The 57,223-nt window shown below is 76.1% G+C and carries 45 protein-coding genes and 1 pseudogene (1 of these 46 cut by a window edge); 17 read left to right on the top strand and 29 right to left on the bottom strand.

The annotated features are described in order from the left end of the window. The 4 genes from ACH5AR_RS19805 to mdlC all read left to right on the top strand — a co-directional run. Nucleotides 1-647, top strand: the 3' portion of a protein-coding gene (locus ACH5AR_RS19805) for an SIS domain-containing protein (protein WP_396302720.1). It extends 415 nt beyond the left edge of the window; only the last 647 of its 1,062 coding nucleotides appear in the window; its start codon lies beyond the left edge, outside the window; it ends in the stop codon at nt 645-647. 67 nt (nt 648-714) lie between these two features. Continuing rightward, nucleotides 715-1,548 carry a ketose-bisphosphate aldolase gene (locus ACH5AR_RS19800; protein WP_396302719.1) on the top strand — a complete coding sequence of 278 codons (834 nt, stop codon included), beginning with the start codon at nt 715-717 and terminating at the stop codon, nt 1,546-1,548. 122 nt (nt 1,549-1,670) lie between these two features. Next, nucleotides 1,671-4,334, top strand: coding sequence for a TIM-barrel domain-containing protein (locus ACH5AR_RS19795; RefSeq protein ID WP_396302718.1), 2,664 nt, complete (start codon nt 1,671-1,673; stop codon nt 4,332-4,334). 181 nt (nt 4,335-4,515) lie between these two features. Then, entirely contained in the window at nt 4,516-6,153 is a 1,638-nt protein-coding gene (gene mdlC / locus ACH5AR_RS19790) for a benzoylformate decarboxylase (protein WP_396302717.1), read from the top strand. 157 nt (nt 6,154-6,310) lie between these two features. On the opposite strand, the gene ACH5AR_RS19785 is transcribed toward mdlC, so the two are convergent. After that, on the bottom strand, nt 6,311-7,654 hold the full coding sequence (locus tag ACH5AR_RS19785; RefSeq protein WP_396302716.1) for a GH1 family beta-glucosidase: 1,344 nt from the start codon (nt 7,652-7,654) through the stop codon (nt 6,311-6,313). A 141-nt stretch (nt 7,655-7,795) separates the two neighbouring features. Between ACH5AR_RS19785 and ACH5AR_RS19780 the strand changes: the two genes are divergently transcribed. Continuing rightward, nucleotides 7,796-8,092: a hypothetical protein gene (locus ACH5AR_RS19780; protein WP_396302715.1), complete on the top strand. Its 297-nt coding sequence runs from the start codon at nt 7,796-7,798 to the stop codon at nt 8,090-8,092. A 647-nt stretch (nt 8,093-8,739) separates the two neighbouring features. On the opposite strand, the gene ACH5AR_RS19775 is transcribed toward ACH5AR_RS19780, so the two are convergent. Then, on the bottom strand, nt 8,740-10,632 hold the full coding sequence (locus ACH5AR_RS19775) for a sialidase family protein (RefSeq protein ID WP_396302714.1): 1,893 nt from the start codon (nt 10,630-10,632) through the stop codon (nt 8,740-8,742). 419 nt (nt 10,633-11,051) lie between these two features. Then, on the bottom strand, nt 11,052-12,428 hold the full coding sequence (locus tag ACH5AR_RS19770) for an MFS transporter (RefSeq protein WP_396302713.1): 1,377 nt from the start codon (nt 12,426-12,428) through the stop codon (nt 11,052-11,054). 599 nt (nt 12,429-13,027) lie between these two features. Here ACH5AR_RS19770 and ACH5AR_RS19765 point away from each other — a divergent pair. Next, nucleotides 13,028-13,687 carry a hypothetical protein gene (locus ACH5AR_RS19765; RefSeq protein WP_396302712.1) on the top strand — a complete coding sequence of 220 codons (660 nt, stop codon included), beginning with the start codon at nt 13,028-13,030 and terminating at the stop codon, nt 13,685-13,687. Between the two features lie 76 nt (nt 13,688-13,763). On the opposite strand, the gene ACH5AR_RS19760 is transcribed toward ACH5AR_RS19765, so the two are convergent. From ACH5AR_RS19760 to ACH5AR_RS19750, 3 genes are read right to left on the bottom strand one after another with little or no spacing between them, the layout of a single operon-like run. Next, a complete protein-coding gene (locus ACH5AR_RS19760; protein WP_396302711.1) occupies nt 13,764-14,633 on the bottom strand; it encodes an NAD-dependent protein deacetylase in 870 nt (289 codons plus the stop codon). Between the two features lie 10 nt (nt 14,634-14,643). Further along, complete coding sequence (locus ACH5AR_RS19755; RefSeq protein WP_396302710.1) at nt 14,644-16,092, bottom strand: maleylpyruvate isomerase family mycothiol-dependent enzyme; 1,449 nt, start codon at nt 16,090-16,092, stop codon at nt 14,644-14,646. Continuing rightward, on the bottom strand, nt 16,089-16,892 hold the full coding sequence (locus tag ACH5AR_RS19750; RefSeq protein ID WP_396302709.1) for a class I SAM-dependent methyltransferase: 804 nt from the start codon (nt 16,890-16,892) through the stop codon (nt 16,089-16,091). The genes ACH5AR_RS19755 and ACH5AR_RS19750 overlap by 4 nt, the downstream gene beginning before the upstream one ends. 222 nt (nt 16,893-17,114) lie before the next feature. Between ACH5AR_RS19750 and ACH5AR_RS19745 the strand changes: the two genes are divergently transcribed. Continuing rightward, entirely contained in the window at nt 17,115-17,804 is a 690-nt protein-coding gene (locus ACH5AR_RS19745; RefSeq protein ID WP_396302708.1) for a Tat pathway signal sequence domain protein, read from the top strand. A gap of 91 nt (nt 17,805-17,895) precedes the next feature. Here the strand turns inward: ACH5AR_RS19745 and ACH5AR_RS19740 are convergent, their stop codons facing one another. The 7 genes from ACH5AR_RS19740 to ACH5AR_RS19710 are packed head-to-tail and all read right to left on the bottom strand — an operon-like array spanning nt 17,896 to nt 27,484. Continuing rightward, on the bottom strand, nt 17,896-18,642 hold the full coding sequence (locus ACH5AR_RS19740; protein WP_396302707.1) for a methyltransferase domain-containing protein: 747 nt from the start codon (nt 18,640-18,642) through the stop codon (nt 17,896-17,898). Nucleotides 18,643-18,644: 2 nt separating this feature from the next. Then, nucleotides 18,645-19,430, bottom strand: coding sequence for an SDR family oxidoreductase (locus ACH5AR_RS19735; RefSeq protein WP_396302706.1), 786 nt, complete (start codon nt 19,428-19,430; stop codon nt 18,645-18,647). After that, nucleotides 19,427-20,290 carry a TauD/TfdA family dioxygenase gene (locus ACH5AR_RS19730; protein ID WP_396302705.1) on the bottom strand — a complete coding sequence of 288 codons (864 nt, stop codon included), beginning with the start codon at nt 20,288-20,290 and terminating at the stop codon, nt 19,427-19,429. Before ACH5AR_RS19730 ends, ACH5AR_RS19735 begins: the two co-directional genes overlap by 4 nt. 12 nt (nt 20,291-20,302) lie before the next feature. Continuing rightward, nucleotides 20,303-21,559, bottom strand: a complete 1,257-nt coding sequence (locus tag ACH5AR_RS19725; protein WP_396302749.1) for an aspartate aminotransferase family protein — start codon at nt 21,557-21,559, stop codon at nt 20,303-20,305. Between the two features lie 11 nt (nt 21,560-21,570). After that, nucleotides 21,571-26,079, bottom strand: a complete 4,509-nt coding sequence (locus tag ACH5AR_RS19720) for an AMP-binding protein (protein WP_396302704.1) — start codon at nt 26,077-26,079, stop codon at nt 21,571-21,573. Next, nucleotides 26,076-26,645 carry a DUF6309 family protein gene (locus tag ACH5AR_RS19715; protein WP_396302703.1) on the bottom strand — a complete coding sequence of 190 codons (570 nt, stop codon included), beginning with the start codon at nt 26,643-26,645 and terminating at the stop codon, nt 26,076-26,078. Before ACH5AR_RS19715 ends, ACH5AR_RS19720 begins: the two co-directional genes overlap by 4 nt. Before the next feature lie 11 nt (nt 26,646-26,656). Further along, nucleotides 26,657-27,484 (bottom strand): phytanoyl-CoA dioxygenase, encoded by an 828-nt coding sequence (locus ACH5AR_RS19710; protein WP_396302702.1) that lies wholly within the window; start codon nt 27,482-27,484, stop codon nt 26,657-26,659. A gap of 378 nt (nt 27,485-27,862) precedes the next feature. Here ACH5AR_RS19710 and ACH5AR_RS19705 point away from each other — a divergent pair, with 378 nt between their 5' ends. Next, nucleotides 27,863-28,522: a TetR/AcrR family transcriptional regulator gene (locus ACH5AR_RS19705; RefSeq protein ID WP_396302701.1), complete on the top strand. Its 660-nt coding sequence runs from the start codon at nt 27,863-27,865 to the stop codon at nt 28,520-28,522. A 118-nt stretch (nt 28,523-28,640) separates the two neighbouring features. After that, nucleotides 28,641-28,835, top strand: a complete 195-nt coding sequence (locus ACH5AR_RS19700; RefSeq protein WP_396302700.1) for a DUF1918 domain-containing protein — start codon at nt 28,641-28,643, stop codon at nt 28,833-28,835. Between the two features lie 72 nt (nt 28,836-28,907). On the opposite strand, the gene ACH5AR_RS19695 is transcribed toward ACH5AR_RS19700, so the two are convergent. Continuing rightward, entirely contained in the window at nt 28,908-29,648 is a 741-nt protein-coding gene (locus tag ACH5AR_RS19695; RefSeq protein WP_396302699.1) for a PIG-L deacetylase family protein, read from the bottom strand. Nucleotides 29,649-29,863: 215 nt separating this feature from the next. Between ACH5AR_RS19695 and ACH5AR_RS19690 the strand changes: the two genes are divergently transcribed. Further along, entirely contained in the window at nt 29,864-30,883 is a 1,020-nt protein-coding gene (locus ACH5AR_RS19690; protein ID WP_396302698.1) for an MDR family NADP-dependent oxidoreductase, read from the top strand. Nucleotides 30,884-30,899: 16 nt separating this feature from the next. After that, entirely contained in the window at nt 30,900-31,292 is a 393-nt protein-coding gene (locus ACH5AR_RS19685; RefSeq protein ID WP_396302697.1) for a MerR family transcriptional regulator, read from the top strand. Between the two features lie 115 nt (nt 31,293-31,407). Here ACH5AR_RS19685 and ACH5AR_RS19680 read toward each other — a convergent pair whose 3' ends face one another. Genes ACH5AR_RS19680 through ACH5AR_RS19660 form a run of 5 tightly spaced genes read right to left on the bottom strand, consistent with a single transcriptional unit; the run spans nt 31,408 to nt 36,980 of the window. Continuing rightward, nucleotides 31,408-32,619: an MFS transporter gene (locus ACH5AR_RS19680; protein ID WP_396302696.1), complete on the bottom strand. Its 1,212-nt coding sequence runs from the start codon at nt 32,617-32,619 to the stop codon at nt 31,408-31,410. Nucleotides 32,620-32,624: 5 nt separating this feature from the next. After that, nucleotides 32,625-33,272: a GNAT family N-acetyltransferase gene (locus ACH5AR_RS19675; protein ID WP_396302695.1), complete on the bottom strand. Its 648-nt coding sequence runs from the start codon at nt 33,270-33,272 to the stop codon at nt 32,625-32,627. Next, nucleotides 33,269-34,555 (bottom strand): type III PLP-dependent enzyme, encoded by a 1,287-nt coding sequence (locus tag ACH5AR_RS19670; protein WP_396302694.1) that lies wholly within the window; start codon nt 34,553-34,555, stop codon nt 33,269-33,271. Before ACH5AR_RS19670 ends, ACH5AR_RS19675 begins: the two co-directional genes overlap by 4 nt. After that, on the bottom strand, nt 34,555-35,889 hold the full coding sequence (locus ACH5AR_RS19665; protein WP_396302693.1) for a DUF6271 family protein: 1,335 nt from the start codon (nt 35,887-35,889) through the stop codon (nt 34,555-34,557). The genes ACH5AR_RS19670 and ACH5AR_RS19665 overlap by 1 nt, the downstream gene beginning before the upstream one ends. Then, complete coding sequence (locus ACH5AR_RS19660) at nt 35,871-36,980, bottom strand: phytanoyl-CoA dioxygenase family protein (RefSeq protein WP_396302692.1); 1,110 nt, start codon at nt 36,978-36,980, stop codon at nt 35,871-35,873. Before ACH5AR_RS19660 ends, ACH5AR_RS19665 begins: the two co-directional genes overlap by 19 nt. Before the next feature lie 430 nt (nt 36,981-37,410). Between ACH5AR_RS19660 and ACH5AR_RS19655 the strand changes: the two genes are divergently transcribed. Beyond that, nucleotides 37,411-39,351, top strand: a complete 1,941-nt coding sequence (locus tag ACH5AR_RS19655; protein ID WP_396302691.1) for an FUSC family protein — start codon at nt 37,411-37,413, stop codon at nt 39,349-39,351. Between the two features lie 67 nt (nt 39,352-39,418). On the opposite strand, the gene ACH5AR_RS19650 is transcribed toward ACH5AR_RS19655, so the two are convergent. After that, nucleotides 39,419-40,822, bottom strand: coding sequence for an amidase (locus ACH5AR_RS19650; protein WP_396302690.1), 1,404 nt, complete (start codon nt 40,820-40,822; stop codon nt 39,419-39,421). Between the two features lie 376 nt (nt 40,823-41,198). Here ACH5AR_RS19650 and ACH5AR_RS19645 point away from each other — a divergent pair, with 376 nt between their 5' ends. Both ACH5AR_RS19645 and ACH5AR_RS19640 read left to right on the top strand, forming a co-directional pair. Next, the gene (locus tag ACH5AR_RS19645; protein ID WP_396302689.1) at nt 41,199-42,548 is read left to right on the top strand and encodes a cytochrome P450; all 1,350 of its coding nucleotides are present in this window, start codon (nt 41,199-41,201) and stop codon (nt 42,546-42,548) included. Nucleotides 42,549-42,642: 94 nt separating this feature from the next. Beyond that, nucleotides 42,643-43,362 carry a rhomboid-like protein gene (locus ACH5AR_RS19640; protein WP_396302688.1) on the top strand — a complete coding sequence of 240 codons (720 nt, stop codon included), beginning with the start codon at nt 42,643-42,645 and terminating at the stop codon, nt 43,360-43,362. 58 nt (nt 43,363-43,420) lie between these two features. On the opposite strand, the gene ACH5AR_RS19635 is transcribed toward ACH5AR_RS19640, so the two are convergent. Next, entirely contained in the window at nt 43,421-44,002 is a 582-nt protein-coding gene (locus ACH5AR_RS19635; protein ID WP_396302687.1) for a DUF421 domain-containing protein, read from the bottom strand. 74 nt (nt 44,003-44,076) lie between these two features. Beyond that, nucleotides 44,077-44,910 carry a LysR family substrate-binding domain-containing protein gene (locus tag ACH5AR_RS19630; protein ID WP_396302686.1) on the bottom strand — a complete coding sequence of 278 codons (834 nt, stop codon included), beginning with the start codon at nt 44,908-44,910 and terminating at the stop codon, nt 44,077-44,079. 58 nt (nt 44,911-44,968) lie between these two features. Between ACH5AR_RS19630 and ACH5AR_RS19625 the strand changes: the two genes are divergently transcribed. From ACH5AR_RS19625 to ACH5AR_RS19615, 3 genes are all read left to right on the top strand, one after another. Further along, on the top strand, nt 44,969-45,397 hold the full coding sequence (locus ACH5AR_RS19625; protein WP_396302685.1) for a DUF5997 family protein: 429 nt from the start codon (nt 44,969-44,971) through the stop codon (nt 45,395-45,397). Nucleotides 45,398-45,610: 213 nt separating this feature from the next. Beyond that, on the top strand, nt 45,611-47,284 hold the full coding sequence (locus ACH5AR_RS19620) for a DUF885 domain-containing protein (protein WP_396302684.1): 1,674 nt from the start codon (nt 45,611-45,613) through the stop codon (nt 47,282-47,284). A 244-nt stretch (nt 47,285-47,528) separates the two neighbouring features. After that, nucleotides 47,529-48,236, top strand: coding sequence for a hypothetical protein (locus tag ACH5AR_RS19615; protein WP_396302748.1), 708 nt, complete (start codon nt 47,529-47,531; stop codon nt 48,234-48,236). Between the two features lie 25 nt (nt 48,237-48,261). Here ACH5AR_RS19615 and ACH5AR_RS19610 read toward each other — a convergent pair whose 3' ends face one another. The 7 genes and pseudogenes from ACH5AR_RS19610 to ACH5AR_RS19580 form a co-directional block, all read right to left on the bottom strand. Then, nucleotides 48,262-49,029: an SDR family NAD(P)-dependent oxidoreductase gene (locus ACH5AR_RS19610; protein WP_396302683.1), complete on the bottom strand. Its 768-nt coding sequence runs from the start codon at nt 49,027-49,029 to the stop codon at nt 48,262-48,264. Nucleotides 49,030-49,353: 324 nt separating this feature from the next. After that, nucleotides 49,354-50,267, bottom strand: a pseudogene (locus ACH5AR_RS19605) (ADP-ribosylglycohydrolase family protein). Next, entirely contained in the window at nt 50,264-51,103 is an 840-nt protein-coding gene (gene nadE / locus ACH5AR_RS19600; protein ID WP_396302682.1) for an ammonia-dependent NAD(+) synthetase, read from the bottom strand. The pseudogene ACH5AR_RS19605 and the gene nadE overlap by 4 nt, the downstream one beginning before the upstream one ends. Nucleotides 51,104-51,218: 115 nt before the next feature. Further along, nucleotides 51,219-53,291, bottom strand: a complete 2,073-nt coding sequence (ftsH, locus tag ACH5AR_RS19595; protein ID WP_396302681.1) for an ATP-dependent zinc metalloprotease FtsH — start codon at nt 53,289-53,291, stop codon at nt 51,219-51,221. A 298-nt stretch (nt 53,292-53,589) separates the two neighbouring features. Next, nucleotides 53,590-54,234: a DsbA family protein gene (locus tag ACH5AR_RS19590; protein WP_396302680.1), complete on the bottom strand. Its 645-nt coding sequence runs from the start codon at nt 54,232-54,234 to the stop codon at nt 53,590-53,592. A gap of 187 nt (nt 54,235-54,421) precedes the next feature. Next, nucleotides 54,422-56,008, bottom strand: a complete 1,587-nt coding sequence (locus ACH5AR_RS19585; RefSeq protein ID WP_396302679.1) for an alpha/beta hydrolase — start codon at nt 56,006-56,008, stop codon at nt 54,422-54,424. Between the two features lie 540 nt (nt 56,009-56,548). Then, a complete protein-coding gene (locus ACH5AR_RS19580; RefSeq protein ID WP_396302747.1) occupies nt 56,549-57,112 on the bottom strand; it encodes a DUF6461 domain-containing protein in 564 nt (187 codons plus the stop codon). Between the last annotated feature and the right edge of the window lie 111 nt (nt 57,113-57,223).

Below are 57,223 nucleotides of genomic sequence, written 5' to 3'. Positions count from 1 at the left end.
CCCGCGGGGCGGGGGTGCCCACCACCGCCCTCACCGCCGACGGTGCCGCCCCGGTCACCGCGCTCGCCGACACCGTCGCGGTGCTGGACTTCGCCGACGAGCGCTCGGTGGTGCAGACCCGCTTCGCCACCAGCGTGCTCGCGCTGCTGCGCGCCCACCTGGAGGCCGAGGACGCGCGGCCGGACGGCGTCCGCCCGCTGGAGCACGCGGTGCGGGACGCCGGACGGGCGGTCGCGGCGCCGCTCCCCGCCGGCCTCCTCGACGCCGGGCAGTTCACCTTCCTCGGGCGCGGCTGGACGTACGGGCTGGCGCTGGAGGCCGGGTTGAAGATGCGTGAGGCGGCCGGCGCCTGGACGGAGGCCTACCCGGCGATGGAGTACCGGCACGGGCCGATCAGCATCGCCGAACCGGGCCGGGTGGCCTGGGTGTTCGGCCCGCCGCCCACCGGCCTCGCCGAGGACGTCACCCGGGCCGGAGCCCTCCTGGTCGCCGGCTCCGGTGACGCGGCCGAGGACCTGGACCCGCTGGCCGACCTCGTCCGGGCGCAGCGGCTGGCCGTCGCGCTGGCCGCATCGCGCGGCTGCGACCCGGACCGGCCGCGCCACCTCACCCGGTCGGTCGTCCTCGACGGCCGCCACCGGGCCTGACCGTTGCCGCCCGACCTCGCCGTCACCACCCGCGCCCGAACGCCCGCCTTCCCCGTGGAGGAACGCCGTGCCGCTCACCCCGACCGCCGAGATCGTCCGGGCCGCCGCCGAACGGGGCGTCGGCGCAGGTGCGTTCAACGTCGTGCAGCTCGAACACGCCCAGGCGATCGTCGCCGGGGCGCAGGCCGCCGGACGCCCGGTGATCCTCCAGATCAGCCAGAACACCGTCCGCTACCACGGCGCCCTGGGCCCGATCGCCCTCGCCACGCTCGCCGTCGCCCGCGCGGCGAGCGTCCCGGTGGCCGTCCACCTCGACCACGCCGACTCCCCCGAGCTGGTGCGCGAGGCCGTCGGCCTGGGCCTCGGCTCGGTGATGTTCGACGGCTCCGCGCTGCCGTACGAGGAGAACCTCGCCGCGACCCGGGAGGTCGTGGCCGGCTGCCACGGGCAGGGCGTCCAGGTGGAGGCGGAGCTCGGCGAGATCGGCGGCAAGGACGGCGCCCACGCGCCAGGGGTGCGCACCGACCCCGGCCAGGCACGGGAGTTCGTCGCCGCCACGTCGGTCGACGCGCTGGCGGTGGCCGTGGGCAGCTCGCACGCGATGGTCTCCCGCGACGCCGTCCTCGACCTCGCGCTGATCGCGCGGCTGCGCGACGCCGTACCCGTCCCGCTGGTGCTGCACGGCTCCTCCGGCGTCGACGACACCGGCCTGGCCGACGCCGTCCGGGCGGGCATGACGAAGATCAACATCTCCACCCGGCTCAACGCGGTCTTCACCCGGGCCGTCCGCGACCACCTGGGCGCCGACCCCGGGGCCGTCGACACCCGCCGCTACCTCTCGCGCGCCCGGGAGGCCGTCGCCGCCGAGGTCGCCCACCTGCTGCTGGTGCTCTCGCCGTAGCCGTAGCCGTCCCCTTGCCTTCCCCTTCGCAACGTCGTCCTCGCACGTCGCCCTGGCCCGTCCCCCCTGCCACGCCCCCTGCCACGCTCCCGAACCGCTCCCCCAGCCGACAGGAGAACACCGTGCGCCCACCCCGACCGCACCTGCGCCGGACGGCCCTCGCCGCGGCCCTGACCAGCCTGGCCGCCGTGGCCGGGCCCGTCCTCCCGGCGCGCGCCGCCCCCGGCTCCGCCGTCCTCGACGCCGGCCACCCGCGCGTCAGCTGGCAGAGCCCCACGTTCGCCAAGGGCACGCTCGGCGGCGCCGCCTCCTGCCCGTCGGCCGCCCAGGACCCGGACGGCACGGTCTGCGGCCGCTTCGACCTGACCGTCGACGTGCCGGACGGCTACTGGGCCGACAACCCCGAGGGCGGCGTCCCGGTCTCCGTCCAGTGGCAGAACCCGACGGACGACTTCGACCTCTACGTGTACGACGACGCCGGCCGGAAGGTCGCCGAGAGCGCGGGCACCGCCGACCCGGAGGCCGCCGTGATCCCGAACGCCACCGGCACCTACCACGTCCTGGTCGTCCCCTACGACGTCCACGGCGGCTCCTTCACCGTCCGTGCCCACCTGCCGCAGACCGCCGACGCGGGCGACCTCACCTCCTTCTCCGGCTCCCTGGGCAGCTACGACATCGCCGCTGGCCCCCTCAGGGCCAGGGTCGACTTCCTCGCCGACGGCCAACTGCGCCTGCGCGCCGCCCCGGACGGCGTCCTCACCGACCCGGCCGGCACCACCATCGTCCGCAAGCAGCCCGAACTCCGGCGGGACACCAGCACGTTCGACGCCGGCGACTACTACGGCATCCGCTCCGGGGACCAGGTGCTGCGGGTCTACAAGCACCCGCTGCGGTTCGGCCTCTACCGGGGCGACGACCGCACCGCCGTCTGGCAGGAGGACGCCCCGCTGCGCTGGTCCACCAACGGCATGCGGCAGAGCCTGGTCCGCGGCGCGGACGAGCAGTTCTTCGGCGGCGGCGAGCAGAACGGCTCCTTCTCGCACCGGGACCGGACCGTCCACGTCGCCAACAGCTTCGACTGGAACGAGGGCGGCTACAACAACTCCCAGCCGTTCTACGTCTCCACCGCCGGCTACGGCGTCTTCCGCAACACCTTCGCCCCGGGGGCGTACGACTTCGGCTCGCCCGTCCGCACCGGCCAGCAGGAACGACGCCTGGACGCCTACTACTTCACCGGCGACGTCAAGTCCGTGATCGGCCAGTACACCGGCCTGGTCGGCAGGCCCTTCATGCCGCCCGTGTACGGCCTTGAACCCGGCGACTCCGACTGCTACCTGCACAACGCCAACCGCGGCGAGCGCCACACCGCGGACGCCGTCAAGGTCGCCGACGACTACGTGCGGAACCGGATGCCGCTCGGCTGGATGCTGGTCAACGACGGGTACGGCTGCGGCTACGAGGACCTGCCGCAGACCGGCGAGGGCCTGCGCGGGGACCACGCCCAGCTCGGCCTCTGGACCCAGAACGGCCTGCCCAACCAGACCGAGGAGGTCACGGCAGGGGTCCGGGTGCGCAAGCTCGACGTCGCCTGGGTCGGCAACGGCTACGACTTCGCGCTGAACGCCTGCGACCAGGCCAAGGCCGGCATCGAGGACAACAGCGACGCCCGGGGCTTCGTCTGGCTGCCCGTCTCCTGGGCCGGCGCCCAGCGCTGCGGCGTGCTCTGGAGCGGTGACCAGAGCCTGTCCTGGGACTACATCCGCTGGCAGATCCCCACCTACGCCGGCGCCACCATGTCCGGCATCGCCTACAACACCGGCGACATCGGCTCCATCTACCGCCGCGACCCGAAGATGTACACCCGCGACCTCCAGTGGAAGGCCTTCCTCCCGGCCGTCATGACCATGGACGGCTGGGCCAGGGACATGTCCGGCAAGGAGCAGCGCGACCAGCAGCCCTGGCTGGACGGCGAGCCGTACACCTCGATCAACCGCAGGTACCTCCAGCTGAAGGAGCGGCTGCTGCCGTACATGTACACCCTGTCCGCCGAGGCGACGAGGACCGGCATCGGCGCGGTGCGCCCGCTCGCGCTGGAGTACCCGCACGACCCGGCCGCCCTCGGCCCGAACGCGAGGTACGAGTTCCTGGCCGGGCCCGACTTCCTGGTCGCCCCGGTCTACTCCGACACCTCGGTGCGCGACGGCATCCACCTGCCCGAGGGCACCTGGACCGACTACTGGACGGGGCGCACCTACCAGGGCCCGACCACGATCGACGGCTACTCCGCGCCGCTCGACACCCTGCCGCTGTTCGTCAGGGGCGGCGCGATCATCCCGATGTGGCCGCAGGGCACGCTGTCCTGGCAGACCCGGGACCGCGGCGAACTCGACTACGACCTCTACCCGCAGGCCCGGGGCGACTCCTCGTACACCCTCTACGAGGACGACGGCGTCACCCGGCAGTTCGCCGCCGGCTCCTCGGCCACCCAGCGGGTCGACGTCCACTCCGGCGGCCCGGTCACCGTCGTCGAGGTCGGGCCCAGCGTGGGGAGTTACGCCGGCAAGCCGACCTCCCGGGCGTACCGCCTCACGGTGCACGGGCGGCCCGCCCCGCGCCAGGTGGTCTCCCAGGGCGGCCCGCTCCCCCGGCTCGCCTCGGCCGCCGCGCTGGACTCCGCCGCCACGGGCTGGTACCACGACGCGGCGACGGGCGTCACGCAGGTCAAGACGCCGGACCAGCCCACCGACCGGGGCTTCTCCGTCGGGCTGATCCACGGCGGGCGCTGACCGGCCCGTCGCCCCGGGGCTCCCCGCAGGAGGGCACCGTGCCCCACCGGACCCGCCGCGGCCGGACCGTCCGTCCGGTTGCGGCGCGCTCGGGGCCGGTGCTCTCCTGCTGGTGTCGGGCAGTACGAGGGTCCCTGCAAGCCCCGAGGCTCCGGCTCCCCGGGCGAAAGCGATGGCACCGATGGCACCGACGGCACCGACCGCCCCGACGGCCGAGCGATCCACCGTCCGCACCGTGACGTACGACCTGCTGCGCACGCTCGGGCTCACCACCGTGTTCGGGAACCCGGGCTCCACCGAGGAGCCCTTCCTCCAGGACTTCCCCGCGGACTTCCGCTACGTCCTGGCCCTCCAGGAGGCCTCCGCCATCACCATGGCCGACGCCTTCGCCCAGGTCACCGGCCGGCCCGCGCTGGTCAACCTGCACTCCTCGGCCGGCACCGGCAACGCGATGGGCAACCTGGTGGCGGCGTACCACGCGAACACGCCCCTCGTCGTGACCTCCGGCCAGCAGCACCGGCACATGCTGATCGGCGAGCCGTACCTCGCCAACCGCGAGGCCACCCTGCTGCCGCAGCCCTGGGTGAAGTGGTCCTACGAGCCGGCCCGCGCCGAGGACGTTCCCGAGGCCCTCATGCGCGCCTACGCCGAGGCGCTCCAGCCGCCCGCCGGCCCGGTCTACCTGTCGATCCCGCTGGACGACTGGAAGCGGCCGCTGTCCGGCTTCACCCGGGTGCGGACGGTGAGCAGCCTGGTCGCTCCCGACCCCGGGCGACTGCGGGCCTTCGCCGAACGCTTCTCCACCGCCCGGCGGCCCGCGCTGGTCTTCGGGCCCGAGGTCGATCGCAGCGGCGGCTGGGACGCGGCGGTCGCCCTGGCCGAGAAGCTGCGCAGCGCGGTCTACGGCGCCCCGCTGGCGGAGCGCACCTCCTTCCCCGAGGACCATCCGCTCTACGCAGGCCCGCTGGGCCTGTCGGTGCGGGCCGTCGGCGAACGGCTGGCCGGGCACGACCTGGTCGTCGTGGTCGGCGCGGAGGTGTTCCGCTACTACCCGTACGTCCCCGGTGACCACCTGCCCGCGGGCACCGTCCTGCTCCAGATCACCGGCGACCCGCGGGCCGCCGCAGCGGCGCGGGTCGGCGACAGCCTGCTCGGAGACCCCCGGCTGGCGCTGGAAGGCCTGCTGGACCTGGTCGAGGACGGCTCGGCCCGCACCGCGCCGGAGCCGATGGCGCGCCCGCGGGAGCTGCCGTCCGCCCCGACCCTCCCGCTCCCCCCGCCCGCGGTCTACGCCGCGCTGAGCCGGGTCCGCCCGCCGGAGGCCGTCATCGTCAACGAGTCGACCTCGACCATGGCCGAGCAGCTCGCCTGGCTGCCCACCACCCGCCCCGGGTCCTTCTTCGCCACGGCCAGCGGAGGGATCGGCTGGGCCCTGCCGGCGGCGGTGGGGGTGGCGCTGGCCGACCGGGAGCGCGGGGTGCGGCGCCCGGTGGTCGGCCTGATCGGCGACGGCTCCTTCCAGTACTCCGTGCAGGCCCTCTACACGGCCGCCCGGCACCGCCTCCCGGTCGTCTACGTGGTCATGCGCAACCACGAGTACGCGATCCTCAAGTCGTTCGCCCGGCTGGAGCGGACCCCTGGGGTCCCCGGACTCGACCTGCCCGGCCTGGACATCGCCTCGCTGGCCCGCGGCTTCGGCTGCCGCGCCGTCGACGTCCGGACGACCGAGGAGCTGGAACGGGAGTTCACGGCGGCGCTGGACGGCGACGCCCCCACCGTCATCGTCGTCCCCACCCGGCCCCAGCCGGTCGCCTTCTAGGACGCGCGCAGGAACGGACCGGCCCCGCCCCGGCCCGTCAGCGACCTCGGACGCACGGAGCGGATGCCCGCGGGCCCCGCCCGCCCGCCGCACCCCCGGGTCTCGCGGTGAACTCCGGCCACCCGCACCACAGTTGGCCGGCCTCCGGGAAGCCCGCCTACCGCACGGGCCGCCGCACCTTGTGGGCGGCGATCAGGTCGCGGTACCAGGCGTACGAGGCCCGTGGGGTGCGGCGCTGCGTCGCGAAGTCGACGTGGACGAGGCCGAAGCGCTGGTGATAGCCCTCGGCCCACTCGAAGTTGTCGAGCAGGGACCAGGTGTAGTAGCCGCGGACGTCGATGCCCTCGGCGGTGGCGCGGGCGAGGGCGTCGAGATGGGCGGCGAGGTAGTCGATGCGGGGCTGGTCGGGGTCGGTGGACTCGGTGACGGAGCAGCCGTTCTCGGTGACGGTGATCGGCGGCAGGGCCTTGCCGTAGGTGTCGCGGAGGTCGAGCAGGAGGCGGGTGAGGGCGTCGGGGACGACGGGCCAGCCGAAGGCGGTGTGAGGGACGTCGGGGATGTCGAGGAGGGCGAAGGGCAGGCCGGGGTCGGTGGGGGCGGCGACGCGGGTGGGGTTGTAGAAGTTGAGGCCGAGGCCGTCCAGGCCGGGGGCGTGGATGAGGTCGAGGTCGCCGGCGCGCACGGCGCCGAAGATGTCGTCGGGCACGCCGAGGGCGGCGAGGTCGGGGTAGCGGCCGAGCAGGACGGGGTCGGTGAACAGCCGGTTGTGGAGCGCGTCGTAGGCCTGGGCGGCGCCCGCGTCGGCGGCGGAGTCGGAGGCAGGCTCGACGGGGGTGAGGTTGTTGGAGAGCATCGCCGCCAGGCCGCGGTCGTGGAGGACGGTGGCGGCCAGGCCGTGGGCGAGCAGCTGGTGGTGGGCGGCCGGGAGGGCCTCGAACATCAGGGTGCGGCCGGGGGCGTGGGTGCCCAGGGCGTAGCCGAAGACGGTGTGGACGAAGGGCTCGTTGAGGGTGATCCAGGTGGGGATCCGGTCGCCGAGCCGCTCGGTGACGGTCGCGGCGTAGTCGGCGAAGCGGTGGGCGGTGTCGCGGTTCAGCCAGCCGCCGCCGTCTTCCAGGGCCTGGGGGAGGTCCCAGTGGAAGAGGGTGGGCAGCGGGGCGATGCCGGCGTCGAGGAGGGCGTCCACGAGGCGGTCGTAGAAGGCGAGCCCGGCCGGGTTGACGGCGCCGCCGCCGGCGGGCAGGACGCGGGGCCAGGAGACCGAGAAGCGGTAGCCGTCCAGCCCGAGGCCCTTCATCAGGGCGATGTCCTCGGGGTACCGGTGGTAGTGGTCGCAGGCCACCGCACCCGTGTGCCCGTCGCGGACGGCGCCGGGCCGGGCGCAGAAGGTGTCCCAGACGGACGGCCCGCGGCCGTCCTCCGCCACCGCCCCCTCGATCTGGTACGCGGCGGTGGCGGCACCCCAGCGGAAGTCCGCCGGCAGGTCGAAGCGGTCCGGCATGACAGCCTCCTGACGAGAACGTGAGGAGGACTCATGTTACCGACGCCCCGCCGGAAGGCCAGACGGCGGTACGGACGCCGCCCGGCGATCCCCAGCCGGCCGGCAGCCGCTCCGGGAGGCGATTTGCGGAGAGTGGGCCCGATGATCGTCGCGCGGGTCGTCCAGGACACGGGCGGCGCCGTGGTGCCCCTCGCCTTCGGCATCGTCCGCGACGAGCTGCCCGTCTGGCTGGTGGCCCTCCTGCTCGCCGTCAGCGAGGGCCGGAGACGGGGCGGGGGCTCCCTGCGGATCATGGGCCTGTGCACGACCGCCGTGGTCTTCGCCGGTTCGAGGGCCTCGACCACACCGTCCACGTGCTCTTCGACGACTTCTGCGATGCGAACGATCCGCTGCCCCGGCTGGGGCAGCGCCTTCGCGGCGACGAGGAGGTCGAGCTGATGGCGCGTCTCGGGGCCGCCTACGGCGCGGTACCGGACTCGCTCGGCGCCGCGGCCCGCGACGAGGCGCACCCGGACTCGCCCGGCCGGCCTGCCGTGGTCGTTGCGGCAGGCCGGCCGGCCCAGGTGCTGGTGGCCAACGACCCGCGGGCGTTGAGCGCGTTGCACGACGCCGGCCGCTCGGCACCGGTCCGGTCATGTCGAGGACGGCAGACCGGCACGTCGATTCATGGCCGCAACCGGATGCCCTGGGCCGCCGCGGTTGTCCTCGCGGTCGCGACAGCGGCACTCGCAGGCCGTCGTCCACGGCCCCGACCGCTCCCGGCGCCCGCCTCCGGCGAGACGGCCGTCGGTCCGGGGCGGCGGCGCGTCAGGGGTTGCCGGGGCTGCGGCCGTGGCGCGGGCAGGCACGGGTCCGGCGGGAGCCGGTGCCCGTGGGCGGTACGGCGCGCGGCGGCCGGGCGGGCGGCACTCGGGTGCACGGTGCGCGGCGGTGGCCGGGCGCACGGCGGCCGACCTGAATCGGCCGGATCGGAGGGGGCCCGGTGTCGGCGATCGACACCGGCAGCACCGCCGTGGTGTCCTCCACGGCACGGTTGCCGATCCGGCGGCCACGGCGCCGGTCCGGGGAGGGCCGGCCCCGCCGGCTCAGGAGCGCACCGGCGGCGGGAGGTGCCGCTCGCGGGCGGGCGGGGGGAAGGCGACCGGCCCGGTGTCGGCGGGGACGGTGCCGGCGCGGACGGGCAGGCCGCCCTCGACGGCGTACATGGCCTCGTCGAAGGCCTGCCCGTCGGCCGGAGCCCGGCCGACCGCGAAGACCGCCACCGCCCTGCCGTGCAGGACGGAGGTGGAGAGGTAGTCGCCGACCATGGCGCCCCCGGCGGTGGCGGCGATCCGGGAGAGCGGCATCGGGCCGGCGACCGTCCGGGGCGCGCTCCAGGTGGCGCCGCCGTCGGTGGAGGAGACGAAGCCGACCGCCAGGCGGCAGGTGGCGTCGGTGCAGTCGGCGTTCGGATAGAAGTAGTAGTACAGCCCGAGTCCGGCGGTGCGCCCGGCGGTGGTGGGGTCGACGCCGAGGCCGGGGAGGAAGTGGTCCGCCCCGCTGGTGGTGGCGTCGATCGGCACCCTGGTCACGGCGGACCAGGCGGTGCCGTCCGTCGAGGTCGCGTAGACGATGTCGTTGGCGGGGCAGCCGGCGCGGAACCGGCAGTCCTGCCAGGCGACGAAGACCCTTCCGGCGGCGTCGATCTCGGCCGAGGGCAGGCCCTCGCCGTCCCGCAGGCCGCCCGCGACCTCGTGTGCCACGACGTCGGCGACCAGCAGCGTGGAGCCCCAGGAGCGGCCCCCGTCGGCGGAGGTGAAGGAGCGGATCGCGGTGGTATCGGCCGAGTAGGGGACCACGACCCGGCCGTCGGGCCGCACCAGCGGCTGCCCGCCGAGGCCGAGGGCGCCGGACGGCCCGGTCGGAGCCGACCAGGTGGCGCCGCCGTCCCGGGAGGCCGACATGACGATCAGGTTGTCGGCGGTGGGGACGTCGACCTCGATGTAGCAGGTGCCGAAGTACGGGCTGGTCGGCGCGTTGTCGCAGACGATCCACTCCTTGTCGTAGCCCTGGCCGTCGAAGCCGACCGCCCGCACGGGGCTCCGCCAGTCCAGGCCGTCGGCGGAACGGCTGACCGTCACCCCGGCGGCGCCGTCGGCGGGCACGTCGATGACCAGGCCGGTGATCATCCAGGTGCCGTGCTTGGCGTCGTACGCGACCGACGGGTCCGAGACCCGGGCCCAGCCGCCGCCCCGATGGGGAGTGATGCCGGGCAGGATGCCGCCCTGCCAACTGGCGCCGCCGTCCAGCGAGGTGCTCCAGCCGAGGTCGGCCGCACCGCCGTCGGTGAACCGCCCGACCTGGGAGGACGTCACGACCGTGCCGCCGTACGCGAAGGTGTCGGGCTCCACCGCGGTGGCGTGCTGACCGACCGCGTCGGCGAACGGGTCGGCGCTCACCCGCACCAGCCGCGGCCCTTCGCCGTTGACGGTCAGGGTGAAGACGGCCGTGCGGGTGGCGGAGGGCCCGGTGCCGGTGACGGTGATCGGGTAGCTGCCGGTCGGGGTGGACGCGGCGGTGGAGACGGTGAGCGCGGCCGGGGAGCCGACCGGGGCGGAGGCCGGGCCGAAGACCGCGGTGGCGCCCACCGGGAGGCCGGCCGCCGAGAACCGGACGGTCTGGGCCGGGCCGGCGGTGACGGCCGTCGTGACGGTGGTGGTCACGGACGAACCGGCGTCCACGATCGCCGCGGCGGGGCGCTCGGCGAGCGAGAAGTCGGCCCCGGCCGAGGCGGAGGTGGAGCCGGAGCCGAAGCCGGAGACGGAGACGGAGACGGAGCCGACGGAGACGGTGGCCCGGGCCTCGTGGGGGCGTGGGGGCGCGGCGGCGGCCGGTCCGGTGGTCCAGGCCGCGCCGGCCAGGGCGAGGGCGGCGGCCGCGACTGCGGCGAGGGGGCGCCGCCGGGAGGTGCGGGGGGTGCGGGTGCGCGGGTGCTTCATGCGAAGCTCCTTGGCGTGGGGGGTGGCGGTGCGGATGGCGCGGGGCGGCCGCGGCCCGGGGCACGGCGGCCTGCCCGGCGGGGGCGTGGCTCGCGAGGGCACGACGACGTCGGGGCTTCGAGGGGGAGGTTCCGTCGCCCGCCGGGGAGCAGGTCGGAGCAGGTCGGAGCAGGTCACCGCAGGCTGGAACGGGCCCGAACGGCTCGGCGCAGGCGGAGGGCACTCACGCACAGTGCGCGGGTGCTCACACGTCGGAAGTGTGAGCTTGGCCATGGCATCGCACAAGACGTACGACCACATCCCGACAAGAGGCAGGGCCGACCCTCGTTTCACCCGGGCTCGACGCCGCGGGGCGGCGCCGCCGACCGGATCGGCGACACCGCCCCGGTAAGGTCAACTCCTCTCATGCCAAACGGAGTTCAGGAGAGGTCGCGCACCTTCCGGATCGGCCCTGCGGCCAGGATCGCCGGGCCGAGCAGGCTGCCCGCCGCCAGCAGGAGCAGCGCCGTCCTCGACCCCCAGGCCGTGGAGGCGGCGCCGGCCAGCAGCGCGCCGACCGGGATGGCGCCCCAGGAGACGAACCGGACGGTGGCCATCACCCGGGGGAGCAGCTCCGGCGGGGTGTGGGTCTGCCGGTGGGTGCGGGCGACGATGGTGGTGACCACGACGCCCGCCGAGAAGCCCGCGTTGCCGAGCGCGAAGACCAGCACCGCCCAGCCGGAGCCGGCCATCGGGAGCAGGAAGGTGAAGAGCGCGGCGGCCAGGGCGGCCCACCGCAGGGCGCCTCCGCTGCCGATCCGGGAGACCACCCGGGGCGTCAGGGCGGCGCCGACCAGGCTGCCCAGGCCGCCGGTGGCCATCAGGGCGCCGACGGCGGCGGCCCGGGCGCCGAGGGTGGCGACCAGGAACACCGGAGTGAGCGTCATCAGCCCGCCCGCGACGAGGTTGACGGCAGCGGCGTAGGCCGCGCACGGTCCGGTCACCGGGTGGCGGGTGACGTGCTGCCAGCCCTCGCGGATCTGCTCCCGCATCCCGGCGCCGGCGGGCCGCCCGGCGGGGCGCCGCGTACGCGGCAGGCTGCGCAGCAGGGCCGCCGAGACCAGGTAGCTGGCCGCGTCCAGCACCATGGCGCCCGCGCCGCCGACGAGTTGGACGAGGACCCCGCCGAGCGAGGGGCCGGCCAGCTCGGTCGCGGCGCTACAGCCCGAGAGCAGGCTGTTGCGGGCGGTCAGCTCCTCCCTGGGGACGATCGAGGGCAGGAAGGTGGAGTTGCCGACGTCGAAGACCACGCCCGCCAACCCGACCAGCAGCGCGACCGCCACCAGCTGCGGCAGGCCGAGTACGCCGAGGGCGGCCGCCAGCGGGACGGAGGCCACCGCCAGCCCGCGCAGCAGGTCCATCACCACCTGGGTGCCGCGCAGCGGGAGCCGGTGCACCAGCACGCCGGCCGGCAGTCCGAGCACCAGCCAGGCCAGGTACCCGGCGCCGGTGACCAGACCGACCTGCCAGGCCGTGGCGTGCAGGGCGAGCACGGCGACGAGCGGCAGGGCCACCACCGTCACCTGGTCGCCGAGCCGGCTGACCAGCGATCCGGTCCAGTACCGCCAGAACACCCCGGCGGATGACCGGCGTTGCTCCCGATCCGCCTCGTACCCGGCGCCGCGGTCCGCCGCGACCTCGGTCCGCGGCGCCACGCCCGCCGCCCCCGCGGCCGCCGCTGTCCCCTCCCCCGCGGCCACCGCCGTCCCGTCCCCCGCGGTCACCGCCTCCGCCCTCGGCGCTTCCGCCCTCGTCACGTTCGCCGCCGTCGTCGTCGCATCCACTGCGGGCCCACCCCTTCCGTCGCGACCGGCCCCACCCGTCCGCCGGGACGGCTGTATCCGACCCGCGGGCGTCGACCGGTCGAACGGCGCGCTCTCGGGCCGGGCGCCATCCGCACCGTCCGTGGGGTCCTCTGATCCGGTGATCGGTTCGGCGGGATCGGCGGAGACGACCTCGCCCTGCCCGGCGGGCTCCGCGCACGCTGACGACAGGCCGTCGACGGCCCCGCCCGACGCACCGGGCGTCCGCACAGTCGCCCGGGTCTGACGTGCCCCTGCCCAACCCACCCGACTCCCACACCCCGGGTGCCAAACGCGCCACGGCCGTCCCACCGTGACCCGGCCGGTCGGCCCGGCGCCCCGCGCACCTGGCCGGATCCCGCCGCACCCGGACCCGCCGCACCGCTCCCCCAGCCCCCGACGGCGGGCCCGACGGCGGGCCCGACGCAGGACGCGGGGAGAGCCGACCGGAGGCCAGCGTTCCAGATTTGTGACGTGCCCCTGTCTAGTTCGTTCCCGTCCTGGTGTGGTGGGATGAGCCCACGGGGACGAACCGCTGACGGGGGTGTGTGCTGGTGCGGAGTGGATGGCTGCGGGAGCTGGACGGGGACGCGGTGCGCCTGGCGGCCGTGGGGCTGGTGCGGCTGGGGGCTCAGGAGCGGCTGGGCGCGGCGGACGGGGGGTCGCCGGCCTGGACGGGCGGGCTGCGGGCGGCTTCGTTCGCCGACGCCTGGCTGGCGTTCGGCGACGCCCCCTCGGGCGGCCTGCGGGTGCCCGCGCCGACGGTGCTGCGGGCCGTGGTCGCCCGGGCGGCGGAGCTGGTGCTGCGCTCCTGCCGGGAGGACGGGCCGGCGGCGCTGGAGTGGCTCGGGCAGCGCTCGGCGGAGGCCCGCGAGCAGGCGCGGCGGGAGGGCGCCGCGCACCCGGCCGAGCCCTGCGCGCTCACCCTGGTGTGGCACGGGGTCCAGGCGCTGACCGCCGAGGACGGGACGGGCCACGACCACCGGATCGAGGAGCGCGCCGAGGCCTACGTCCGGGAGCAGCACCGGCGCCAGGACACCCTGGCCCTGGTGCTGTGCTGCACCCGGATCGCCGCGGCGGCGCTGGTGGAGCTGTGCGAGGGCGATCCGGAGCGGGTGGCCGGCCGGCTGGAGCAGGACGCGGCGCGGTCCATGCCGCGCGCCGGCCGGGTGCCGCTGTGGGTGCCGGGCCGCCCGGCCCTGCCGGCGGGCTGAGCACCCCGGCGCCGGCGGCAGGACGTACCGTACGGCTCGCCGCCGCACGTGCCGTACGGCCCGCCGGAAGCCCCGGTCAGCCCGCGTCGAGCAGCCGGGCGACCTCCGCCATGGCCGGCCCCAGGGGCAGGTCGAGCCGGAGCGCGGCGAGCTCGTCCGCGCGCGTCGGGCCCTGGTTGACGATCGCGACCGGCAGCCCCGCCCGGGCCGCACGGCGCACGAAGCGCAGCCCGGACAGGACCGCCAGCGAGGATCCGAGGACCACCAACGAGCCCGCCGCGTCGACCAGTTCGTAGCAGTGCTCGACCCGGGGCGGCGGGACGTTCTCGCCGAAGAAGACCACGTCGGGCTTGAGCACGCCGCCGCAGTCCACACATGCGGCGACCCGGAAGCCGTCCACCGCGGACTGCGGCAGCAGTGCGTCGCCGTCGGGCCGCAGCTGCGCCCCGGCCTGCCGGAAGCCGCGGTTCAGGGCCTCCAGCCGCTGGTCCAGCTCGGCCCGGGTGCTGGTGCGGCGGCAGCCGAGGCAGACCACCCGGCGCAGTCCGCCGTGCAGCTCGACGGCCTCCCGGGTACCGGCCTCGTGGTGGAGGCCGTCCACGTTCTGGGTGATGACCGCGGCGACGCGCCCGGCCCGGCGCAGCAGCTCCACCGCGTGGTGCCCGGCGTTGGGGCGGGCCCCGGCGATCGCCGGCCAGCCGGTGTGGCTGCGGGCCCAGTAGCGGCGCCGGGCGTCCGCGCTCCCGGTGAACTCCTGGTACGTCATCGGGGTGCCGCGGCGACGGCGGCCGGTGGCGCCCCGGTAGTCGGGGATGCCGGACTCGGTGGACAGGCCCGCCCCGCTGAGCACCACCGCGCCGCGGCGGTCCAGCAGCCGTGCCAGGGCCTCCAGCCCCTCCCCCGGTGCGACGGCGGCGTGCCCGCCCGGGTGTTCGAACGCGTCCATGCCGTCGAGGTTAGCCCGACGCGCCGCGCTTCCCGGGCGGAGCGGGAGGTCCCGCTGCCGGGTCCGTGGCGAAGGCGGTGATCCGCTCCAGGGACGGGCTCCAGCCCCGACTGGTGTCCACGGCCAGGCAGGGGGCGTCCAGCGCGATCGGCACCCAGGACTCGATCGGCCGCTCGCCGCGCGCGATCCGGTGCAGCAGTTCGGCGTCCGCGTGGACGGCGCGCGCGGGTTCCTCGGCGGCCCTGCGGGCGATGCGGTCGCGGGCGGTCGCCGGGGCAACGGTGCAGCGCACGATGCGCACCTCGGCGAGGCCGGCGAGCCGTACCAGGCCGGGCCGCCACAGCCGGTCCTGGTAGGCGGCCTCCGCCACCAGGTCCGTGCCGGCCCGCAGGAGGGTGTCGAGGGTGCGGAAGAACTCGTCCAGCGTCCGCCGGTCCAGGTCCAGGTCCAGGTCCAGGTCCTGGTCGTGGTCCTCGTCCGGCTGCTCCGGCTCCGGGTCCTCGCCCGGGGGCCGCCCGGCGGCCGCCATCCGCTCCTTGACCTCGTCCCGGCAGACCGCCGGCCAGCCGAGCGCCGCCGCCAGGGCGCGCGCCAGCGTGGTCTTGCCCGCCCCGGGCGGACCGCTCACGACGAGCAGCCGCGGCCTTCGGTCCGCAGCGGGACGCCCGCCCCGCACGGGGCTCCGGTCCGCGCAGGCGCTCCGGTCCGCCAGGGGCCGGCCCGGGACCGGTGGCAGCGGCCAGGCCGGCGGCACCGGCAGCGGCCCGTCCGCCCGCAGGGCCCGCGCCGGGCCGCGCCCCGACAGCCAGCCGAGCAGGGCGTGGCCCGGGCCGCTGACGGCGGGGCCGGCCGCGGCCGGGGTCCAGTCGCGGGCGAGGTCGGTGGCCGTCAGCCGGGCGACCGGGAACCCGCGCGCGGCCAGCGCGGCCACCGTCGCGTCCAGTGCCCAGGCGACGTACCCGGTGGGCCAGTCGGCGGTCGAGCGGCCGAGGTCCAGGTCGACGTGGTGGGTTTCGAGCTCCCGCCAGGCCCGGTACAGGGTGAACCACGCCGGGTGCCGCCAGCCCGCGAGCGCGGACACCGGAGCGGACCACTGCTCGGCGGGGAGCGCGGCCGCCGCCGCGAACATCCCGTCCAGGGCGGCCCGCAGGTCCGCGACCAGCTCCGCCGCACCGCGCCCGGCGCCCTCGCGCACCGCGCGCTCCAGCGCCGCGGCGTCGGCGCGCGGCCCCGGGTCGGCGCCCGCCCGGGCGGCGGTCAGCAGCCACCGGTAGGCGTCGGCGGTGCGGGCGAGGTGGGTGAGGACGTGGCCGCGGCTCCAGCCGGGCAGCGCCGAGGGCTCGCGGGCCTGCCCGTCGCTCAGCGCGTCGACTCCGGCCAGGAGCCGCCCGGCGCAGGCGCGCACCTCGGCGAGCAGCGCGGCGATCCCGGCGCCGTCGGGTTCGCAGGGAGGCGTCACGGGCGGCGCGCCCAGGCGGAGACCATCGGGGCGGTGGCGAGGTCGAGCCGGCCGGAGGCGACGTTGGCCAGGTGGCGTTCGATCTCCTCCTCCGTCGCGAGGCCCTCCCGCACCAGCAGTCGGCGGACCTGCCGGACCGTCGCGTCCTCCAACACCGCGCAGGCCGGCGAGGTGATCGGGAAGTAGGCGTCGGCCTGCACCTCGGCCAGGCCCGCCTCGCGCAGCAGCCGGGGCAGCGTCCGCCCGTACGCGAGGTCGGCGCCGCGGCCCGCCATCAGGGTGCGGAAGCCGGTCCGCAGCCGGTTGGCGAGGCGCTCGTCGGGCCCGGCCTCGTCGGGGCAGAGCAGCGGCTGGAGGGCCGGATCGGCGTCCTCCAGCAGCAGCCAGCCGCCGGGGCGCAGCGCCCGGACCATCCGGCGCAGGGCCTCGGCGCGGTCGGCGACGTGCACCAGGACCAGCCGGGCGTGCACCAGGTCGAAGCCGCCGGGGGGCGGCGGGTCGGCGGCGACGTCGTGGCGCGGCACCTCGATCGGGCCGCCGGCGGCGGGGGCCGTCCAGGAGACGTCGATGTCGGTGGCGACCACCGCGCCGGTCGGGCCGACGCGCTCGGCGAGCCCGAGCGGCACCGAGGGGCCGCCCGCGCCGACCTCCCAGCAGCGCATGCCGGGGCCGATGCCGAGGGCGTCGACGTGCCGGAAGGTCACCGGGTCGAACAGCTCGGCGAGGGCGCCGAAGCGGACACCGGCCTCCGCTTGGCGGTTGTCCAGGAGGTAGCCGTGGTCGGTCCCGTGCTCAGCCATGCCGGGATTCTCGCAGGTGGCGCGGTGGCCGGGGCGCTCCGGGCGGCCACGCCCGACAGGAAGGCCTTGTTGACGGATCGTCAACAGCTTCGTCCCGGCGCCTTGACGGCACGCGGACACGGCTGGACCCTATGGACCCGGAAACGCCGCGCGCTCCCGCCCCACCACCCGGGAGCCGCGAGAGGACGTCTTCTCGCCCCTCACCGAGGAAGAGGTTTTCCCATGCGCTTCAGCCGCCGCCTGGCCGTCACCGCCGCCGTCTGCGCCGCCGCCGCGCTCGCACCGGCCGCCGCGCCCGCCTCCGCGTCCCCCGCTCCCCTCGCCGCCGGGCCGGTGCTCACCGCCGGGAGCGCGGGCGGTACCGCCGTCGCCGTGGGCGACGCGCTCGCCGCACCGCTCGCCGCGGGCACCAAGGCCACCTTCTACTCGACCGCGACCAGCACGACCGGCGTCACCTGCGCCGCCTCCCAGCTCTCCGCCTCGGTGCTGGGCAACCCGGCGGCGCCGGGCAGTGCGAGCGCCTCGCTGACCGGGCTGACCTTCGGCTCCTGCACCGCCAACGTCACCGGGGTCACCTCGGTGCGCAGCCTGACGGTCGGCAACCTGCCGTACGGCGTGACCGTCTCCGACGCGGCGGGCCTGCCGGTCACCCTCACCGGCGGGTCCGCCGGGGCGATCCAGGCGACCGCCGTGCTGGACAGCTGGTTCGGCACCATCACCTGCTCCTACCAGCTGAGCGGCGCGTTCACCGGCAGTGCCGACAACACCGCGCACAGCCTGGCCTTCCGCACCGAGCACTTCGCCAAGAGCGGCGGCTCGACGCTCTGCCCCGCGGACGGCTACTTCTCCGCGACGTACGGCCCCGTCGCCGACACCAGCCAGCCGGGCGCCCCGGCGGTCTTCGTCAACTGACCGCCGAATAGGGCCCCGTGGGGCCGCCGGGGGCCCGGCCCGGCGGCCCCACGGGTCGGCCCGGCGGCGCCGGGTGCCGCCCGCGCGGCCGTCAGCCTCCGGCCTCCCGGTGCCGCCAGCGCACCGGGTCCACGGAGCCCGCCGCCCCCACCGCGCCGCGGGCCGGCGCGCGGTAGCCGGCGGTGGAGAGCACCAGCATCTCGTCGGCCCCCGGCTGGAACTCGTAGGCCACCCGCTCCACCCGGCTGGGGACGCCGAGCCCGGCGAGCTCCTCGCGCAGCGGTTCCAGCCCCGCGTAGCGCTCCCCCGTGTCGTACACCACCAGCGGGAAGACCCGGACCTCGCGGCGCGCCACCCGGGCGAGCTCCAGCAGCCCCGCCCGCTGGAACTCCTCGCCCAGCCGGTTGCCGTAGGAGAACAGCAGGTGCGAGCTGAGCACCAGGTCGAAGGAGTCGTCGGCGAAGGGGAGTTCGGGCAGCGAGGCGGCCACGTAGCGTTCCGGGCGGGCGGCGATGTCGGCCCGGAAGGCCCGGGCGGCCGCCGTCCACCGGCGGATCAGGTCGTCCGCGTCGGTGTACCAGGACCAGACGTACCCCTCGGTCTCCTTCCGCAGCAGCTCGCGCTTGAAGAGCGTCTCCTGCTCCACCAGCAGGCCCAGCTCCTCGCGGTGCTCGGCGTACTGGCGGTCGACGGCCACGGCGTCGGTCCCGCGCCGCCCGGCCTCCGCGACGAAACCCGCCGCGCCGGCCGGGCAGTCCAGGACGCGCTGCTCCAGGTCGCGTTCGGTGAGCGCGAACATCGCCCGGTACTCCGCGAAGGAGCGCGCGCTGACCAGCACCGTCAGCCCCTCCCGACGAACGGCATGGTGGTCGGCAGCACCACCAGGGACTGGATGGTGGTGCCCGGCGGCTGCGAGGCCATCAGCACCAGCGCCTCGGTGAAGCGCTCCACCGGGATGGTGGCCTCGACGGCCATGGTCCGGTCGGCCTGCATCGCGGCCGGCTGCGGGCCGCCGTCCACCGGCGTGACGTTGCCGACGTCGATCTGCCCGCAGGAGATGCCGTACGGCCGGCCGTCCAGCGAGAGCACCTTGGTGAGGCCGAGGACGGCGTGCTTGGCGGCGGTGTACGCGATGGAGTTGGGGCGCGGCACGTAGGCGGAGGGCGCGCCGTTGTTGATGATCCGCCCGCCCTGCGGGGTCTGGGTGCTCATCACCCGGAAGGCCTCGCGGGCACAGAGGAAGCCGCCGGTGACGATGGTGTCCAGCACCCGGTTCCAGTCCTCGAACGGCGTCTCGGTGATCGGCCGGCGCGGGGCGGCGGCGCCCGCGTTGTTGAACAGCAGGTCCACCCGGCCGTGGTGGTCGAGGACGGTGTCGAAGAGCCTTGCGACCTCCTCGGGGCTGCGGATGTCGGTCGGCACGGGCAGCACCCGGTCGGCCCCGGGGCCGGCCAGGGCGGCGGTCTCCTCCAGCGCCTCCTTGCGCCGGCCGGCGACGACCACCGCCCAGCCGGCCGCCAGCAGGGCCAGCGCCGAGGCCCGGCCGAGGCCGCTGCCCCCGCCGGTGACGATCGCCACCCGTCCGTGCGGCTCGTCCCCGGAGCCCCGCTCTCCTCCCGTCGTCACCGCGCCCACTCCTCCCCCTCGTTCACCCAGATCCGCAGCATCCCCCGGGAGTACGGGCCCGGCTCGTCGACGAACGGCGAACGCCCGTGCAGGACCCGGCTGTTGCGGATGATCAGCAGGTCCCCGGCGGCCATCGGCAGCCCGAAGGCGATCTCCGGCCGGTAGAGCACCTCGTCCAGCACGCCCAGCGCCTCCCACTGACGGTCCGTCAGCTCCGGCCCGCCGCGGTCGGGGGACGAGCGGACGGTGCGGGTCTGGTAGTAGCAGCCGATCGTCCCGTCCTTGCGGTCGTACAGGATCGGGGTGACCACCACCTGCGGGCCGGCCCGGCCGCTGCGCTCGAAGGTCCAGTCCTCGCGCAGCGTGGCCAGCGCGTCCGGCCGCTCCCGCCGGATCAGGTCGTGCACGTGCCGGGCGCTCGCCAGCTTGGTCAGCCCGCCGCCGTCGAAGGCGGGCCGCAGGCAGAGCAGCACCAGCAGGTCGCAGGTGTCGCAGTGGAAGCCCAGTTCGCTGTTGCCGTCGCCGTCCTGGTCGTGCAGCACCGAGGTGAGGTCGCCGCGCCCGTTCTGCGGGACGATCCGGCCGAAGTCCCTCAGCAGGAAGGAGAGCACCTCGGTGATCTCGTCCTCCGGGTGGGACGGGTCCACCAGGCCGCTCACATGGGTGATGCCCACCGAGTCGGCGGCGTTGCGGGCGAACTCCCGCAGCCGGGCCCGCACCTCCTCGCCCTCGCCCCACCGCCCGGCCCGCGCGTCGGCCCACAGCAGCCGCCGCTCCCGCTCCCCCAGCGGGAGCGACCAGAGCTCCCGCCGGGCATCCAACTCCAGGCTGCTCCAGCCGATTTCCGTCATCGCGTCCATGTCCGCTCCTCCCTACCGGCCGCCGGCCGCGACGGCCTTCGCCCACAACTCCAGGCCCTCGTCGATCTGTTCGGCCGTGACGACCAGCGCGGGGATCATCCGGACCGTGTTGAGGTGGATCCCGCACAGCAACAGCAGCAGCCCGTGTTCGGCCGCGGCCTGCTGGGCCCGCCGGGCGGCGTCCGGGTCCGGGGTGCCGTCCGGGCGGCAGAACTCGCTGGCGGCCATCAGCCCGAGCCCGCGGACGTCGGCGATCCCGGGCACCCCGGCGGCGACCTCCCGCAGCCCGGCCAGCAGCCGGGCGCCCTGCACGGCCGCGTTCTCCACCAAGCGCTCCTCGCGCAGCACGTCCAGGGTCGCCAGCGCGGCGGCGCAGGCCACCGGGTTGCCGCCGTAGGTGCCCCCCTGCGAGCCGGGCCGGGCGCGCCCCATCAGCTCGGCCGGCGCGGCGATCGCGGACAGCGGGAAGCCGCTGGCCAGGCCCTTGGCGGTGATCAGGACGTCGGGGCGCACCCCGTCCTCGTACTGGTGGGCCCAGAACCGGCCGGTGCGCCCGAAGCCGGTCTGCACCTCGTCCACCACCAGCAGGAGCCCGTGGCGGTCGGCCCGCTCGCGCAGCCCGGCCAGGAAGCCCGGCGGGGCGGGGACGTAGCCGCCCTCGCCGAGCACCGGCTCGACGAACAGGGCGGCCGTCTCGGCGGGCGCGGAGACGGTGGCGAGCACCTCGTCCAGTCCGCGCAGGGCGTGCGCCACCGCCTCGTCCTCGGACAGTCCGAGCCGGAACGCCGCCGGGAAGGGCGCCACCGCGACCCCGGGCATCATCGGGCCGATCCCGGCCCGGAACCGGGTGCCGGCCGAGGTGAGCGAGGCCGCGCCCAGGGTGCGGCCGTGGAAGCCGCCCTCGAAGACGACCACGTTCTGCCGTCCGGTGGCGTGCCGGGCGAGCCGCAGCGCGGCCTCCACCGCCTCGGTTCCGGCGGTGGCGTAGAACAGCGAGTCCAGACCGGCCGGCAGCACCTCGCCGAGCCGTTCGGTGAGCGTGAGCAGCTGGTCGGTCAGCACGGTGGTGTACTGCCCGTGGATCAGCCGGCCGGCCTGTTCCCGGACGGCCTCGACCACCCTCGGGTGGCAGTGGCCGGTGCTGGTCACCCCCACGCCGGAGGTGAAGTCGAGGTGGCGGCGGCCGTCGGCGTCGTAGAGGTGGAGTCCTTCGCCGCGTACGGCGACGACCGGGGTGGCCTGCTTGAGCACCGGGGAGAGCTGGGACACGGGGCCTGCCTTCACGGGTTGGTCCTGCCGTCACGGATGTCGGCGCGGAAGTCTGCACGGATGTCGGCGCGGATGTCGGCGCGGAAGTCTGCACGGATGTCGGCACGAACGGGGGCACGGTCGGGGGCACGGTGGTCACCGGTGCCGCTGGGGTCGGCACCGGCTGGGCCGGGGCCGAGCGGGGCGGGCCCGACGGGCGGCAGGTAGCCGGCCCCGGCGGCCCAGTCGAGCGCGGCCGACCACCACCGCGGGGTCGGCGCGGCGAAGCGCACGCCCAGGCGGTCGAGCACCCCGGTGGTGTACGCGCTGTCCACCAGGACGCGGCGCTCCTCCTGCGCCGCCCAGGCGGCGGCCACCCGGGCGGCCGTCGGGTGGCGGCGCTCGGCCCGGGCGAGGGCGGCCGCGAAGCCCGCCTCGTCGGTGAGCCGTACCGGGTAGCCGTGGCCGGCCAGCCAGCGCACCAGCTCGTCGTGCGGGACGGCGTGCGGCGTCTCCACGTGGTACGCGCCGGGCGCGGCGTACGGGTCGAGGGCGATCGCGGCGATCCCGGCGGCCACCGTGTCCACGTACGAGAACGCGAAGGCGGTGTCCGGCCGGCTCGGCGCGGCGCCGGCCAGCAGGTAGCCGCGGAGCAGCTGGTAGATCCGGTTGTCCCCGGCGTTGGCCTGGAACGCGCCGGTCCGGCTGTGCGCCGCGATGTGGCCGCTGCGGTGCAGGTAGGCCGTGTGCCCGCGGGCGGCCCAGGCCCGGACGGCCTGCTCGGCCCGGTACTTGGTCCGCTCGTACGGGGTGCGGAAGTGCTGGCCGATCTCCAGGTCGGCCTCGCTGAAGCGGCGCGGCGGGCCGTCGACGCCGCCGGAGACGGCCAGCGTGGAGACGTGGTGGACGCGGGCGTCCGGGGCGTGCTCCCCGACCCAGTCGAGCAGGCGGCGCACCGCCGTGTGGTTGGTGCGCTCCAGTTCGTCGGGCGAGGCCACCAGCCGGACGTCCGCCGCCGCGTGCACCACCAGGTGGGCGCCCCGGGCGCGCTCCAGTCCGGCCGGGGAGAGGCCGAGGCCGTCCCGGTCGATGTCCCCGGCGAGCGCCGCCGCCGGGCCCGCCCCGCCGGCGGCCGTGAGCCGCCTCAGCGCCTCGGCCTCGTCCGCGGCCCGCACCAGGCAGGTGACCTCGGCGCCGCGTTCCCGGAAGGCCGCCAGCAGGTGCCGCCCGAGGTAGCCGGTGGCGCCGGTGAGCAGCACCCGGGCCGGTTCGACCACCCGCGCCCGGGCGGTCGGGGCGACGCCGGGGTGCAGCAGCTGCCCGGAGGTGGACAGCGGTGCCCGGACGGGCGGTGCGGCGTGCGGCGCCCGCGCCTCGGCGGCCACGGTGCGGGCGAACCGCGCGGTGATCCGTTCGGCGGAGCGGTGCGGCCGACCGGGCCGTCCGTCCACCAGGTCGGCGACCAGCCGCTGCTCCACCACCCGTGCGGTGAGGCGCAGTTCGTACAGCGGGTCGCCGCCGGTACAGCGGGCGGTGCCGGCCTGTTCGGCGGCGACCGTCCAGTCCAGCGCGGGCTCCTCCGGCAGCCGGAAGGTGCCGAGGAAGTTGAAGCCGACGCCGGGCCGTGCGCCGGGTGTGTCCATCGGCCGGACGGGCGCCTCGCGCAGCCGCCGCGCCACGGTGTCCGCGGTGGCGCCGGCCTCCAGTGCGATGTGCTTGACGGCGGTGAACCAGCCGACGGTGTCCAGGAATTCGCCCGCGTCGCCGACCGCGTCCCGGCCGTGGGTCTCCACCTCCACGGCGAGCGGGGGGCGGTCGCCGCCACCGGCGCGGTCGCCGTCGCCGCCACCGTCGATGCCACCGTCGCGGACGCCGCCACCGTCGCCGTCGCCGTCGCCGTCGCCGGTGACGGCCTCGGCGAAGGCGGCCAGCAGGACGGCCTCCAGCCGGGCCCCGGCACCGTGCCGGGCGACCAGCCGGGCGGTGGCGGCCGGGTCGAGCGCCCAGCTGACCGCGGTGGGCTCCACCGTCTCCCCCGCGGCGGGCTCCTCCCCTCCCGCCTCTCCCGGCCCGTCCGGCCCGGCGGCCGGCGGGCAGAGCGCCGCCCAGGCGTAGAAGTCGGCCGTCGGCGGCAGGTCGGCCGGCTTCCGGTCGAGCGCCGCCCGGTACGCGTGCGCCAGGTCGTCCAGCAGGATCCGCCAGGACAGCCCGTCGACCACCAGGTGGTGCGCGACCAGCGCGAGCCGGTCGTCGGTGCCGGCCGGGCCGGTGAACAGGTGGGCGCGCAGCAGCCGGCCCGCCGAGGGGTCGAGGCTGCGGTGGAGCCCGGTGCAGACCCCGGCGACGGTGTCGGCGATCTCCCCGGCCGCGCCCGGGATCCGGGAGAAGGAGACCGGGTCGAGGTCGGCCACCGCCAGGGCCTCGCCGCAGCCGTCGGGGGTGAGCGGCCGGCGCAGCGCCGGGTGCCGTTCCAGGACGGCCGCGACGGCCGCCGTGAGCGCCTGCGGGTCGACGGCGGTGCGGCAGCGCAGCAGCACGGACTGGTTCCAGTGCCGCAGGTCCCGCAGCGTCCGCTGTCGGTACAGCCAGCGCTGGGCGGGGGCGAGCCGCGGCCCGCCGGTGGCGGCGCGCGGGGCGGGGACGGGCGGCGCGGCCGGGACGGCGGCCGCTGCCAGGCCCTCCGCCGTGGGGTGCCGGTAGAAGTCCTCGTAGGCGACCCGCAGGCCGGAGCGCCGCAGGAGGGCGATGGTGCGCATGGCGAGGATGGAGTCCCCTCCGAGGCTGAGCACGTCGGCGCGCGGCCCCACCGCGGGCAGGCCGAGGGCGCCCGCCCAGAACCGGGCGATCTCCCCGGCCGGGCCGCTCGCCGTGGCGCCGCCCGTCCCGTTGCCGCCCGCCGAGGCGCCGCCCGGTCCGCTGCCGCCCGGCCCGCTGCCGCCCGCCCCCGCCCGGGCCTCGACCAGCTCGGCCGCCAGCTCGGCCAGCCGCTGCCGGTCGAGCTTGCCGTTCGGCCCGACCGGGAACCGCGGCAGCACCAGGATCGGCTGCGGCACGGAGTAGCCCGGCAGCCGGTCCCGCAGGTGGGCCCGCAGGCCGTCCAGGCCGCCGAGGCCGTCCGACCCGTCCGGCCCACCGGCGCCGCCCGCCCAGGTGACGACGCCGATCAGCTGGTTGCCGAGCGCGGTCTCCCGCAGCAGCGCCGCCGAGCGCGCGACACCCGGGTGGTCGTCCATCGCCCGCTCGACCTCGGCGAGGTCCACCCGGTAGCCGCGGACCTTCACCTGGCGGTCCACCCGGCCGAGGAACACCAGGTTGCCGTCCGCCCGGCGGCGACAGAGGTCGCCGGTGCGGTAGACGAGCCGCCCCTCGTACCGGACGAAACCGCGGGCGGTCTCGGCCGGCCGTCCGTCGTACCCGGCGGCCACCCCCGCGCCGCCGATGAGCAGTTCGCCCACCGTGCCGTCCGGCACCGCCCGGCCGGTGCCGTCCACCACGGTCAGCAGCACCTCGCCGATCCCGCTGCCGATCGGCACGGTCGGTTCGTCGGCGGGCAGTTGGCGGGCGGCGGTGACGAGCAGGCAGGTGGCGCCGACGGTGGTCTCGGTCGGGCCGTAGTGGTTGGCCAGCCGCGCGGTGGTGCCGCCGTCCAGCAGGGCGGCGGCGAGCGCGCGGGGCAGCGGCTCGCCGCCGAGCAGCACGGTGTGCAGCGGCGGGGAGTCGGCCGGGCGGCCCTCCAGCAGGGCGGTCAGGTGCGAGGGGGTGGTCTTCAGCACGTCGACCCGGGCCCGGCGCAGCGAGGCCCAGAAGGCCTCCGGGTCGCGGACCTCGCGGTCCGGTACGAGGTGCACCGAACCGCCGGTGGCCAGCGCGAGCAGCCAGGCGGTGTGGCCGAGGTCGGCGGCCAGGGTGGTGACGTGGGCGGTGCAGGGGGCGTCGGCCTCGGTGAGGTCGAGCCGGCCGGCGAGCGCCCGGGCGTAGTGCACGGCGTTGGCGTGGGTGACGGCGACGGCCTTGGGCTCCCCGCTCGACCCGGAGGTGAAGGAGAGGTACGCGAGGTCCTCGCCGCGCACCTCGGCGGCGACCGGTAACAGCTCCGGCAGCTCCGGCAGTTGCGCCGGCGCCGCGACGTCCACCACCTCCCCGCCGAGCCCGCCCTCGGTGGCCAGCACCCGGGCCGCGCGGACGGCGGCCAGCCGCCGGGCGAGGTCGGCCGGCGACCAGTCCGGGTCGGCCAGCACCGCCGCCGCGCCCGAGCGCAGCACGCCGTACAGCAGCACCAGCATCCGGGCGTCCCGGGGGCCGACCAGGGCGACCCGGTCGCCCCGGCCGGTGCCGCCGGCGGCCAGCCGGGCGGCGATCCGGTCGGCCGCGCCGTCGACCGTGCGGTAGTCGAAGGTGCGGACGCCGTCGCCCAGGGCGGGCCGGTCGGGGTGCACCCGGGCGAGGCGGGCGAGCATCCCGGGCAGGGTGCGGGCGGGCGGGGCGGGGTCGGCCGGATGGCCGCAGGACGCGGACCGGAGGTGCTGCGTCGCGGAGGTCACGCCGACTCGTCCCCCGTCCGGCCCGCCCGGGCGGGCCCGGCGGCCACCCCCGGGTCTCCCACCAGGTAGCCGTCCAGCAGCGGCCGTTCGGGCAGCCGCCCGGCCAGCTCCCAGGCCAGCAGGCGGTGCAGGCCGTCGAGGTGGATCAGCCCGGACCGGACCGCGAGGTCGCCGTAGTCCGGGTGGTCGACCGGGGAGGTGCTGAGGTAGACGGGCGTGAACGGGGCCCACCGCAGCAGCCGCAGCTTCGCCGCGCAGACCGGGTTGGCGGCGGACCAGTCGGCCCCGGCGGCGCGGAGCCGCTCGGCCGCCTCGGCGACCGTCAGCCCGGAGCGCGGCACCAGTTCGAGCTCGCCGCCCTCGCTGAGGTGCCAGGGCAGCACGATGTCCAGGACGTCCGCCCGGGAGAGCCGGATCCGCCACCAGCCGCCGGGGAGGCGGTCGGCGCGTTCGAGGTTCTCCTCGCCGTACATGTTGCTGTTCGCCTCGTGGGCCCGCTCCACCGGGTGGTCCCGCAGGTAGGCGTCGTGGACCTCGGGGTAGGCGACGGCGGTGACGATCTCCACGGCAGTGCTCCTCAGACGGTTCCGGTGTACTCGGTGCGGGCGGGCACGCCGCCCTGGTACTCGGTGAAGTGCCGCTCCGCGAACAGTTCGGGCCACTGGCCGTCGGCCAGGTCCAGTTCGCGGGCCCTGGCGAGCATCTGCCGCCAGTACGGTTTCACCGGGCGCCAGCGGGCCCCCACCTGGCAGTAGGACGCGTCGACGAAGTACCGGGGGCGGCCCGGCCCCTCGGGCGCCGGCCGGCGGGTGTGGAACAGCGCCGAGTTGAGCAGCACCGTCGAGCCGGGCGGGAGCCGGTCGATGACCACCTCGCCGGGTAGTTCGCCGGTGCCGTGGTGGGCGTAGGCGGTCTTGCCGACGGTGCGCAGGTGCGAGCCCGGGAGCACGGCCAGGCTGCCCACCCGCTCGTCCAGCCCGCCGAGGTAGTGCAGCGCGTGGACCATCAGCAGGGACGGGTCGGAGCGGTCGTTGGGTTCGCAGTCGTGGTGCCAGGCCTTGCCCGGGATCCCCGGGGCCTGGCGGTCGCTGTGCAGGTGGTGGAAGACGAAACCCGGCCCGAGCAGGCGGGTCAGCGTGCGCAACAGCGGTGGGTGGGTGAGGAGTTCGCCGTGGGCAGGCATTTCCAGTTCCAGCAGCGGGGGCGGCCCGTACCGTAAGGGGTCGGTGCAGGCGGCGATCGACCGGGCCCGCAGGCCCTCGTCCACCCACCGGTCCACCTCGGGGGCGAGCCGTTCGCGCAGCGCCTCCGGCAGCAGGCCGGGCAGGACGAGGTAGCCGGACTCCAGGAACTGGCGGCGGTGCTCGGTGTCGAGGGCCTCACGCCCTCCTGGGGGTGGTGTCACCGAACCGCTCCCCTCCTTCCGTTCGGCGGGGCACACACGGGGAGTCGGCGCCACGGGGCGTGGCGCGGGCAGTGGAGGCACACGGCGTCATCCAGACCTCGGGGTGGCGGTGGAGCGTCCCGTCACAGGCGCCTCGGCCGCCACAGCTGAATCGCGATCACCACAAAGAGGCATGCGTTGCTCACGCAAGGTAGTCCGCCCCAGGAGTATGAACCCGTCTTCGCGTCCACGACAAGGCCAATGCCAACCCGTGGACACCTTCCCGCCACCGTGCGGTTCAGCTCCGGCCACCACTCGTCTCCCGCCCCACGGGAAACTCCGGACCGTTCCCGCCCCGGTGATTCGCCGCCGCCACAGCGGATGCGGCACAGTGAGGTCATGAGCGACAGGAGCCACCCCGCCCCCGGACCGGCCCGGCGACGCCCGGTCCAGCAGCGCAGCCTGGAGCGGTACGGCCGCATCCTGGACGCCTGCGCCGGCCTGCTCGACGAGGTCGGGGCGAACGCGCTCACCACCAAGGAGGTCGCCCACCGGGCCCAGGTGCCGATCGGCACCCTCTACCAGTTCTTCGCCGGCAAGGAGGACCTGCTGGCCGCGCTCGCCACCCGCAACCTCGACCACTACCTCCAGCGACTGGACGCCCGGCTGGCCGGCGCCGCACCGGTCGGCCCCGCCGTCTTCACCGACCTCGCGGTGGAGGAGTTCGTGGCGATGAAGCGCGCGGTGCCGGGCTTCGGGCAGCTGGACTTCGGCCTGGCCGGGCAGACCGTCCCCGCCGGCGTCCGGGACGACCGGCACCTGCTGGACGCGGGCGTGGACAACAACACCGCCGTCGCCCTGCGGCTCCAGGCGCTCGGCGGCGAGCTGTTCCGGGCGGGCGACGCGACGGCGACGCTGACCCTGCGGGTGGCCCTGGAAGCCGCCGACGCGGTGCTCAAACTGGCCTTCCGGGAGGCCCCGGACGGCGATCCGGCGCTGATCGCCGAGTGCAAGCGGCTGGTCCGCGGCTACCTCGCGCAACAGCTGTCCGCCCGCTGACGCCCGGCCCCGCGGGCCCCGTCCGCCCGAGCCGTTGCGCGCCCGCCGCCCCGGCAGCACAGTGGATAGCGGGAGCGGCCGGGGAGACGGCCGGTCACACGACCCGAGGGAGCAGACCATGCACGCGGCGGTAGGCGACCAGCTCCACATCCACAGCAGGTCGGTGGGCATGGCGGACCAGAAGGGCGAGATCGTCGAGGTGCGCGGCGCCGACGGCGCGCCGCCCTACGTGGTCCGTTTCGAGGACGGCCACGAGGGCCTGGTCTACCCCGGCCCCGACTGCAACATCGAACAGCGCCAGGCGAACCTCTGACCGACGCCCCCGCCGCCCCGCCCCGCGCGCGGGGGTGCGCGGCGGCGTCCGCCGGCACCGGGTAGCCGGGGCTCAGCGCAGCGGGAACACCTCGAACGGCACCGCGAAGCGCGTCCCCAGCCGGCTGCCCGCACCCCGGCCGAAGCCCTCCAGGAACTCCCGCGGATCCGCCATCGCCCCGCCCAGCCCGGCCAGGTACGCCCGGTGCTCCTCCAGCGAGGCGACCCCCCGGTCGAAGTGCTCGGTGGTGTCCACCGCGTGCTTCGCCTCCGGCGACGCCGCCGCCCAGATCTGCCGCACGCCGTTCCACGGCTGGTGGCCCTCGGCCAGCAGTTCGCGGAACACCCAGCGGTTGCCCGCGTCCCTGACCCCGTCCAGGGTGGCCCGGCCGACGGCGATGTGGTCGGCCTGGTTGAGGAACACCCCGCCGTAGGTGTCCCGGAAGTTGCCGGTGATGACGATCTCCGGCCGGTGCCGGCGCACCGCCCGGGCGATGTCCCGGCGCAGCGCCAGCCCGTACTCCACCACGCCGTCCGGGTGGCCGAGGAACTCGACGGTGTCGACGCCGACCACCCGCGCCGAGGCGCGCTGCTCGGCCTCGCGCAGCGGGCCGCACTCGGCCGGGTCCAGCCCGTCGATGCCCGCCTCGCCGCTGGTCACCATCACGTAGACGACCGTCTTGCCCTGGGAGGTCCAGCGGGCGACGGCCGCCGCCCCGCCGTACTCCATGTCGTCGGGGTGGGCGACGACCGCCAGCGCCGTCCGCCAGTCCTCGTCCACGGGCTCGTAGGGCTCGGGGGCCTGCTCGGTCATGCTGCTCGTTCCTCTCGGTGCGGCTCGCGATCGTACGGGCGCGCGGCATCCGCGCATCCGTCCCGTCCGCGACTCTAGAAGACGGGCGCCTCCCACGCCCCGTCAGACACCTCCGCACCCGCCCGACTTGCCCCTGCCGCAAGCGTCAGGGGTTAGTTTCCGGGCGTTCTGCGGCGGCACCGGCCGCCGCCACCACCGTTGTGAGGAGCGCCGCCATGGCCCTGCCCGCCACCGCCCGCGTCGTCCGGCTGACCGCCGCACCGACCGGGCTGCCCGCCCCCGCGGACTTCACCGTCGCCGAGGAGCCGCTCGCGGCGCCCGGCGCCGGGGAGGTGCTGGTCCGCAACCGGGCCTTCCTGGCCTTCCCCGGGCTGCGCACCCTGATCAGTGGCGCGGGCACCGGCCTGCCGCTGCCGTCGATCGCGCCCGGGGACGCGCTGTTCGGGCCGGCCCTCGGCGAGGTGCTGGCCGCCCCCGAGGACGGTCCGCTGCGCCCGGGCGACCTGGTCACCCACCTGTACGGCTGGCGGGACCACGCGCTCGTCGGGGCCTCGCAGGCCGCCCCCGTCCCGGCGGGCTTCCCCGACCCGCTCGCCCTGGTCTCCGCCGTCTCGGCCGGCTACGGCGGGCTGACCCGCGCCGCCGGGGTGCGCCCGGGCGACGTGGTGCTGGTGACCGGCGCGGCCGGTGCGGTCGGCACGGTGGCCGGGCAGGTCGCCCGGCTGCTCGGCGCCGCCCGGGTGGTCGGCACCACCCGCTCGGCGGCCAAGGCGCAGCGGCTGACCGCCGAGCTCGGCTACGACGCGGTGCTGGTGCCCGGCGCCCGCCCGTTCGCCGAGCAGCTGGCCGAGGCCGCGCCGGACGGCCTCGACGTCGTGCTGGACCTCGTCGGCGGCGAGCAGCTGACCACCGCCGTGGACGCGGCCCGCCGCGGCGCCCGGTTCGCCCTGGTCGGTGCGCTGGCCGGCCAGCTCGCGCCGGACCGCCCGGGCGGCGACGCCCCCGCCGTGGTCGACACCTTCCGGGTCATCACCCGCGGCCTGGCCCTGCGCGGCTTCACCGGGACGGACCACCCGGACCTGGAGGACGAGTGGCGCGGGCGCCTCGGGGCGTGGCTGCGCGCCGGGCAGATCACCGTGCCCCGGACGTCGGTCGCGGGCATCGATCGCGCCGCCGAAGCGTTGACCAAGCTGTTCACCGGGGACACCTTCGGGACGACCATCGTGGAACTCTGACGACGGAGGAGCGGGCATGCGGATCGGGGACGCGGCAGCGGCGGCGGGCACCACGCCCAGGGCACTGCGCTTCTACGAGGAGCGCGGCCTGCTCCGCCCGCCCGCCCGCTCGGCCTCCGGCCAGCGCGAGTACGGGCCGGCCGAGGTGGCCCGGGTCCGGGTGATCCGTCAACTCCTGGCCGTGGGGCTGACGGTGGACGACCTGGCCAGCCGCGCCCACCGGCTGGACCTGCTGGAGCTGGACCCGCCGGTCCGCTGCACCGCCTCCCCCGGCCCGGACACCTTCGCTCCCGTCGTCCACGCCCGGCTGGCCGCGCTGGACGCCGAGATCGCCCGGCTCACCGCGCTGCGCGCCAGGCTCGCCCACCACGCCGCCACCGGCGGCGCGGCGGTGCCGGGCGGGGGCTGACGGGCCCCAGTGGAAGCCGACGGGCCGGGACCCACCGGGCGCTCCCCCGGAAACGGCCCCGCCCGGTACCTCGCGACGGGGGTGCGCGGGGTACCGGGCGGGGGTGCCGGGGGCGTCAGCCCGGGTCGGCGGCCAGTGCCGGTTCGGCGGAGGCGGCGGCCGGGGCGTCCTGTCCGGGCCAGCGGATCCGGGTGGCGCAGAGCGAGACGACGGCCGCCGAGGCGGCGACGGCGGCCATGCCCCAGAGCAGGCTGGTGGCGCCGGCGATGAAGCCGATCACGGCGGGGCCGGCCAGCAGGCCGGTGGTGCCCATGGCGGCGACCAGCGAGAGCGCGTCGGCGCCCTGCCGCGCGGCGGCGACGTAGACGCACGGGGTCACGGCGGCCACGCCGAGGCCGACGCAGGCGAAGCCGAGCAGGGTCGGGACGACGCCGCCGACGGCCAGGGCGAGGGCGAGGCCGAGGCCGGCCAGCAGGCTGCCGGTGCGCACGATCCGGCCGTCGCCGAAGCGGGTGCGCCAGCCGTCCGCGAAGATCCGCGCGCAGACCATCATCACCGAGACCACCGCGATGCCCATCGGGGCGAGGCCGGCGCCCGCGTGCACGTAGTCCTTGAGGTAGAGCGCCGACCAGTCGTTCATGGCGCCCTCGGTGACGGTGCCGAAGACCATCGCCAGGCCCATCCAGAGGGTCGCGACGGTCGGCAGCACGAAGCCGCGGCGCTGCTTCTTCTCCTGCGGTTCGGCGGCGGCCGCGGCCGGACCGTCCGCCAGCAGCCCCGGCCGGGCGGCCACGACCAGCACCGCGAGCAGCGCGGCGGCCACCCCGAAGTGCACCGCCAGGGTGCCCGTGACGGAGGTGACGCCCGAGGCCAGCAGGGCGGCGAGCAGCGAGCCGGCGCTGAAGGTGGCGTGCAGCCGGGACATCGTGGTCCGCTCGAAGCGGGCCTCCAGCGCGGCGCCCTGGGCGTTCATCGCGACGTTCAGGGCGCCGACGGCGACGCCGTCGAGGAACAGCACCAGCAGGGTCACCGGGTAGTTCGGCACCACCGACAGGGCGAGCAGGACGACGCCGAGCGCGAGCCCGGACAGCACCGAGAGCAGGCGGGAGCCGAACCTCCGCATCAGCACCGCGACCAGCGGGAAGGACACCGCCGCACCGACTCCGCAGGTCATCAGCAGCAGGCCGATCTGGGCCTCGCCCAGGTCGAGCCTGGCCTTGAGCGCGGGCACCCGGGAGACCCAGGTCGCGTACTGGAATCCGAGGACGAAGAACAGTGCGCCGATGGCCACTTGGGACCGGCGGAAGTCGTCGCGAACGGGGGACATCGGTATCAGCCCACTTCGGCTCTGGAGTGCGGCCCGGGGGTCGGGTCGGTGGAGTGCAGCAGCGGCCGGGCCGGGACGGGGTCCAGCGGCATCGCCATGTAGACCGCCCGGGTGCCGTAGCTCTCGGGCAGGTCGATCTCGGGCCGGGCGCGGTAGCCCAGCGGGGTCCACAGCACGTGGGAGCCGCGGACGGCGACCAGCGAGACGCTCCGGTAGCCGGCCGCCCGGGCGGTCCCCTCCAGGTGCCGCAGCATCCGCAGGGACAGGCCCCGGCCGCGCAGCCGCTCGGAGATCACCAGGTCGTGCGCGTGCAGGTTGGTCGGCCGCTCGCCGGGGCCGGCCGCGTCCTCGCTGCGGCTGAGGTCCGGGCAGCGGTACAGCGGGTACGGCAGGGCGAGCAGGTAGCCGCCCAGGCCACCGGGGTGCTCCAGGACGTAGCAGGTGTCCGGCGAGGCGGCGTGCCGGGAGCGGAGCGCCTCGCGGCCCTCGGAGAGGCCGCTGGCGGCGTAGGCGCGCTCCTCCAGCGCGACCACCTCGTCCCAGTCCTCCTCCCGGAGCAGCCGGATCCGCAGGTCGCCCGGCCCGCCCGCGCCGGCCTCCCCGGGGGTGCCGGTGCGGTGGTCGACGCGCTCGTCGACGCCGGTGTCGGTCATGTGCCTTCTCCGTTCCGGGCCGGGCCGCCGCCGACACAGACGGCCGGCAGCGGCGCGAAGCCGTTGAAGCCCTGGGTGGCGTAGGCCGTGGCGTACGCGCCGCAGGAGTGGATCCAGACCGGGTCGCCCGAGGCGACCGCGCGGGGCACCCGCACCAGGCCGCCGTCCTGCGCGTACGCGTCGTCGCTGTCACAGGTCGGTCCGGCGACCACGGCGTTGACGAACTGCCCGCCGGGGTGCGTCGGGAACTCCAGCCGGTACTGCAACTCGTCCATCTCGTACAGGCCGTTGAACTTGCCGCAGCTCAGGTACAGCCAGTCCTCGCGGGCGCCGTCGGGGCGGTGCCGGGAGGTGAGCCGGGAGACGTGGGCGCGGATCGCGCCGTGGTCGGCGACCAGGTGCCGCCCGGGCTCCAGCAGGAACTCCAGCGGCCCGTCGTTGACGGCGCGCAGCCGCTCCATGCCCTCGCGGATCACCACGAACATCTTGTCCAGCGGCGGGTCCAGCGGCCGTCCGCGCCGGTCGAGGACGCCGAGGGCGGGCAGGCCGCCGCCGAGGTTGATCCGGGTCGGGGTGATGCCGCGCCAGTTGAGCGCCTCCAGCACGGCGGCCAGCGCGTCGACCGCCGCGCCCCAGGCCTCGGCGGTCATCTGCTGGGAGCCGACGTGCACCGACAGGCCGGAGGGCACCAGCCCGGCGGTGCGGGCGGCGTCGAGCACCCGCAGCGCGTCCTCGGGCGAACAGCCGAACTTGTGGCTCAGGCCCCACAGCGCGCCCTCGCCGCTGGTCGCGATCCGGCAGAACACGGCGGCCCCGGGCGCGTGTTCGGCGATCGCCGCGACGTCCTCCAGGCTGTCGGTGGCGAAGTCCCGCACGCCCAGCCGGTAGGCCTCGGCGATGTTGCGGTCGGACTTGATCGTGTTGCCGTAGTGGACCAGCCCGGGTGCCACACCGGTGCGCAGCGCCTGGGCGATCTCCTGCGGGCTGGCCGCGTCGAAGCCGGAGCCGAGCGCGGCGAGGTGGTCGAGCACCCCGTCCACGGGGCAGGCCTTCATCGCGAACCGCACGGCCACGCCCGGCAGTTCCGCACACAGCGCGGCGTACTGGCGGCCGATGCCGTCCAGGTCGTAGACGATCCGGTCGTCGGTGGCGGCGGCGAGCGCGGCACGCAGCGCGGCGCGGTCGTGGCCGTCGGCCCGGGGCGCCTCGGTGTGGACGGCGGAGCCGGACGGGGCGCGGTGGGCGGGCGGGTACCCGGCGGTGCGGCTGCTGTTCTGAGGCATCACGTGGCTTCCCCGTCCCGACGGTGCGCCAGCCGGTCGGCGGGGGTGGCCCTGCTCGCCCGCACCAGCGGGCCCCACGCGTCGATCAGCGTTGCGAAGTCCTCGGTGTCCGACTGCGCCTCGTCGAGCAGGCGCGCCCGCAGCGGCGCCAGGTGGTCCGCGAACCGGGCGTACTTCCCGCCGAGCCGCCGGTAGCAGCGGTCGAGCTCGGCGAGCCTGCGGTGGTTCTCCGCGCGGTCCGTCGTGGTGCTGCGGCGCACGGAGGCGGCGACCGCCTCGGGGCGGACGTGGTGATGTTCGTCCAGCAGGGCCCCGCCGGCGGCCTCCATCTCGGCGTAGACCGGGTGGAGGTAGAGCATGGAGAGCAGGAACTTGGCGTAGCGCAGCTGGTAGGCGGTGAAGCCGGGGCCGGTGCGCCGCTCCGGGGTGTAGTAGTTGACGATGTGGCGGTTGTGGGTGACGCCCGGCAGGGTCGCGTCCCGCACCAGGTGGTGCAGGAAGTAGTCGCTGCCGATGGTGTCGGTGGCGGGCGGCAGCGGCACCCGTTCGTACACCTCGTGGTGGAGGCCGATGTTGCACATGTCGATGCGCCAGATGTCGGGCAGGTCGAGCACCGCGCGGTCGACGGTGAACGGCTCGGTGCCGCCGCCGACGAAGGACTCGGCCACGAGCTCGCGCCGCTCCTCCTCGCTGGCCCCGGTGGGCGCCCAGAGTGCGACCACGTCGTGGTAGACCTCGGGGTCGAGCTCGCGGATCTCGCCGATGTCGACGGAGAGTTCGCCGACGAAGGAGGCCCCGACCAGTGCGACGGGCTTGTCGGCGTGCGCCGCGTCGAGGGTGTTCCGGGTGACGGCGGCGGCCGCGTCGGCGGCCTTGAGGCCGAGCGTGGCCAGCTCGTGGTCGATCGGGAACACCGGTTCGCCGTCGAGCCGCTGGTAGCGGCTGTCGGAGTCGCGCCGGTGCACCGACTCGCAGCCGAGCGCGGCGGCCAGCAGGAACGCCCGGTTGGTGCAGGCGCCGTAGGAGACGGCGTCCGGCAGCATGAGCTCCAGCAGCCGCTCCGGGCCGGGCAGGCCGGAGCGGTCGATCACCTCGCGCAGGAAGGCCCGTTGGGCGTCCTCGTCCAGGTGGTGGACGACCACCCCCTCGACGGCCGGCAGGGCGGCGAGGGCCGCGGCGTGCCGGGCGCGGGCCGCCGGCTCGGCGGAGTCCAGCACCAGCAGGTGCACCCGGACGTCGAACCGCCGTGCGGCGTGGGCCGCTTCGGCGCCGATCGCGGTGACGGTCTCCGCACACTCGCGGTTGGTGGGCAGGGTCAGGCAGACGTCGCGCATTCCCGCTCCCCCGTGGTGCCCGTCCGGTCGTCCCCGTGCTCCTCGAACGGCTTGCCGCTCCAGGACCGCAGGCCGAGCAACTTCTCCCCCAGCTCGGTGAGTTCGGCGGTCGGGTAGCGCTGCGCCTCGGGCCGCTCGGCGTCCCCGACCAGGGTGCGGTTCCAGTCCGGCGTGGCGAGCGTGCGCCAGGACTCCACCCGGGAGCGGCGCAGCCTCTCGGACTCCTCCAGCGCGGGCATCATCGACAGGTACTGCACCGCCCGCACCCCGCGCTCGGAGGTGTTGCGCTCGACGCCGTGGGCGAGCAGGCCGTTCCAGATCAGCAGGTCGCCGGCCTTCAGCTCGGGCCGTACGACCGGGAACTCGGTGCGGTCGACGTCCGGGCGGATCGGGTCGCGGTCGGCCGGCTGGGCGGCCTGCCACTCGTTGAAGCGGCGGAACAGCTCCGGGTTGCACTGGAAGCCGCCGTGGTCGGGGGCGGTGTCGTTGAGCGCGATGATGCCCTGGACGCGCTGCGGCAGCATGCCCTGCGTGGTGTCGACGTCCCAGTGCAGCTCGATGTCGAAGCCGCGGTCGGTGGGTTCGATCAGCGCGCGGTCCCGGTTGCGGATGTTCGGCGGGTTGAGGTTGAGCCGGTCGAGGGTCACCCAGAGCTCCTCGCAGTCCCAGACGTCCACGAAGGCGTCGTAGACGCGCTGGGCCTGGCGGCTGTCCCAGAGGAGCTGGTGGTGGTAGGCCTCGACGAAGCCGTAGATGTGCAGGTGCCGGTCGAGTTCGTCGCGGTAGTCGCGCTCGCGGTACCAGTCCTCCGGGCGGTCCGGGGACAGGCCCTGGAACTCCCAGGCGAAGTCGAGCAGTCGGCGCGCGGCCTCGGCCGGCACCGCCTCCTTCACCACCACGTAGCCGTAGGTCTGCCAGAACGCGTAGTCCTCCTCGGAGAGCACGCGCAGCGGCTGCGTCTTGCGGATCTCGCGCAGTGCGGTGCGGGCGAGGTAGCTCTCGGTGTCGGCGCTGAAGTAGGGGCGCTGGGACGCGGCCCGGTACAGGTATTCCCCCGCGGGTCCGTCGGCGTGTCGGGCAGGGCTCGGCATGGGTGGTCACTCCATGGTTCGTGGTCGATGCTGCGCTTCCTCATGCGCTCGATGCGGGCACGGTGCGTTCCCGGCCGGTCACCGGCCGCAACGGGAATTCGAGCGCGGACCGGAGAGCCGTCCGCACACGGCCCTTCCCACCCCGCCCCGCGGGCGCGGTACAGCGCCACGTCAGGGGGTCAACTCGTCCGTCCGGCAGGGCCTCTCACCCCGCATCAGCCATTGCCGAACCGCGCCCCCCATACGTTGGACTAGACCAACTAATGGTGTCAACCCTTTCCTGCGGGTAGCCGATTGGGAAATCCCCGCAGTTCACACGCCCTCCCGGGTTCGCTTTATGTTTCGGAGGCTGACATAAGGGCGGGTATGTTTCACGAATTGACATAACCGCGAAACGGTGAACACCCCGGGCCCGCCGTACGTTGGGCTCATGGCACGTGTGCTGACGGCTCCCCCGTGGCTGGCCGAGGGTCTGCGGCCCCGGGCCGCACCCATCCCCTGGGCGGCGGTCGCCCGCGCCTCCGTCGCGCTCTGCGCCCCGCTCGCGGTGGGCACCGCCACCGGGCGGCCCGGCTACGGCGCCCTGGTGTCGATGGGCGCGCTGTCCGGCGTCATCGGGGACACCGCCGACGCCTACCGGATGCGGGTGTTCAACATCGCCGTGCCCCAGCTGTTCGGCGCCCTCGGGCTGCTGTGCGGCACCCTGGTGTTCGGCTCCGGCTGGACGGCCGTCGCGGCGGTGACCGTCCTCGCCCTGGTCTCCGGCATGATCTCCTCGATCGGCGCCGTCGCCTCCGTCTCCGGACTGCTCCTGCTGCTCAACGCCGTCGTCGGCGCCGGCCTGCCGATGCCCTCCCCGTGGTGGCTGCCGCCCGCCCTGCTGCTGCTCGGCGGCCTGCTGGTCCTGGCGCTGAGCCTGCTCGCCTGGCCGCTGCGGCTGGGCGTGCCCGAGCGGGCGGTGGTGGCCGGCACCTACCGGGCGGTCGCCGACCTCCTGGAGGCCGGCGGCACTCCGGAGTACGACGACCGCCGCCACGCGCTCACCCAGTCGCTCAACCACTCCTACGACCTGCTGCTCGCCCGCCGGGCCCGCCGGCACGGCCGCTCCCCCGCCCTGGCCCGGCTGCTGGCCCAGCTCAACGCGGTGATCCCGGTGGTCGAGGCGGCCCCGGCCGCCCGGCTGCGCCCGCCGGACCTCGGCCCGCTGCCCGCCTCCTACCCGGCCGCCGTCCGCGCGCTCGCCGAGGTCGTCGAGCAGGGCCGCACCGGCCCGGCCGCGCCGCTCGACCTGCCCGTCCCCGCCGGGCCGTCCACCAGGGCGCTGGTCGAGGCGATCCAGCACGCCGCCACCGTGGCGCACGAGGCCTCGCCCGACCCGGACGCCGCCGACGACCGGCTCGGCCGCCCGGCCCGCCTCGCGGTGCGGGCCCGGCGGGCGGCCCGGGCCCTGCTGCTGTCCGGCTCGTCCTGGCGGTACGGGCTGCGGCTGGCGCTGTGCATCGGGCTGGCCCAGGTGCTGGTCTCGGCGATCGCGGTGCCCCGCTCGTACTGGGTGGCGCTGACCGTCACCTTCGTGATGAAGCCGGACTTCGGCTCGGTGTTCTCCCGTGCGGTGCTGCGCGCCCTCGGCACCGCGGCCGGCCTGCTGATCGCCGTGCCGGTCCTGGCCGAGGTGCCGCACGGCTGGTGGGACGTCCCGGTGACGGCCCTGCTGGCGACGCTGATCCCGGCGCTGTCCGCCAAGGGGTACGCCTTCCAGACCGCGGCCATCACCCCGGTCATCCTGCTGCTCTCCGACCTGCTCAACCACCAGGGCTTCCGGCTGGTGCTGCCCCGGCTCTACGACTCGCTGATCGGCTGCGGCATCTCGCTGCTGGCCGGCTACCTGCTGTGGCCGGAGTCCTGGCACACCCGGGTCGGCGACCGGCTCGCCGACGCCGTCCGGGACACCGCCTCGTACGTCTCGCTGGCCTTCGCCGCCGGGCCCGGGGACGAGCCGGCCGCCCGCGCCCGCTACCGGCGGCGGCTCTACCGGGACCTGTCCGCCGTGCGCAGCGAGTTCCAGCGGGCGCTCACCGAGCCGCCGCCGGTCGGGGCCCGGGCGCGGGCGTGGTGGCCGGTGGTGATCGCGGTCGAGCGGATCGTGGACGCCACCACCGCCACCCGGGTGCGGATCGCGCACGGCGCGCCGGTGCCGGCCGCCGACGAGGTCGCCACCGTCACCCGGGAGCTGGCCGACCTGGCCGAGGCGCTGCGCACCGGGGCGCCGCTGCCGGAGGCGGAGCCGGACGTGCTGCCGCCGCACTGCGCGCTGGCCCGGCTGCAGCACGAGGTGCACGCGGCCCGGGCGGTGGCGGCGCCGCTGCCGTGACCCCGGCGTCCGCTCCGCGGCGGGACGGGCGGGGGCTGCCGGGGGCGAGCGCGGGGCGCCCCCTGGGTCAGTCCTGGATCCGCCGCCAGGGCCGTTCCGCCTCCAGCGCGAAGGCCAGCTCCAGCAGCAGCCGCTCCTGCCCGTGCGCCGCCGACAGGTGCACCCCGACCGGCAGCCCGCCGGGTGCCGAGCCGCCCGGCAGGGCGAGGCCCGGGCCGCCGGTCACGTTGTTGACCGGGGTGAAGGCGACGTAGCGCCGCAGCCGCTCCATCAGCTCGTCGAAGTCCACGTTCGGGCTCAGGTGTCCGATCGGCGGGGTGGTGTGGGCGAGCACCGGGGAGAGGACCACGTCGTGGGTGCGGAAGATCCCCGCGTACACGCCCTCGGCCCGGCGCAGCCGCCGCAGCACGCCGGGCGTCCGCCGGAACTCGGCCCGGAACCGGCGGCGCAGCCCGGTGGTCAGGCCGTCCAGCTCCCCGGCCCGGAAGCCCGGGTCGATCAGCAGCCGCCCGGTGGCCGCGATGGCCCACGCGATGTAGCCCCAGTAGCTGACGAAGTCCCGGGAGAACTCCTCGCCGAAGGGCAGTTCGGCCGGCTCGACCAGGTGGCCCATCGCCTCCAGCCGGGCGGCGGTCTCCTCGACCACCCGCCGGGTCGGCCCGTCGGTCTTCGCGACGGGCGAGTCCACCACCAGGCCGATCCGCAGCCGCCGCCCGCCCGGCCCCTCGACCAGGCCGAGCGGCGGCAGCGCGGGGTTGCGGCGGTGCCGCTCCGCCGCGGCGAGGAAGGCCGCGGTGTCGCGCACCGAGCGGGTCAGCACGCCGTCGGTGACGAGGTCGATCGGCAGCTTGCCGCCCTGGGCGTTGGCGACCAGCCGCCCCCGGGTGGGCTTGAGCCCGACCAGGCCGCAGCAGGCCGCCGGGATGCGGATCGAGCCGCCGCCGTCGTTGGCGTGCGCGATCGGCACCACGCCGGCGGCCACCAGCGCCGCCGCGCCGCCCGAGGAGGCGCCGGCCGAGTGCGAGGGCTTCCACGGGTTGCGCACCGGCGGGGCGGCGGCGAACTCGGTGGAGGCGTTGAGGCCGAACTCGGGCAGCCGGGTCTTGCCGAGGACGGCCAGGCCGGTGGCGAGGAACTGGTCGGCGAAGGGCGCGTTGCGGCGGGCCGGGCGGGCGCGGTAGGCGGCGCTGCCCATCCCGGTCGGCAGGCCGCGCAGGTCGACGTTGTCCTTGAGGTACGTCGGCACGCCCCACAGCGGGCCGCCGATCCCCTCCCGGCTGATCCGCGGCCGGTCGTACGAGGCGTGGGCGACGGGCAGCAGCGTGGCGTCCACCCGGGCGGCCCGGTCGACGGCCGCGCGGACCAGTTCCCGGGGGTCGGCCTCACCCGCCCGGACCAGCGCGGCGAGCGCCACCGCGTCGTGGGCGCCCAGGGCGTCGTCGGCGAACGCGTGGACCCGCTCGTCGGTCATCCGAACTCCCCACTCCCGGTCGGACGTTGAGCTGTCCGACGATCGCACCGGCCGGTGGTACCTGCCCGGTTCTACTGACGGGTAATCTCGCAGGCTCCGAGTGTAGGCCCGGCCGGGGGCGAGCACGGCGGCGGGGCCTGGCCGGGGCCGGGCTGGGCGCGGTGGGCGGGCCGGGGCCGGGCCGGGCGCGGAGGACGGCTCGCGGGTGGCCTCCGGCGGCCGACGGGCCCTCACCCCGCCGAGGGCGCACGGCCGTTCGGCCCGCGCCCCCGCGTTCACCCCGTCCGCCGGTCCGAGATCGTTTCGCCGCACGCCGCCGGGAAAGATCACGTTCGCGATTCGTCCCGGTCCTCCCGCCCGAACCAAGGTGCCGCCCGTGCCGACCCCCTTCTTCCCGACCACCCGGTTCACCGCGGCCACCGCCCCCGGCGGCCTCCCGCTACTCGGCCACGCCCCCGCCCTGCTGCACCGCCCGCACGAGTTCGTCGCCGGGCTGGCCGCCCACGGCGACCTCGTGCGGCTGCGGCTCGGCCCGCTCCGCGCGTACGTGGTCTGCCACCCCGAGCTGGTCCGCCGGCTGCTCGCCGACGACCACACCTTCGACAAGGGCGGGCCCCTCCTCGACAAGGCCCGGGAGGTCCTCGGCAACGGCCTCGCCACCTGCCCCGCCGCCGACCACCGCCGCCAGCGGCGCATGCTGCAGCCCGCGTTCCACCGTGACCGGCTGCCCGGCTACGCCGCCCTGATGGCCGAGGAGATCGCCGGCGCCACCGCCCACTGGCGCGACGGCGCCGTGATCGACGTCCCCGCCGCGATGTACCGGCTCAGCACCGCCGTCACCGCCCGCTGCCTGTTCGCCGCGCACGAGCGCTCCGGCTCGCCGTGGGTGCACCGCAGCATGGACGCCGTGACGCACGGCGTCGGCCGGCGGGCGGTGCTGCCGCTGCCCGGCGCCGACCGCCTCCCCACCCCCGGCAACCGCCGCTTCCGCCACGCCCGGCAGGACCTCCGGGAGATCACCCGGCGGCTGGTCGCCGACCGCCGCGCGGCCGGCGACGACCGGCACGACCTGCTCTCCACCCTGCTCGCCGCGACGGACGAGGACGGCCGGGGCCTGTCCGACGCCGAGGTGCACGAACAGGTGGTCACCTTCCTGCTGGCCGGTCTGGAGACCACCGCCGCCACCCTCTCCTGGGCCTGGACGCTGCTCGCCGCCAACCCGGCCGTACGGATGCGCCTGCACACCGAGCTCGACACCGTCCTGGACGGCCGGCCCGCCCGCCACGAGGACCTGCCCGCCCTCCCGCTCACCGCCCGGATCGTCAGCGAGACCCTGCGGCTCTACCCGCCGCCGTGGATCCTCAGCCGCACCGCCACCACCGACACCGAGCTCGGCGGCCACCCCGTGCCGGCCGGCGCCACCCTGCTGTACAGCCCCTACCTGCTGCACCGCCGGCCCGACCTGTTCCCCCGCCCCGACCGCTTCGACCCCGACCGCTGGCTCACCACCGCCCGCCCCGCCCCCGGCACCTACACACCCTTCGGCCTCGGCGCCCGCCGCTGCATCGGCGACGCCTTCGGCACCACCGAGGCCGTCCTCGCCATCGCCACCATCGCCGCCCGCTGGACCGTCGCCCCCGCTCCCGGCCGGCCCGTCCGCCCCGTCCGCGGCGCCTCCCTCACCCCCCGGCCCTTCACCGCGAAGGTGACCCGCCGGGTCCGCTGACCGGCCCCGGCACGGGTTTCGGTACTGTCCCGGCGTGGCCGGCCGTACGGGCGCCGGCCGGACCAACGCCGCTCGACCGGGACGCCACCAGACCATGAACGCTCGAACCCCCGCGGGGCTCCTGACCGGGCTGCTCCGCGCCGTCCGGACGTACCCGCGCCGCTCGCCGCTGACCGCCGGCTACGTCGCCCTGCTCCTGCTCGGGCACGTCTGGGTGGAGGTCCTGCTCGCCCCGGACCGGGCGGACGCGCTGCGCGACCACATCAGCACCAACCTCGACAACCTGCACGACCACCCGGTCACCGCCCTGTTCGGCAGCGCCCTGCTGTTCGACGGCACCCTCACCGAGGTCCTCTCCACCGGCTTCGGCAGCACCCTGATCACCCTCGGCCTCGGCGTCTGCTGCTGCCTCGCCTGGACCGAGCGGCGCTTCGGCCCGCTGCGCGCCGCGGCCGTCTTCCTCGGCGGCCACGTCGGCGCCACCCTCGCCACCGCCGCGGTGATCGTGCTCGCCCTGCGGCACGGCTGGTACCCGCAGAGCGTGCGCCAGGCCTCGGACTACGGCATCAGCTACGGCGCCCAGACCGTCCTCGCCCTCGCCGTCCTCGCGCTGCCCCGCTGGGCCCGGCTGCCCTGGGCGGCCTTCGTGCTCGCCTGGCCGCTCTCGGGGGACGGCGAGTGGCCCGGCCCGCTCCCGGCCTTCACCACCGTCGGCCACCTGCTCGCGGCCGCCCTCGGCTTCGCGCTGGCCGCCGCCGTGGCCCTCGCGGCCGCCCGCCGACGGCGCGCGCAGGCCGTCGCCGTCCGCCCCTGACCACCGCCCCGGCCCGCGGGCCGGCCGCAGCCCGGCGCGGGGCGGGAGCGGTGGGTGGTCAGGCCGGCGGGCGCCGGTCGGCGGCGATCTCGGTGAGCAGCCGCTCGATCTCCGCCAGCCGGCGCCGCAGGTCCTCGACGTCGGCGCGGGTGGCGTTCTGCTCCCCCCGCCGGAGGGCGACCAGCAGCTGCCCGTCCGGCTCCAGCCTGGCCCGGTCGACCTCGCTCACCGCGTCGCCGTTCTGCACCCGGATCGCGTGCTCCAGCTCGGACGGCCGCAGCGCCAGGCGGCGCAGCGCGCCGGGTACCAGCCGGCCGTCCTCCACCACGGTGGTGGCGGTGCCCTCGAGGATCCGGGCGGCCTTCGGATCGCGCGCGAGCCAGCGGGTCACCCCGGCGTTCACGGCGACCAGCGTCACCGCCCCGATCGTGCCGCCGAGCAGGCTGTCGTCATTGCCGATGACGGCGTTCTGCACCACGTTGGAGAGCAGGAAGACGACCACCATGTCGAAGGTGTTCAGCCCCGCCAGCCCGCGCTTTCCCGAGAGCCGGAACAGCACCAGGATCAGCACGTAGACGGCGATCGTGCGGAGGACCTTCTCCACGATCGGAATCTGGACGGCCATCAGGTCGTGCCACACTGCCCCGCTCCTCCCGCCTCGACTGCCGCGCGCCCCGCCCGCCCACGGCGGACGGGGCAGACGCTACGCCACGGTCACCGCTTGGGCCTGCCGCGCCGGGCCGCCGCGCCGCGCCCGCCGGCCCTGGCTCCCCCGGACTTCGGCGCCCCGCCGCGCTGGCCGCCGGTCTTCTGCCCGCCCGCCTTCTGCGCCCCGGCCCGCCGGCCCTGGCCGCCGGCCTTCTGCTGCTGGGGCGTGCCCCGGCCGCCCGCCGCCTTCCTCGGCTGCGCCTCGGGCGCCGCCTGCCCGGCCCCGCGCCCGCGCGAGCTGTTGACCGTACGGCCGCGGACGATCCCGATGAACTCCTCCACCAGGTCCGTCGTCCGCTCCTGCGGCCAGGACAGCGCCACCCGGGACTGCGGCGCGTCCGTCACCGGGCGGTAGGTGAGGTCCTTGCGGTGGTGCAGCCGGGCCAGCGACTGCGGCACCAGGAGGACGCCGACGTTCGCCGCGACCAGCTCGACAGCGTCCGCCGTGCTGTCCGGGCGCGCGATGGCGGGGCGCCCGGGCAGGGTCTCGGCGGTGAGGCCGAGGGTGTCGTCGAGCGGGTGGAAGACCACCTCCTCGGCCAGGTCGGCCGAGGCGACCTCCTCGGCGGCGGCCAGCCAGTGGTCCTTGGGGAAGACCACGACGGTGGTCTCGGTGTAGAGCGGGATCGCGCTCAGCACGTCCTTGTCGACCGGCAGGCGGACCAGTCCGGCGTCCGCGCCGCCCTCCCGCAGGGTCCGCTCGCCGTCGCCGAACGGGACGGCGAGGAGGTCCAGCGGCACGTCCGGGAGCCGCTCCTCCCAGACCCGGACCCATTTGCCCGGGGTCACGCCGGGGACGTACACGAGCCGGAAGGACGGGTTCACCTGCATGTCTGTCACAGGACCAGGCTACCGACCGTGACCGGGAGCGCCCGCGCACTCCCTTACCCTTGTCACCATGACATCGCTCAAGCAGAAGACCAGCCAGACCATGAAGCCGGCCACGGCGGCCAAGAAGCTGGGGATCTACCTCGACGCGGCGCCGACCGACTTCCGGGAGGGCGTGGTCTCCCGCGAGGAGCTCAGCGCGCTGCAGGCCGAGCCGCCGCAGTGGCTCCAGGAGCTGCGCAGGAACGGCCCGCACCCGCGCCCCGTGGTCGCCGCCCGGCTCGGCATCTCGATCTCCGGCCTGGCCCGCGGCGGGGTGACCGAGGCGCTCACCACCGAGCAGATCGAGGCCCTGCGGGCCGAGAACCCGCTCTGGCTCCAGCACGAGCGCGCCAACCAGGTGGACGTCCGCAAGGAGGCCGCCCGGATCAAGGAGAAGCACGAGAAGGAGGCCGCCGCCAAGGCCGCCAAGGAGGCGAAGGCCGCCCAGGACCGCTGACCGGAGGGCCGGCGCCGGCCCCTGCTCGGCACGGGTGGGAGGGGGGAGGCTCCCCCTCCCCCCACGGCGTACTGGACTCCCCTCCCGCCACGGCGCACCGAACTCCCCTCCCGCCTCCGCGTATTGACCGGGCAGCCGGTCGCTCCGAATAATCGGCGGGATCGGGCACGGCCGCACGCCGTGCCCCGGTACACCGCATCGGGGGAGCGACCAGTGATCGAGCAGCCTCAGCACGCCGGACTCGCCGCGCTCGCGGAGGAGTTCTTCGCCGCCGAGAACGCCCACAACCCGTTCGAGGCGACCCTCAGCGGGGTCGAGGGCCACGCGCACCAGGTTCCCGACCCCTCCCGCGCGGCCGCGCACCGCCACCGCGAGGCACTGCGCGGCTTCGCCTCCCGGCTGGCCGGCATCCCGCTGGACGCGCTGGCCGGCGAGGACCGCGTCACCCACCGGGTGCTCGCCCGGCTGCTCGACAACGAAATCGGCCGGATCACCCACGGACTGGCCGAGTTCAGCGTCTCGGCGACCATCGTCGCCCCGCAGAACGAGGCCTTCGCCGCACTCGCCATGACCTCGGTCGACCAGGAGGGCGCCGACGCCTACCTGGAACGCCTCGCCGCGCTGCCCGACTACTTCGACGCCGTCCTGCGCCGCACCCTGGACGCCGCCGCCGAGGGCCGCCGCCCGCTGCGCAGCGGGGTCGACGCCGCCGTCGCCCAGCTGGACGCCCACCTGGCCACCGCCCCGGCCGAGGACAAGCTGCTGCGACCGCTGGCCGGCCGCCGGGAGGCCGAGCGCGCCCGGACGATCGTGCGCGACGCCGTCCGCCCGGCGCTGGCCCGGTTCCGGGCCGGTCTGGCCCGGCAGCTGGCACCGGGCGCCCGGCCGGACGACCAGGCCGGGGTCTGCCACGTGCCCGGCGGTACCGAGGGCTACGCGGACGCCGTCGCCCGCTTCACCCGCCCCGGGCTCACTCCCGAGGAGGTGCACCGGACCGGCCTGGAGGCCGTCGCGGCGCTGCGCGAGGAGTTCGCCGAGTTGGGCGGCAAGGTGCTGGGGACCACCGACCCGGCCGCCGTGCTGACCGCGCTGCGCGAGGACCCCTCGCTGCGCTTCGGCAGCGCGGCCGAGATCGTCGCCCTGGTCGACGGCGCCCTGGAGCGGGCCCGCGCCGCCGCCCCGGACTGGTTCCGCCCGTACCCGATCGCCGACTGCGTGACCCGGGAGATCGACCCGCTGGAGGCGGAGACCGCGCCGCTCGCCTACTACCAGCCGCCGGGCCCGGGCGGGCTGCCCGGCACCCACTGGATCAACACGCTCCGCCCGGAGACCCGCTTCAGCTACGAGTACGAGGCGATCGCCTTCCACGAGAGCGTGCCCGGCCACCACCTCCAGCTCGCCGTCGCGCAGACCCTGCACCACCTGCCGCGCTTCCGGCGCAACCCGAGCGGCCAGCTGACCGCCCACGTCGAGGGCTGGGGCCTGTACACCGAGCGGCTCGCGGACGAGATGGGGCTGTACGGCTCGGAGCTGTCCCGGTTCGGCATGCTCTCGCTGGACGCGATGCGGGCGGTCCGGCTGGTGGTGGACACCGGGATGCACCACTACGGCTGGTCCCGGGAGCGGGCGAAGGCCTACATGCGGGCCAACACCGCGACCCCCGAGGCCAACGTCCGCAACGAGATCGACCGCTACATCGCCTGGCCGGGCCAGGCCACCGCCTACCTGATCGGCCGTCGGGAGATCGTGCGGCACCGCGAGCGGGCCGAGGCGGCCCTCGGCGCCCGCTTCGACGTCCGGGAGTTCCACCACCGGGTGATCGGGCACGGCAGCCTGCCGCTGGGGGTGCTGGAGGAGCTGGTGACGGACTGGATCGAGGGGCAGTAGCCCGCAGCCCGTTGCCCGCGGAGCCGCCGGGCCCTGTGCCGGAACCGGCCACCGGCCCCACGCCGGTGCGGAAACGGTTCCGCGCGCCGGGCAAAGGCTTCTCCCGCCGGATGTGGCGTCACCCCATCGGCCCTGTCCGCGCGGTAGTGTCCGCTGGCGCGGTCCCGGCACGCCCGGTGACCGCCGTCCACGCACACCCCGATGGAGGAACCCCGTGCCGGCTCCCGCCCGCCGTGCCCTGGCCATGGCCGCCGCCGTCCTGCTCGCCGCCGCCGCAGCCGCGGGCTGCTCGTCCGGTGGCGGCCACACCGCCAAGGGGGCCCAGCCCGGCTCCGCCCGGGCCGCCGCGGGCGACGCCGCCGCGGCAGCCGCCCCGCCCGCCGCCGCGATCGTCACCGGCCCCGGCCCGAAGAGCACCTACGACGTCCAGCCGCAGCCCGCGCCGGGCAGCTGCCACTACCGCTACACCGCGGACAAGCAGCCCCTGCCCGACCCCTCCTGCACCCCCGGCGCGATCAGCCCGGCCGTCACCCAGGACAACCTCAAGGACACCATCTGCAAGCCGGGCGGCTACACCTCGACCATCCGCCCGCCGGCGAACGTCACCGGCAAGGAGAAGGCCGAGAACGCCAGGTCCTACGGCTACACGGGCCCGATGGGCGACGCCGAGTACGACCACCTGATCAGCCTCCAGCTCGGCGGCGACCCCAACGACTCCCGCAACCTCTGGGTCCAGCCGCCCTCCCCCGGCCACGTCCCCGGCAAGGGACCGAACAACCCCAAGGACTCCGTCGAGACCCACCTGCACACCGCGATCTGCAAGGGCCAGGTGACCCTGGCCGCCGCCCAGCAGGCGATCGCCACCGACTGGACGACCGCCGAGGCGAAGCTCGGCATCCGCGGCGCCTCGGCCGCCGCCCCCGCCACCGAACCCGACGCCGACGGGGACTGACCGCGCGAAGTCGTCGCCGTCGGGCTCAACGCCCCAGTACCGCCCCGCCGTTGAGCCCGATCACCTGGCCGGTCAGGTATCCGGAGGACGGCGAGGCGAGGAAGGCGACCGCCTCGGCCACATCGGCCGGCGTGCCCGCCCGACCGACCAGGGTGTCCGCCACCTTCCGCGCGTGGAACTCCTCGCTCCAGCCGCTGCCGAAGATCTCGGTGCCCTCGACGTACCCGGGAGCGAGCACGTTCACGGTGATCCCGTCGGGCCCCAACTGCCGGGCCAGGCCGAAGGCCCAGCCGTGCAGCGCGGCCTTGGCGGCGGCGTACGAGCCCGCCGAGTGCGGGCCCGCGCCGCCGCGCTGGGCCGCGGCCGAACTGATCACCACCAGTCGGCCGCCGGGGCGGCGCAGCCCGTCCTGGAGCGCGGCGGTGAGCAGCACCGCGGTGAGCAAGTTGCCGTCCAGGTCCCGCCGCCAGGCGGCGGCCAGCGCGGCCAGGCCGCCGTCGGCGGGTGGTGTGACGATCGCGCCCGCGTTGTTCACCAGCACGTCCACCGGCCCGAGCCCGGAGATCCGGGCCGCCGCCGCCTCGACCGCCGCCGGATCGGTGAGGTCGGCCGCCACCGGCACGACGCGCCCCGGTCCGGCGGCCCGCTCGATCTCCTCCCGGGCCCGCTCCAGCACCGCCTCCCTGCGGCCGAGGACCACCACCCGGTACCCGTCCGCGGCCAGGCGCGCCGCGATCGCCCGTCCGATCCCCGTCCCGCCGCCGGACACCACCGCGAGCCGATCCACCGTCATCTCCCTGTCCTCCCACGGGCCTCGTCCGGCCGCGCTCCGGTCGGCCCGAGGATCCTCGTCGCCACCCTCCTCTTCCTTACGCGCACACCGCTCCCCGGCCCGCCGGTTGGACTTCCGCACGCTCTTCGGGCGCACCGGCCCCGGCCCGCCGCGCGCCGGCGGACCAGCCCTTCCGGGCGGGGCCCCGAGGAGCCCCGACGCCCCTCCTCCTGGGCGCAGACCGCCCCCACCGTGGCCGCCGGGTGCACCTCCTCGGTGTCCTGGCCCCGGCCCCGGCCGCCCCAGCGGTGGCGGCAGACCGGCCCTACCGTTCCGGCCGATCCGTCAACCGTCGTGCCGGATCCAGCAGTCCGGTGCGCGGAGCACCCGCCCGCGGAAGCCCGGCAGGGCCACGTGCAGCGGCCCGGTCCAGCGCTCCGGGACGGCCGCCAGGCCGTACCGGGCCCCGGCCAGGCCACCGGTGACGGCGGCCACGGTGTCGGTGTCCCCGCCGAGGTCGATCGCGGCGCGCAGCGCCTGCTCGAAGCCGTCGGTGGTGCGCAGCGCCCGGACCGCCGAGCCGAGACAGGGCCAGACCGCGCTGTTGGCCTCGGTGGCGAGGCCCGGGTGCCCGTCGGGGGCGAGGACGGTGGCGTAGCGCTCGCGGTGGTCGGGGGCGACGTGGGCCAGGACGTCGGGCAGCTCGGCCAGCGGGTCGGCGCCGTCGAGCGCGAGCCGGACGAGCTCGTGGAAGATCGCCGTACCCTCCCAGGCGGCCCGGTCGCCGTGGGTCAGCGCCGCGATCCGCCGGGCGGCATCCATGGTGGCCCCTCGTCCGGCGGGGGCGAAGGCGACGGCGGAGGGCGAGGCGCGCATCAGGGCGCCGTTGCCGGCGGCGCGCAGCGTGCTGTTGGCGTGGGCGGCGGCGAGGTCGCAGGGCAGGCCGCTGGTGAGGACGGCCCCGGTCTGGATGCCGATGTCGCTGGGCTCGGCGGCGGCCCAGCGGCGGAACCGGTCGAAGACGTCCGGAAGGTCCAGGCCGCCCCGTTCGATCAGGGACTCGGCGACCAGGACGGCCATCCGGGTGTCGTCGGTGGCCTCGCCGAGCGCCCAGCCACCGCCCGCCGCGAGCTCCCCGGGGGTGTCGGGAAGCGGGCTGAGAAGGCGCCCGCCGGGCCGAACTCGTAGGGGGCGCCGAGGGCGTCGCCCACGGCGGCGCCGAGGACGGCCCCGGCGGCGCGCTCGTCGGGGCCGGTCACACCACGGGCGGGACGACCGGCAGGTTGCGCTTGTGCTCGGTGCGGCGGTAGTGGCCGAGGACGGTGCGGAACACGTCCTCGCTGACCGGCAGGCCCTCCAGGAAGTCGTCCAGGGCGTCGTAGCTGACGCCGAGGGCGTCCTCGTCGGGGCGGCCGGGAGCGAGGTTCTCCAGGTCGGCGGTCGGGACCTTCTTGACCAGCTCGGCGGGCGCGCCCAACGCCTCGGCGATCGCCCGCACCTGACGCTTCGTCAGGCCGGACAGCGGCATCACGTCGGCCGCGCCGTCGCCGAACTTGGTGAAGAAGCCGACGGCGGCCTCGGCGGCGTGGTCGGTACCGACGACCAGCCCGCCCTTGGCGCCCGCCGCCGCGTACTGGACCACCATCCGCTGGCGGGCCTTGACGTTGCCGCCGACGAAGTCCTCGTGGCCGTGGTCGGTGTAGGCCAGGCCGGCGGCCTTCAGGGCGGCCAGCGCGCCGTCGGTGGCGGGCTTGATGTCGACGGTCAGCACCTCGTCGGCGCGGATGAAGCCGAGCGCGAGCTGGGCGTCCGCCTCGTCCGCCTGGACGCCGTACGGCAGCCGCATGGCGGTGAAGGTCACCTGGCGCCCCTCGGCCCGCAGCCGCTCGACGGCGAGCTGGCAGAGCCGGCCGGCCGTGGTGGAGTCGACGCCGCCGCTGATGCCCAGCACCAGGCTGCGCGCGCCGGTGGTCCGGAGCTGGTCGGCGAGGAACTCCACCCGGCGCTCGGCCTCCAGCACGGGGTCCGGCACGGACGCGACTCCGAGGGCACGGGCGATCTCCCGCTGGACGTCGGCAGGCAGGGGCTCGGTCATTCCGACTCCTCGGGACGGTGGGTACGTGACGCGCTCACGAGGATACGACCACCGCCGCCCACTGCTCCGTCCGGGTCGGCCGGGCCTGCCCGTGGACCGGGCCTTCCGGGTCGTCCTACGCGTCCGGCCCGGGCGCGCCGCCCCGTCCGTCCGGCCCCTCCAGCCGCTCCGGCCCGTCCGCCCCGTCCGGCTTCCGCAGCGAGACCGGCTGCTGCGCCCCGCCGGCCGGGTGCGCCAGGATCTCCAGCACCACCCGGCCGTCCACCGTCTCCTGGGCGACGAGCAGCGCCGCCAGCTCGTCCAGGTGGTGCCGGTGCTCGGTGAGCAGGTCGACGGCCCGCCGCTCGGCGCCGCGCAGCAGACCGGCCACCGCCTCGTCCACGGCGCGCTGGGTCTGCTCGGAGTACGGGCGGCGCAGCAGGTCCTCGGGGTTGTCGCCGAGGTAGTGCGGGGTGCCGCTGGAGTAGCCGACCGGGCCGAGTTCCGGGGAGAGGCCGAACTCGCGGACCATCCGGGTGGCGACGGAGGTGGCGTTGGCGAGGTCGTTGGCGGCGCCGGTGGAGCCCTCGCCGAACACCACCAGTTCCGCTGCCCGGCCGCCGAGCTGGACGGTGAGCAGGTCGGTCAGGTAGCCCTCGCTGTACAGGTGCCGTTCGGCCTCGGGCAGCTGCTCGGTGGCGCCGAGGGCGACGCCCGCCGGGAGGATGGTCACCTTGGCGACCGGGTCGGCGTGCTCGCACAACGCGGCCATCAGCGCGTGTCCGGACTCGTGCACCGCGACGGCGTGCCGCTCCTCGGGGAGCAGCGCGTTGGAGGACTCCCGGCGGCCGAGCAGTACCCGGTCGCGGGCGGCGTCGAGGTCGTCGGCGGTGAGGGTGGCCCGGTCGGCGCGCACTGCGTTGATGGCGGCCTCGTTGACCAGGTTGGCGAGGTCGGCGCCGGAGAAGCCGGGGGTTCCGCGCGCGAGCCGTCCGAGGTCGACGTCCGGGGCCAGGGTCTTGCCCCGGGCGTGCACGGCGAGGATGGCGGCCCGCTCGGCCTGGTTGGGCAGCGGGACGGTGACCTGCCGGTCGAAGCGGCCGGGGCGCAGCAGGGCCGGGTCGAGGGCGTCCGGGCGGTTGGTGGCGGCGATCACGACGATGCCGGTGCTCTGGTCGAAGCCGTCCATCTCGGCCAGCAGCTGGTTCAACGTCTGCTCGCGCTCGTCGTTGCCGCCGAGCCGGGTGCCGCCCGCCCGGCGGCCGCCGACGGCGTCGATCTCGTCGATGAAGATGATCGACGGCGCACGTTTGCGGGCCTCGTCGAAGAGGTCGCGGACCCTGGAGGCGCCGACGCCGACGAACATCTCCACGAAGCCGGAGCCGGTCACCGAGAGGAAGGGCACCGAGGCCTCGCCGGCGACGGCCCGGGCGAGCAGGGTCTTGCCGGTGCCGGGCGGCCCGACCATGATCACCCCGCGTGGCCCCTTGGCCCCCGCGGCGGCGTACCGCTCCGGGCTGCGCAGGAAGTCGACCACCTCGCTGACCTCCTGTTTCACCCCCTCGTACCCGGCCACGTCGGAGAACCCGGTGTTCGGCCGCTCGGCCTCGATGATCTTCGCCCGGGACCGCCCGATGGCGCTCAGACCGCCGCCCAGCGAGCGGGCCGCCATCCGGCCGGACCAGAGGAAGAGCGCGCCGAAGACCAGCAGCGGCAGGAACAGCAGCAGGGTGGACCAGATCGAGCTGCCGCTGCTGCTCCGGCTGCCGGTGACGGTCACGCCGTGGGCGGAGAGGGCGCCGCTGAGCTGGGAGGTGTCCAGGGCGGTGGGGATCTGGCTGGTGAACCGGGTGCCGTCCTTGAGCGTGCCGCTCACCGCGCCGGTGTCGCTGACGTCCACGGTCTGCACCTGGCCGGCGTCCACCCGGTGCACGAAGTCGGTGTAGCCGTAGCGGGTGCCGGGCTTGCCGGGGTTGGAGAAGAGCACCAGCAGGAGCAGCGTCACCAGCACGGCGACGGGCAGCAGCCAGCGGCGCCAGGAGGGCGGCGGGGGCTTGGCCGGGCCGCCCGGGCCCTGGTTCCGCTCCGGCCCCTGGGGGCGGCCCCAGCCCTGCCCGGGGCCGGAGCCGGGAGCGGGCCCCGGGCCGGGCCCGGGGCCGGGCGGGGTGGCGGGGTGGCGGGCAGCGCGCAGCCGGATCCGTACGATCATCCACGCTCACCGCCTCTCGGGGGCGGACGGCCTCCGCTCCTCCATGGTCGGACTCTCCGCGCCCGGACGGGAGGCCGGCCGAGGCCTCCGGTGCCCTCCGCGGCGTGCCCTGCCGCCCTCCTCGCTCAAGCTTCCTCGCCCCGGGGGCCGTCGGCACCCGGAGGCCTGCCGGGGCCGTTCGTCACCCGGTGCGGCCACCCGGTCGTTCGTCACCCGGTGCGGCCACCCGGTCGGCACGGGACGGCGGACGGCGGGCCGTGCCCGGGACGGCGGGCCGTACGCGCACGACGGCCGGGGTTCAGGAGAAGTCGAGCCCGCCCGTCCGGGTCCGCTTGAGCTCGAAGAACTTCGGGTACCCGGCCAGCAGCCGCACGCCCTCGAACACCCGCAGGGCGTCCTCGCCGCGCGGGATGGCGCTCAGCACCGGGCCGAAGAAGGCGACGCCGTCCACGTGGATGGTCGGTGTGCCGACCTCCTCGCCGACCGGGTCCATGCCCTCGTGGTGGCTCTTGCGCAGGGCCTCGTCGTACGCGGTGCTGTCCGCCGCCCCGGCCAGTTCCTCCGGCAGGCCTGCCGCCGCCAGCGCCTCCCGGATCAGGGCGTCGTCGGCGGCCCGGTCCTGGTCGTGCAGCCGGGTGCCGAGCTCGGTGTACAGCTCGCGCAGCACCTGCGGGCCGTGCTCCTCGGCGGCGGCGATGCAGACCCGCACGGGGCCCCAGCCGGTCGTCATCAGGCGCTGGTAGCGCTCCGGCAGGTCGGTGCGGCCCTCGTTGAGCACGGACAGGCTCATCACCCGGAAGTTCAGGTCGAGTTCGCGCTGCCGCTCGACCTCCAGGATCCACCGGGAGGTGATCCAGGCGAACGGGCAGACGGGGTCGAAGTAGAAGTCGACCTTGACGGTGTCGCGGTCGCGGTCGGCGCTGTTCGTCGCATTGTCGGTCACACCGGAGAGGCTAGTGACCGGGTGGACCACTCTCCAGAGCCAATCGACAGCCGCTCTGGTGGGCCACTTCCCTCCCCTCTCCGCTGCCCCACCACTGTTCCCCACTGCTCGGCCGCTGTTCCCTGGCCCCGTCCCGGACCGTCGTCCGCCCAGCCGGCCGTCGTGCGCCCAGCCGGCCGTCGCCCGCTCAGCCGCACGTCGTCCCGTCCGCCGGCACCGTCCCGTCCAGCAGGTAGGCGTCCACCGTCTGCTTCAGGCACGGGTTGCCGGTGTTGTAGCCGCCGTGGCCCTCGCCCTGCAGCGTGACGGTGACGCCGACGCCCGCGCCGAGCTGCTGCGCCATCGTGCGGGCGCCCTCCACCGGGGTGGCCGGGTCGCCTGTGGTGCCGACCACCAGGACCGGGGCGGCGCCCGGCGCGGAGACCTCGGGGTGGGCCGACTTGCCGGGCACCGGCCAGCCGGTGCAGCCGGTCAGGCCCCAGGCGGTGTAGTCCCCGAACACCGGGGAGGCGGCGCGGAACCGCGGCAGCTGCTGCTCCACGTCCTGGTCGGAGTAGCGCTGCCGGGCGTCCACGCAGCTGATCGCCCGGTTCGCGGCGTTCAGGTTGCTGTAGTGCCCCTGCGCGTCCCGCCCGTTCAACCCGTCGGCGAGCTGGAGCAGCGTGTCCCCGGTCCCCTGCTCCAGCGCCTCGGTGAGCCCGGAGGCCAGCGCGGGCCAGGTCTCCTGGCTGTACAGGGCGCCCGCGATGCCGGTGATCGCCAGGCTCTCGGTGAGCTGCCGCCCCTGCGCGGTGGGCAGTGGCGACTGCGCCAGCTTCCGCACCAGGGCGGCGACCTTCGCGGTGCCGTCGTCGCCGCCCGCACCGGTCGGGCAGGCGGCCCCGGCCTGGGCGGCGCAGGCCTTCATGAAGTCGCCGAGCGCGAGCTGGAAGCCCTGGGCCTGGCCGAGCGCGGCCTGCTGCGGGTCCTTGGTGGGGTCGACCACCGAGTCCAGCACCATCCGGCCGACCTGCTGCGGGAACAGGTGCGCGTAGACGCCGCCGAGCTGGGTGCCGTAGCTGATGCCGAAGTAGGACAGCTTTCCGTCGCCGAGCACCTGCCGCATCAGGTCCATGTCGCGCGCGGCGCTCTCGGTGTCCACGTACGGCAGCACCGCGCCGGAGTTGTGCTCGCAGGCGGCGACGAACCGGGCGTTGGCGTCGTCCAGGGCCTTCACCCCGTCGGGGGTGTCGGGCGTGCTGTCGGCGGCGGTGGCGGCGTCCGTCGCCCGGTCGTCCAGGCAGCTCACCCCGGCGCTGGCACCGACCCCGCGCGGGTCGAAACCCACCAGGTCGTAGCGGGTGTTGAGGGACGAGTAGGTCGCCGCCAGGGCCGGCAGGGTGGCCACACCGGAGGCGCCGGGGCCGCCGAAGTTGAACAGCAGCGAGCCGATCCGGTGCTGCTCGTCCTTGGCCCGACTGCGGATCAGCGCCAGGCCGATCGTCGCGCCGTCCGGTTTGGCGTGGTCGAGCGGGGCCTTGAGGGTGGCGCACTGCCAGTCGGCGGGGGGTGCGGTGCCCGCGCCCTGGCCGCTGGTGGGGGCCGCGCAGGCGTGCCAGTCCAGTTGCTGGGCGGCCGGCCCGGTGGCGGCCGTGGTGCCGGTGGGTGCGCCGGTGGCCGGGGAGGTGGGCGCGGGCTCGACGGCGGCGGACCCGGCGCCCTGACAGCCGGTGGCGGCGGTGAGCAGCAGGGCGGCGAGGCCGAACGCTCCGGCGCCGCGGACGACGGTGTGCATCGGGTGGGGTCCACCTCTCGGTCGGCCGGACACCCCGGCGCACGGTCTCGGGCCCGCCGGACACCCGGCACGCCGCGGGGCGGCGTACGCCCGGCGCCCGGCTCGTCGACGCACCACAGACCCTAGGGCGCCGGGCCCGCCGGCGCCCTGCGGAAACCTCCGGACGGGGGCGTGCGCCGAGGCGGCTGCCATCGGCCGACGGGGTGAAGGCGCCGGTGGGCGCGGCGCGGACGTGGGGGCTGGACGGGGCCCGCCCCTGCCGATCGGCAGGGGCGGCCCTCGGGGCTGCGCCTCGGGAACCTCCCGATCTGCACATGTGCGTCGGGTCGGCGGCAGGCAAGGATGACGGTCGTCGGGCCCCACCGGTGGGGCCCGGAGAGGAGCCCCGCCGTGACCACCCTGTCCCTGTCCGCGTCCCTTCCCTCCGCGTCCCTTCCCTCCGTACTCCTGTCGTCCCTCGTCCTCCCGTTCCCCTTCCTTTTCCTCCCCTTCCTGCTCCCGTGCTTCGCCCGGGGAGCCGCCGGCTGCCGGTTCGGCCGCTCAGCGCAGCGCCATGTCCGGGGTTCCCCGCACCGCGTACGCCAGCAGGCGCAGCCCCCCGAGGGCGTCCCGGGGCAGGCTCAGCCCGAAGCGCTGTTCGACGGCGCCGAGGGTGCGGCGGCGGGCCGTCCCGTCGGGTTCCGGCCCCCGGCTGCGGGTGGTCACGCCGTCGGCTTCCAGGACTCCGGCGGCGACGAGGTCGGGCACCAGCAGGTCCGGTTCCCGGCCCCAGCGCCAGCGCTCCTCGCCGAGGCCGAACCCGCACAGCACGGCGCCGTCCCTGGCGTAGTCGAGCAGGGCCGGCTGCTGTTCCGGCATCGGACGGAAGTGCACCACCTCGACTTCGTCGCGGGCTATCTCGGTGATCAGTTCACCGCCGGTGGAGTCGCCGTACTCGATCGCGAACGACCAGCCGGCGCACGCGCCGACCCGGATCACGCCGTCGCCCTCGTCGCCGGGGCGGTAGACCTCGATGTCCAGGTCCCGGATCTCGGAGTCGCTGATCGGCTCGGTCGCGGTGGCCGGGTCGGCGCCCATCCGACGGGCGAGTTCCTCGGGCGTGATCCCCCGGGCGAAGAGGACACCGCCGACCTCACCGTCCGTTTCGGCTCCGCCCGTTGCGGCTCCACCCGTCGACGGCCGGCCGGTCCTCAGCCGTCCGATCTCCGCGAGCCA

The sequence above is a fragment of the Kitasatospora sp. NPDC018619 genome (genome assembly GCF_044391605.1).
In the GTDB taxonomy this organism is placed as follows: domain Bacteria; phylum Actinomycetota; class Actinomycetes; order Streptomycetales; family Streptomycetaceae; genus Kitasatospora.
Note: the sequence above shows the minus strand (reverse complement) of the source record. Positions and strands in the feature narration are given on the sequence as shown.

Bases quoted from the DNA above. Each gene is read 5' to 3' on its own strand.
- mdlC (WP_396302717.1), top strand. From the start codon at position 4,516: ATGGCACCGACGGCACCGACCGCCCCGACGGCCGAGCGATCCACCGTC.
- ACH5AR_RS19785 (WP_396302716.1), bottom strand. From the start codon at position 7,654: ATGCCGGACCGCTTCGACCTGCCGGCGGACTTCCGCTGGGGTGCCGCC.
- ACH5AR_RS19780 (WP_396302715.1), top strand. From the start codon at position 7,796: ATGATCGTCGCGCGGGTCGTCCAGGACACGGGCGGCGCCGTGGTGCCC.
- ACH5AR_RS19775 (WP_396302714.1), bottom strand. From the start codon at position 10,632: ATGAAGCACCCGCGCACCCGCACCCCCCGCACCTCCCGGCGGCGCCCC.
- ACH5AR_RS19760 (WP_396302711.1), bottom strand. From the start codon at position 14,633: ATGGACGCGTTCGAACACCCGGGCGGGCACGCCGCCGTCGCACCGGGG.
- ACH5AR_RS19750 (WP_396302709.1), bottom strand. From the start codon at position 16,892: ATGGCTGAGCACGGGACCGACCACGGCTACCTCCTGGACAACCGCCAA.
- ACH5AR_RS19745 (WP_396302708.1), top strand. From the start codon at position 17,115: ATGCGCTTCAGCCGCCGCCTGGCCGTCACCGCCGCCGTCTGCGCCGCC.
- ACH5AR_RS19730 (WP_396302705.1), bottom strand. From the start codon at position 20,290: ATGGACGCGATGACGGAAATCGGCTGGAGCAGCCTGGAGTTGGATGCC.
- ACH5AR_RS19705 (WP_396302701.1), top strand. From the start codon at position 27,863: ATGAGCGACAGGAGCCACCCCGCCCCCGGACCGGCCCGGCGACGCCCG.
- ACH5AR_RS19700 (WP_396302700.1), top strand. From the start codon at position 28,641: ATGCACGCGGCGGTAGGCGACCAGCTCCACATCCACAGCAGGTCGGTG.
- ACH5AR_RS19695 (WP_396302699.1), bottom strand. From the start codon at position 29,648: ATGACCGAGCAGGCCCCCGAGCCCTACGAGCCCGTGGACGAGGACTGG.
- ACH5AR_RS19690 (WP_396302698.1), top strand. From the start codon at position 29,864: ATGGCCCTGCCCGCCACCGCCCGCGTCGTCCGGCTGACCGCCGCACCG.
- ACH5AR_RS19685 (WP_396302697.1), top strand. From the start codon at position 30,900: ATGCGGATCGGGGACGCGGCAGCGGCGGCGGGCACCACGCCCAGGGCA.
- ACH5AR_RS19680 (WP_396302696.1), bottom strand. From the start codon at position 32,619: ATGTCCCCCGTTCGCGACGACTTCCGCCGGTCCCAAGTGGCCATCGGC.
- ACH5AR_RS19675 (WP_396302695.1), bottom strand. From the start codon at position 33,272: ATGACCGACACCGGCGTCGACGAGCGCGTCGACCACCGCACCGGCACC.
- ACH5AR_RS19670 (WP_396302694.1), bottom strand. From the start codon at position 34,555: ATGCCTCAGAACAGCAGCCGCACCGCCGGGTACCCGCCCGCCCACCGC.
- ACH5AR_RS19665 (WP_396302693.1), bottom strand. From the start codon at position 35,889: ATGCGCGACGTCTGCCTGACCCTGCCCACCAACCGCGAGTGTGCGGAG.
- ACH5AR_RS19660 (WP_396302692.1), bottom strand. From the start codon at position 36,980: ATGCCGAGCCCTGCCCGACACGCCGACGGACCCGCGGGGGAATACCTG.
- ACH5AR_RS19655 (WP_396302691.1), top strand. From the start codon at position 37,411: ATGGCACGTGTGCTGACGGCTCCCCCGTGGCTGGCCGAGGGTCTGCGG.
- ACH5AR_RS19650 (WP_396302690.1), bottom strand. From the start codon at position 40,822: ATGACCGACGAGCGGGTCCACGCGTTCGCCGACGACGCCCTGGGCGCC.
- ACH5AR_RS19640 (WP_396302688.1), top strand. From the start codon at position 42,643: ATGAACGCTCGAACCCCCGCGGGGCTCCTGACCGGGCTGCTCCGCGCC.
- ACH5AR_RS19625 (WP_396302685.1), top strand. From the start codon at position 44,969: ATGACATCGCTCAAGCAGAAGACCAGCCAGACCATGAAGCCGGCCACG.
- ACH5AR_RS19615 (WP_396302748.1), top strand. From the start codon at position 47,529: ATGGCCGCCGCCGTCCTGCTCGCCGCCGCCGCAGCCGCGGGCTGCTCG.
- ACH5AR_RS19610 (WP_396302683.1), bottom strand. From the start codon at position 49,029: ATGACGGTGGATCGGCTCGCGGTGGTGTCCGGCGGCGGGACGGGGATC.
- nadE (WP_396302682.1), bottom strand. From the start codon at position 51,103: ATGACCGAGCCCCTGCCTGCCGACGTCCAGCGGGAGATCGCCCGTGCC.
- ftsH (WP_396302681.1), bottom strand. From the start codon at position 53,291: ATGATCGTACGGATCCGGCTGCGCGCTGCCCGCCACCCCGCCACCCCG.
- ACH5AR_RS19585 (WP_396302679.1), bottom strand. From the start codon at position 56,008: ATGCACACCGTCGTCCGCGGCGCCGGAGCGTTCGGCCTCGCCGCCCTG.